General features: G+C 66.0%; 54 protein-coding genes, 1 tRNA gene and 1 pseudogene. 30 read left to right on the top strand and 26 right to left on the bottom strand.

Features of this window, described 5'->3' with window-relative positions; genetic code table 11:
• Positions 1–370: 370 nt before the first annotated feature.
• The 4 genes from HLH29_RS11335 to HLH29_RS11320 form a co-directional block, all read right to left on the bottom strand.
• The gene (locus HLH29_RS11335; protein WP_182966825.1) at positions 371–655 is read right to left on the bottom strand and encodes a hypothetical protein; all 285 of its coding nucleotides are present in this window, start codon (positions 653–655) and stop codon (positions 371–373) included.
• A gap of 167 nt (positions 656–822) precedes the next feature.
• Positions 823–1,893, bottom strand: a complete 1,071-nt coding sequence (gene hisC / locus HLH29_RS11330; RefSeq protein ID WP_182966823.1) for a histidinol-phosphate transaminase — start codon at positions 1,891–1,893, stop codon at positions 823–825.
• A gap of 107 nt (positions 1,894–2,000) precedes the next feature.
• On the bottom strand, positions 2,001–2,519 hold the full coding sequence (locus HLH29_RS11325) for an ankyrin repeat domain-containing protein (RefSeq protein ID WP_182966855.1): 519 nt from the start codon (positions 2,517–2,519) through the stop codon (positions 2,001–2,003).
• A gap of 81 nt (positions 2,520–2,600) precedes the next feature.
• Positions 2,601–3,668, bottom strand: a complete 1,068-nt coding sequence (locus tag HLH29_RS11320; RefSeq protein ID WP_182966821.1) for an MBL fold metallo-hydrolase — start codon at positions 3,666–3,668, stop codon at positions 2,601–2,603.
• A 403-nt stretch (positions 3,669–4,071) separates the two neighbouring features.
• Between HLH29_RS11320 and tkt the strand changes: the two genes are divergently transcribed.
• From tkt to HLH29_RS11250, 14 genes and pseudogenes are all read left to right on the top strand, one after another.
• Positions 4,072–6,180 carry a transketolase gene (tkt, locus tag HLH29_RS11315; protein WP_182966819.1) on the top strand — a complete coding sequence of 703 codons (2,109 nt, stop codon included), beginning with the start codon at positions 4,072–4,074 and terminating at the stop codon, positions 6,178–6,180.
• A 115-nt stretch (positions 6,181–6,295) separates the two neighbouring features.
• Complete coding sequence (locus HLH29_RS11310) at positions 6,296–9,163, top strand: bifunctional transaldolase/phosoglucose isomerase (protein WP_182966817.1); 2,868 nt, start codon at positions 6,296–6,298, stop codon at positions 9,161–9,163.
• Positions 9,164–9,275: 112 nt separating this feature from the next.
• Positions 9,276–10,271 carry a phosphogluconate dehydrogenase (NAD(+)-dependent, decarboxylating) gene (gene gnd, locus HLH29_RS11305; protein WP_182966815.1) on the top strand — a complete coding sequence of 332 codons (996 nt, stop codon included), beginning with the start codon at positions 9,276–9,278 and terminating at the stop codon, positions 10,269–10,271.
• 294 nt (positions 10,272–10,565) lie between these two features.
• Entirely contained in the window at positions 10,566–12,104 is a 1,539-nt protein-coding gene (zwf, locus tag HLH29_RS11300; RefSeq protein ID WP_182966813.1) for a glucose-6-phosphate dehydrogenase, read from the top strand.
• Complete coding sequence (locus HLH29_RS11295; RefSeq protein ID WP_182966811.1) at positions 12,101–12,943, top strand: Cof-type HAD-IIB family hydrolase; 843 nt, start codon at positions 12,101–12,103, stop codon at positions 12,941–12,943. The genes zwf and HLH29_RS11295 overlap by 4 nt, the downstream gene beginning before the upstream one ends.
• Before the next feature lie 139 nt (positions 12,944–13,082).
• Positions 13,083–13,895 (top strand): Cof-type HAD-IIB family hydrolase, encoded by an 813-nt coding sequence (locus HLH29_RS11290; RefSeq protein WP_182966809.1) that lies wholly within the window; start codon positions 13,083–13,085, stop codon positions 13,893–13,895.
• Positions 13,895–14,629: a 6-phosphogluconolactonase gene (gene pgl / locus HLH29_RS11285; RefSeq protein WP_182966808.1), complete on the top strand. Its 735-nt coding sequence runs from the start codon at positions 13,895–13,897 to the stop codon at positions 14,627–14,629. The genes HLH29_RS11290 and pgl overlap by 1 nt, the downstream gene beginning before the upstream one ends.
• An 87-nt stretch (positions 14,630–14,716) precedes the next feature.
• Positions 14,717–15,421: a ribose-5-phosphate isomerase RpiA gene (gene rpiA / locus HLH29_RS11280; RefSeq protein ID WP_182966806.1), complete on the top strand. Its 705-nt coding sequence runs from the start codon at positions 14,717–14,719 to the stop codon at positions 15,419–15,421.
• Positions 15,418–15,996 carry a gluconokinase gene (locus HLH29_RS11275; protein WP_182966803.1) on the top strand — a complete coding sequence of 193 codons (579 nt, stop codon included), beginning with the start codon at positions 15,418–15,420 and terminating at the stop codon, positions 15,994–15,996. The genes rpiA and HLH29_RS11275 overlap by 4 nt, the downstream gene beginning before the upstream one ends.
• Before the next feature lie 60 nt (positions 15,997–16,056).
• Positions 16,057–16,953, top strand: a pseudogene (locus HLH29_RS11270) (retropepsin-like aspartic protease); the annotation flags it as partial.
• Between the two features lie 264 nt (positions 16,954–17,217).
• Positions 17,218–17,406, top strand: coding sequence for a hypothetical protein (locus tag HLH29_RS11265; protein ID WP_182966799.1), 189 nt, complete (start codon positions 17,218–17,220; stop codon positions 17,404–17,406).
• 74 nt (positions 17,407–17,480) lie between these two features.
• Positions 17,481–18,113 carry a YitT family protein gene (locus tag HLH29_RS11260; RefSeq protein ID WP_246374143.1) on the top strand — a complete coding sequence of 211 codons (633 nt, stop codon included), beginning with the start codon at positions 17,481–17,483 and terminating at the stop codon, positions 18,111–18,113.
• A gap of 204 nt (positions 18,114–18,317) precedes the next feature.
• Positions 18,318–18,560 carry a type II toxin-antitoxin system Phd/YefM family antitoxin gene (locus tag HLH29_RS11255; protein WP_182966797.1) on the top strand — a complete coding sequence of 81 codons (243 nt, stop codon included), beginning with the start codon at positions 18,318–18,320 and terminating at the stop codon, positions 18,558–18,560.
• On the top strand, positions 18,557–18,982 hold the full coding sequence (locus HLH29_RS11250) for a type II toxin-antitoxin system VapC family toxin (RefSeq protein WP_182966795.1): 426 nt from the start codon (positions 18,557–18,559) through the stop codon (positions 18,980–18,982). The genes HLH29_RS11255 and HLH29_RS11250 overlap by 4 nt, the downstream gene beginning before the upstream one ends.
• Positions 18,983–19,089: 107 nt before the next feature.
• Here the strand turns inward: HLH29_RS11250 and HLH29_RS11245 are convergent, their stop codons facing one another.
• The 8 genes from HLH29_RS11245 to HLH29_RS11210 all read right to left on the bottom strand — a co-directional run bounded on the left by HLH29_RS11245 (position 19,090) and on the right by HLH29_RS11210 (position 29,697).
• The gene (locus tag HLH29_RS11245) at positions 19,090–19,731 is read right to left on the bottom strand and encodes a hypothetical protein (protein ID WP_182966793.1); all 642 of its coding nucleotides are present in this window, start codon (positions 19,729–19,731) and stop codon (positions 19,090–19,092) included.
• A 243-nt stretch (positions 19,732–19,974) separates the two neighbouring features.
• Positions 19,975–22,401: a TonB-dependent receptor gene (locus tag HLH29_RS11240; RefSeq protein ID WP_182966791.1), complete on the bottom strand. Its 2,427-nt coding sequence runs from the start codon at positions 22,399–22,401 to the stop codon at positions 19,975–19,977.
• Positions 22,402–22,662: 261 nt separating this feature from the next.
• Positions 22,663–23,379: an MgtC/SapB family protein gene (locus HLH29_RS11235; protein WP_182966789.1), complete on the bottom strand. Its 717-nt coding sequence runs from the start codon at positions 23,377–23,379 to the stop codon at positions 22,663–22,665.
• 25 nt (positions 23,380–23,404) lie between these two features.
• Positions 23,405–24,403 carry a sulfite exporter TauE/SafE family protein gene (locus tag HLH29_RS11230; RefSeq protein ID WP_182966787.1) on the bottom strand — a complete coding sequence of 333 codons (999 nt, stop codon included), beginning with the start codon at positions 24,401–24,403 and terminating at the stop codon, positions 23,405–23,407.
• A 105-nt stretch (positions 24,404–24,508) separates the two neighbouring features.
• Positions 24,509–25,243, bottom strand: a complete 735-nt coding sequence (locus HLH29_RS11225; RefSeq protein WP_182966785.1) for a pirin family protein — start codon at positions 25,241–25,243, stop codon at positions 24,509–24,511.
• A gap of 126 nt (positions 25,244–25,369) precedes the next feature.
• Positions 25,370–26,938: an efflux transporter outer membrane subunit gene (locus HLH29_RS11220; protein ID WP_182966783.1), complete on the bottom strand. Its 1,569-nt coding sequence runs from the start codon at positions 26,936–26,938 to the stop codon at positions 25,370–25,372.
• Positions 26,925–28,001, bottom strand: a complete 1,077-nt coding sequence (locus HLH29_RS11215) for an HlyD family secretion protein (RefSeq protein WP_182966781.1) — start codon at positions 27,999–28,001, stop codon at positions 26,925–26,927. Before HLH29_RS11215 ends, HLH29_RS11220 begins: the two co-directional genes overlap by 14 nt.
• A gap of 19 nt (positions 28,002–28,020) precedes the next feature.
• On the bottom strand, positions 28,021–29,697 hold the full coding sequence (locus HLH29_RS11210) for an MFS transporter (protein WP_220791490.1): 1,677 nt from the start codon (positions 29,695–29,697) through the stop codon (positions 28,021–28,023).
• Between the two features lie 27 nt (positions 29,698–29,724).
• On the opposite strand from HLH29_RS11210, the gene HLH29_RS11205 reads away from it, so the two are divergent.
• The 5 genes from HLH29_RS11205 to HLH29_RS11185 all read left to right on the top strand — a co-directional run bounded on the left by HLH29_RS11205 (position 29,725) and on the right by HLH29_RS11185 (position 33,611).
• A complete protein-coding gene (locus tag HLH29_RS11205) occupies positions 29,725–29,886 on the top strand; it encodes a hypothetical protein (protein ID WP_182966777.1) in 162 nt (53 codons plus the stop codon).
• A complete protein-coding gene (locus HLH29_RS11200) occupies positions 29,837–30,757 on the top strand; it encodes a LysR family transcriptional regulator (RefSeq protein WP_182966775.1) in 921 nt (306 codons plus the stop codon). The genes HLH29_RS11205 and HLH29_RS11200 overlap by 50 nt, the downstream gene beginning before the upstream one ends.
• 168 nt (positions 30,758–30,925) lie before the next feature.
• Entirely contained in the window at positions 30,926–31,819 is an 894-nt protein-coding gene (locus HLH29_RS11195) for a hypothetical protein (protein ID WP_182966773.1), read from the top strand.
• Positions 31,820–31,874: 55 nt separating this feature from the next.
• Positions 31,875–33,221, top strand: coding sequence for a DUF4214 domain-containing protein (locus HLH29_RS11190; protein ID WP_182966771.1), 1,347 nt, complete (start codon positions 31,875–31,877; stop codon positions 33,219–33,221).
• A 12-nt stretch (positions 33,222–33,233) separates the two neighbouring features.
• Positions 33,234–33,611 (top strand): hypothetical protein, encoded by a 378-nt coding sequence (locus tag HLH29_RS11185; protein ID WP_182966769.1) that lies wholly within the window; start codon positions 33,234–33,236, stop codon positions 33,609–33,611.
• Between the two features lie 331 nt (positions 33,612–33,942).
• Here the strand turns inward: HLH29_RS11185 and HLH29_RS11180 are convergent, their stop codons facing one another.
• The 3 genes from HLH29_RS11180 to HLH29_RS11170 all read right to left on the bottom strand — a co-directional run bounded on the left by HLH29_RS11180 (position 33,943) and on the right by HLH29_RS11170 (position 37,049).
• Positions 33,943–34,287, bottom strand: coding sequence for an acyl-CoA thioesterase (locus HLH29_RS11180; protein ID WP_182966851.1), 345 nt, complete (start codon positions 34,285–34,287; stop codon positions 33,943–33,945).
• Positions 34,288–34,394: 107 nt separating this feature from the next.
• Positions 34,395–35,852 (bottom strand): AMP nucleosidase, encoded by a 1,458-nt coding sequence (locus tag HLH29_RS11175; protein ID WP_182966767.1) that lies wholly within the window; start codon positions 35,850–35,852, stop codon positions 34,395–34,397.
• Positions 35,853–35,903: 51 nt separating this feature from the next.
• Positions 35,904–37,049 (bottom strand): energy transducer TonB, encoded by a 1,146-nt coding sequence (locus HLH29_RS11170; RefSeq protein ID WP_182966765.1) that lies wholly within the window; start codon positions 37,047–37,049, stop codon positions 35,904–35,906.
• Between the two features lie 182 nt (positions 37,050–37,231).
• Here HLH29_RS11170 and HLH29_RS11165 point away from each other — a divergent pair, with 182 nt between their 5' ends.
• Positions 37,232–37,903, top strand: a complete 672-nt coding sequence (locus HLH29_RS11165) for a DNA-3-methyladenine glycosylase family protein (RefSeq protein ID WP_182966763.1) — start codon at positions 37,232–37,234, stop codon at positions 37,901–37,903.
• Here HLH29_RS11165 and HLH29_RS11160 read toward each other — a convergent pair.
• Together HLH29_RS11160 and HLH29_RS11155 are read right to left on the bottom strand one after the other, a co-directional pair.
• Positions 37,887–38,678, bottom strand: a complete 792-nt coding sequence (locus HLH29_RS11160; RefSeq protein ID WP_182966849.1) for an alpha/beta fold hydrolase — start codon at positions 38,676–38,678, stop codon at positions 37,887–37,889. The two genes, HLH29_RS11165 and HLH29_RS11160, sit on opposite strands and share 17 nt — an antisense overlap.
• 74 nt (positions 38,679–38,752) lie before the next feature.
• Entirely contained in the window at positions 38,753–39,739 is a 987-nt protein-coding gene (locus tag HLH29_RS11155) for an NAD(P)H-quinone oxidoreductase (RefSeq protein WP_182966847.1), read from the bottom strand.
• Between the two features lie 291 nt (positions 39,740–40,030).
• On the opposite strand from HLH29_RS11155, the gene HLH29_RS11150 reads away from it, so the two are divergent.
• The gene (locus tag HLH29_RS11150; protein WP_408871966.1) at positions 40,031–41,929 is read left to right on the top strand and encodes a chloride channel protein; all 1,899 of its coding nucleotides are present in this window, start codon (positions 40,031–40,033) and stop codon (positions 41,927–41,929) included.
• Between the two features lie 196 nt (positions 41,930–42,125).
• Here the strand turns inward: HLH29_RS11150 and glnA are convergent, their stop codons facing one another.
• On the bottom strand, positions 42,126–43,586 hold the full coding sequence (gene glnA / locus HLH29_RS11145; RefSeq protein WP_182966761.1) for a type I glutamate--ammonia ligase: 1,461 nt from the start codon (positions 43,584–43,586) through the stop codon (positions 42,126–42,128).
• 144 nt (positions 43,587–43,730) lie between these two features.
• Entirely contained in the window at positions 43,731–44,069 is a 339-nt protein-coding gene (locus HLH29_RS11140) for a P-II family nitrogen regulator (protein WP_182966759.1), read from the bottom strand.
• A gap of 221 nt (positions 44,070–44,290) precedes the next feature.
• Between HLH29_RS11140 and HLH29_RS11135 the strand changes: the two genes are divergently transcribed.
• The gene (locus HLH29_RS11135; protein WP_182966757.1) at positions 44,291–45,463 is read left to right on the top strand and encodes an aminotransferase; all 1,173 of its coding nucleotides are present in this window, start codon (positions 44,291–44,293) and stop codon (positions 45,461–45,463) included.
• Between the two features lie 96 nt (positions 45,464–45,559).
• Positions 45,560–45,635, top strand: a tRNA-His gene (locus HLH29_RS11130).
• Between the two features lie 133 nt (positions 45,636–45,768).
• On the opposite strand, the gene HLH29_RS11125 is transcribed toward HLH29_RS11130, so the two are convergent.
• Entirely contained in the window at positions 45,769–46,644 is an 876-nt protein-coding gene (locus tag HLH29_RS11125; RefSeq protein ID WP_182966755.1) for an NADH-ubiquinone oxidoreductase, read from the bottom strand.
• On the bottom strand, positions 46,641–47,984 hold the full coding sequence (locus HLH29_RS11120; protein WP_182966753.1) for a hypothetical protein: 1,344 nt from the start codon (positions 47,982–47,984) through the stop codon (positions 46,641–46,643). Before HLH29_RS11120 ends, HLH29_RS11125 begins: the two co-directional genes overlap by 4 nt.
• 215 nt (positions 47,985–48,199) lie before the next feature.
• Here HLH29_RS11120 and rplM point away from each other — a divergent pair, with 215 nt between their 5' ends.
• The 7 genes from rplM to HLH29_RS11090 all read left to right on the top strand — a co-directional run bounded on the left by rplM (position 48,200) and on the right by HLH29_RS11090 (position 52,469).
• Complete coding sequence (gene rplM, locus HLH29_RS11115) at positions 48,200–48,682, top strand: 50S ribosomal protein L13 (RefSeq protein ID WP_182966751.1); 483 nt, start codon at positions 48,200–48,202, stop codon at positions 48,680–48,682.
• 4 nt (positions 48,683–48,686) lie between these two features.
• On the top strand, positions 48,687–49,187 hold the full coding sequence (gene rpsI, locus HLH29_RS11110) for a 30S ribosomal protein S9 (RefSeq protein WP_182949950.1): 501 nt from the start codon (positions 48,687–48,689) through the stop codon (positions 49,185–49,187).
• 216 nt (positions 49,188–49,403) lie between these two features.
• Positions 49,404–50,627, top strand: a complete 1,224-nt coding sequence (locus HLH29_RS11105; RefSeq protein ID WP_182966748.1) for an MFS transporter — start codon at positions 49,404–49,406, stop codon at positions 50,625–50,627.
• Between the two features lie 255 nt (positions 50,628–50,882).
• Positions 50,883–51,164 carry a ribbon-helix-helix protein, CopG family gene (locus HLH29_RS11100; protein WP_182966745.1) on the top strand — a complete coding sequence of 94 codons (282 nt, stop codon included), beginning with the start codon at positions 50,883–50,885 and terminating at the stop codon, positions 51,162–51,164.
• Positions 51,161–51,367 (top strand): type II toxin-antitoxin system RelE/ParE family toxin, encoded by a 207-nt coding sequence (locus HLH29_RS11095; RefSeq protein WP_246374142.1) that lies wholly within the window; start codon positions 51,161–51,163, stop codon positions 51,365–51,367. Before HLH29_RS11100 ends, HLH29_RS11095 begins: the two co-directional genes overlap by 4 nt.
• 1 nt (position 51,368) lies before the next feature.
• A complete protein-coding gene (locus HLH29_RS19635) occupies positions 51,369–51,446 on the top strand; it encodes a hypothetical protein (RefSeq protein ID WP_338030226.1) in 78 nt (25 codons plus the stop codon).
• A 93-nt stretch (positions 51,447–51,539) separates the two neighbouring features.
• The gene (locus HLH29_RS11090) at positions 51,540–52,469 is read left to right on the top strand and encodes a carotenoid biosynthesis protein (RefSeq protein ID WP_220791482.1); all 930 of its coding nucleotides are present in this window, start codon (positions 51,540–51,542) and stop codon (positions 52,467–52,469) included.
• 38 nt (positions 52,470–52,507) lie between these two features.
• Here the strand turns inward: HLH29_RS11090 and HLH29_RS11085 are convergent, their stop codons facing one another.
• The 5 genes from HLH29_RS11085 to ada form a co-directional block, all read right to left on the bottom strand.
• Complete coding sequence (locus HLH29_RS11085) at positions 52,508–53,803, bottom strand: arsenic transporter (RefSeq protein WP_275944172.1); 1,296 nt, start codon at positions 53,801–53,803, stop codon at positions 52,508–52,510.
• The gene (gene arsC, locus HLH29_RS11080; protein ID WP_182966742.1) at positions 53,803–54,225 is read right to left on the bottom strand and encodes an arsenate reductase (glutaredoxin); all 423 of its coding nucleotides are present in this window, start codon (positions 54,223–54,225) and stop codon (positions 53,803–53,805) included. The genes HLH29_RS11085 and arsC overlap by 1 nt, the downstream gene beginning before the upstream one ends.
• A complete protein-coding gene (locus tag HLH29_RS11075; protein ID WP_182966740.1) occupies positions 54,222–54,575 on the bottom strand; it encodes an ArsR/SmtB family transcription factor in 354 nt (117 codons plus the stop codon). The genes arsC and HLH29_RS11075 overlap by 4 nt, the downstream gene beginning before the upstream one ends.
• A 215-nt stretch (positions 54,576–54,790) precedes the next feature.
• Complete coding sequence (locus HLH29_RS11070; RefSeq protein WP_182966738.1) at positions 54,791–55,495, bottom strand: 2OG-Fe(II) oxygenase; 705 nt, start codon at positions 55,493–55,495, stop codon at positions 54,791–54,793.
• Entirely contained in the window at positions 55,495–56,553 is a 1,059-nt protein-coding gene (ada, locus tag HLH29_RS11065; RefSeq protein WP_182966839.1) for a bifunctional DNA-binding transcriptional regulator/O6-methylguanine-DNA methyltransferase Ada, read from the bottom strand. Before ada ends, HLH29_RS11070 begins: the two co-directional genes overlap by 1 nt.
• Positions 56,554–56,624 lie beyond the last annotated feature (71 nt).

Below are 56,624 nucleotides of genomic sequence, written 5' to 3'. Positions count from 1 at the left end.
TGTCGATGGCAATGCGTTTAAACTCGCTCATGGGCGGCTCCTGGGTTCAGTGTGATGACCCCCTGAACCTTGGCACATGATGCCGTGGGGGCCGTCCACCCCAACACGGCCATCAAGGCCGCTCCCACTCACCAGCCCACGGTGCCGGGCAGGCTTTCCCTTGTTTCAAACTGGTATTAGTGCCGGAGGAACCGGCAGGGCTCCGAGGCCCCGCACCCCAATCATCTGACAACGAATGGGTTTCCAAAGGGCGGAGTTGGCCAAGGTTCCGTCGGCCGGAACGGCCGATGGAATGCCAACGGAGGGGACTGCCCTTTGGTGGGTTCAAGGGCAACGCCCTTGCCGGGGATAACCCAAGCCTCAGCCGGTATCAGATCGAACGCGTCCGGCGCGGCGTGCCGCCGGCAGGGCGGGGGCCGCGGCCTTCGGGGCGCGGGTTGCGCGGGCCGGCGTTGGATTCCTTCAGCACCGGGGCGGCGGCCAGCTCGGCTTCAAGCTGGCGGATGCGCTTCTGCACGCTTTCGCGCAGGGTGGGGGCGGTGTGCGACTTCATGGTCGCAAGCGTCTCGCGCAGGTCGCGCAGTTGCTTCTGCTTTTCGGCGTGCGTGCGCCGGATCGGCTGGTTGTCGGACATCTGGCCGTGGAATGCGCGCATGATGGTGGTGTCCATGTGAAAAAATGAAAAACGGCCGGGCGGGCCCGGGCAGAGATAAAGAAACGCGCCAGACGCGCGAACGGCCATAAGCGGGTACAAGAAGTCCCTGGCCGCACGGCGCCCCCACCGGGGGCGCCATGGGCCCGTATCCGGTGGCGGATCGGCGGTCAGTCCGCGTTTCGGTTCAGGATGGCTTTCAGCGCCTCGGCCAGGCTCCGACATTCCTCGTCGGTGCCCACCGTGATGCGCAGCCATTCCGCGATCCGGGGTGTCCTGAAGTGACGCACGATGATCGACCGCTCCCGCAGGGCGGCGGCCAGGGCAGCGGCGTCACGATCAGGGTGGCGGGCGAACACGAAATTCGCCTGCGAGGGCAGGACCTCGAACCCCAGATTCTTCAGGCTGGAGACCAGCCCGCTTCGCGTTTCTATGATCTTTCCCGTGGTTCGCGCAAGCCATTCCCGATCGGCGATCGCCGCTTCCGCGCCGGCCTGGGCCAGACGGTCCAGCGGATAGGAATTGAAGCTGTCCTTGACGCGGTTCAGCGCCTCGATCAGGTCCGGCTGGCCGATCGCATAGCCCACGCGCAGCCCCGCCAGACCGTGCGATTTGGACAGGGTGCGCACCACCAGCAGGTTGGGGTACTCGCGCACCAGCGGAATCGCGCTGTCGGCGCCGAAATCGACATAGGCCTCGTCGATCACCACCACCCGCTCGGGGTGGGCGCGCAGCAGGGTCGCGATCTCGTCCAGCCCCAGCGCGATGCCGGTGGGCGCGTTGGGGTTCGGCAGCACGATGCCGCCGCAGGGGCGGAGATAGGCCTCGACATCCACACGCATCGCCCCATCCAGCGGCACCGGCTGGTGCGCGATGCCGTACAGGCCGCAATAGACCGGATAGAAGCTGTAGGTGATGTCGGGCGTCAGCAGCGGCGCGTCATGCTGCAACAGCGCCTGGAACGTATGGGCCAGCACCTCGTCCGACCCGTTGCCGATGAAGACATGCTCCATCCCTACCCCATGCGCCTGGGCGATGGCTGCGCGCAGCCGGTCCGATGCCGGGTCCGGATACAGGCGCAGCGTGTCGTCGGCGGCGGCACGAATGGCCGCCAGCGCGGCGGGCGAGGGCCCATAGGGCGATTCGTTGGTGTTGAGCTTGATCAGGTTCGCCAGTTTCGGCTGCTCGCCGGGGACATAGGGCGTCAGGCTGTGGACGATCGGGCTCCAGAAACGGCTCATGACGGGTTCCGCTGACGCTAGACATGGAAATGGCCCGGCAGGGTGCCGGGCCGCGTTCGTTCTAATCCACCAGACGCCGGACGGGAACGGCCCGTCCGGCATGGCCGTCAGGCGGCTGGCGGCATCAGGGCCGTGATGTCGGTCAGCCCCAACTGCGCCGCCAGCAGGCGCGCGCTGTTGCCCTCGCCGTCGCGCAGGTCGGGGTCGGCCCCGCTCTCCAGCAGGAAGGCAGCCATGGCGCCCCGGTTGAACATCACGGCGAAGATCAGCGGCGTGCGCCCGGCATGGTTCGGCGCATCGATCGCCGCCCCGGCCGCAATCAGCTGCCGCGCCACCGCCAGATCGCCCTTGAAGGCCACGCCGGCCAGCGCCGTCGCCCCCTTGTCGTCGCGCAGGTCCACGCTGGCGCCCCCGGCCAGCAGGGCGGCGACGGTATCGGCATGGCTGTTATAGGCCGCCAGGATCAGCGCCGAATGCCCGCGCTCGTTGCGGGTGTCGGGGTCCATCCCGGCTGCGAGAAAGCTGGCCACCAGGTCGGCCTGGCCGTCGCGCGCGGCGTCCAGGAACAGGCGGGCGATCTGCTCGGGGGTGAAGGACGCGGCGTCTTCATCCACCGGGGCATTCATCGGGGCGGTCGGGGGGGCGGTCGGGGTTTCGGGATCGGTCTGGGTCATCGCGGCCTCGCTGCGGGTCATCTGGATCGGGTTCTAGCCGCTGGCGCCCTGTGGCGCGAGGCCGCGATGCATGACGGCCCGCCCGGCGGCCATGACGCGGCATTCCCCATGGCCCAACTCCACGAACCGCTCCGCCGCCAGCCCGGCGGCCGCACGGGCGACGGCCAGCCGGCGCAACGGCTCGTCATAGGGTTCGTCGGTCAGGCGAAAGGTGCCGTAATGCATGCCCACCGCCTGCCCGGCCTCCAGGTCGATCAGGGCCGAGACCGCTTCCTCGGGGGTGACATGCACCGGCTCCATCAGAAAGCGCGGGTCATAGGCACCGACCGGCAGCAGCGCGATATCCGGCGCGCCCAGCCGCGCGCGGATCTGCGCCCAGTGGCGCCCATGGCCGCTGTCCCCGGCAAAGAAGACCGAGGGCGCCGGCCCCCCGCCGGCCGGGCGGATGTCGAACCCGCACCACAGCGCCCGGTTGGCGTCGAAGGGCGTCCGCGCCGATCCGTGCCGCGCCGGGGTGCTGGTGATGCGCATCCCGCCAAAATCATGGCTCTCCCACCAGTCGCATTCCACGATGTCGCGCAGGCCCGCCTTGCGGATATGGCGCGCATTGCCCGGCGCGGTGATGACCGCAGGCGCGTCGCGGCGGCCCAGCGCGGCCAGGCTGGGCAGGTCCAGATGGTCGTAATGGCAGTGTGACACCAGCACCAGGTCCACGCGGGGCAGGGTGTCCAGCCCGCGCCCCGGCGGCAGCACGCGGCGCGGCCCGGCCCAGCGGACCGGCGAGCAGCGGTCGGAGAATACCGGATCGGTCAGCACCGTCAGCACCGTGCCGTCGGCGCGCGGCAGGCGCAGCAGGAAGGTGCTGTGCCCGATGAAGGTGACATGCGCGGTGCCGGGGGCGGGCAGCGCATGCGGGTCGCCCACGGGCGGCGGCGGGGGCGGGGCGGACCAGACGGCCAGCCGCCGCCGGCGCCACTGCCAGCTCAGGATCTCCCCCAGCCCGACATGCCGGGCGCGCGGCGGCACGGGCAGGATGGAGGCCGGGTTGAAGAATCGGCGCCCATCGCAATGATCCGACATCGGAAGGGGGGATGGCGGCATAGGCGGTCTCCTTTTGCCCAAATTCTCTTATGGCCTGTCCGGCGTCGCGTGGAAAATCCGTGTTTCGGAAAACCGGTCGAGGATTCGTGAATATCCGGTACTGGAAACCTGCCGCGCAGGGGCGCTCTAATGCCTGCGGCCGCTCCGGAGTTGCGAGGCGACTTGCCCAGGGAGGGGAGACCGTGAGAAGGTTGCCCCGGTTCTTTCATCCGGTCTGACTGTCAAGACCATAACCGGATGACAAAAATATGAAGAACAAGGTCCCAATGGACGGGTCATCGCCCGCCCATCTGTGACGAAGCTTGTCCGCTGCCATGCGCGTTGTCGCATGGCGCGGTTGTCGGGCGCGGAGCCCGGTCAGATGAGCGAGACAGGGTCACCCCCATACGGAGAAGATGGTTTAATGCGTTCTATGATCACCCAGCCCGTCCGGGCGTTCGAGGGTGGGGCGGCTGGGCCGTCCGCCGAGGACCTGCTGTGCATCGACACCATTCGCACGCTGTCGATGGATGCCGTCCAGAAGGCGAACTCGGGGCATCCGGGCACGCCGATGGCCATGGCGGCCCCCGCCTTTGCGCTGTGGCAGAACGTTCTGAACTACGACCCGGCCGACCCGCTGTGGCCGAACCGCGACCGTTTCGTGCTCTCGATCGGTCACGCGTCGATGCTCATCTACTCGCTGATCTACCTGGCCGGCGTGCGCGACGTGAAGCACGGCAAGGTGCTGGACGCCCCGGCGCTGACGCTGCAGGACCTGGAGCAGTTCCGCCAGCTTGACTCCCGCACCCCCGGCCATCCGGAATACCACCACACGGCTGGCGTCGAGACCACGACCGGCCCGCTGGGCCAGGGCTGCGGCAATTCCGTCGGCATGGCGATCGCCGAGAAATGGCTGGCCGCGCGCTTCAACAAGCCGGGCTTCGACCTGTTCGACTATCACACCTACACCTTCTGCGGTGACGGCGACATGATGGAAGGCGTGGCCAGCGAGGCCGCCTCGACCGCCGGCCACCTGAAGCTGGGCAACCTGACCTGGATCTACGACAGCAACCGGATCTCGATCGAAGGCTCGACCGACATCGCCTTCACCGAGAATGTCGGCAAGCGCTTCGAGGGCTATGGCTGGCACGTGCTGGAAGTCGGCGACGCCAACGACCAGGCGGCATTCCTGGCCGCCCTGGCCGACGCCAAGGCCGAGACCAGCCGCCCGACCCTGATCATCGTCCATTCCGTCATCGGCTTCGGCGCCCCCAAGAAGGCCGGCACGGCCTCGGCCCATGGCGAGCCGCTGGGTGACGAGGAGATCCGCGGCGCCAAAAAGGCTTACGGCTGGCCTGAAGAGAAAACGTTTTACGTCCCCGACGGCGCGCAGGCGTACTTCCAGAAGGGGCTCGGCGCCCGCGGCGCCGCGGCCAGCGCGCAGTGGAAGGCGCTGTACACCGCCTACGCCAAGGAATACCCGGATCTGGCGAAGGAACTGGACGCGATCCTGTCCGGCAGCCTGCCCGCCGGCTGGGACAAGGACATCCCGACCTACGAGGCCAGCGCCAAGGGCGTGGCCTCGCGCCAGAGCTCGGGCGAGGTGCTGAACGCCATCGCGCCGAACCTGCCGTGGCTGATCGGCGGCTCGGCCGACCTGTCGCCCTCGACCAAGACCAACCTGACCTTCCAGGGCGCGGGCGCGTTCCAGCCGCCGGAATGGAACGGCACCTATGGCGGGCGCAACCTGCATTTCGGCGTGCGCGAGCATGCCATGGGCTCGATCTGCAACGGTATCTCGCTGGCGGGCATCCGGGCCTATTGCTCGGGCTTCCTGATCTTCTCGGATTACATGAAGCCGCCGATCCGCCTCTCGGCGCTGATGCACCAGCCGGTGGTGTATATCTTCACCCATGATTCGATCGGCGTGGGCGAGGACGGCCCGACCCACCAGCCGATCGAGCAACTGGTGCAACTCCGCGCGACACCGGGCGTGACCACCCTGCGCCCCGCCGACGCCAACGAGGTCGCCGAGGCTTGGCGCACGCTGATCCCGATGACCGACCGCCCGTCGGTGCTGATCCTCAGCCGCCAGAACCTGCCGACGCTCGACCGCAGCGTCTACGCCCCGGCTTCCGGCCTGGCCAAGGGCGCCTATGTACTGGCCGACAGCGACGGCACGCCCGACATCATCCTGATGGCGACCGGCAGCGAGGTCAGCCTCGTGGTCGCGGCATACGAGACGCTGAAGGCCGAGGGCGTGAAGGCGCGCGTGGTGTCCATGCCGTCCTGGGACCTGTTCGAGGCCCAGCCGCAGGAATACCGCGACAGCGTGCTGCCGCCCTCCGTCACCGCCCGCGTGGCGGTCGAGATGGCGTCGCCGATCGGCTGGGACCGCTATGTCGGGCTGCAGGGCGCGATCATCGCCATGCATGGCTTCGGCGCCTCCGCCCCGGCCGGCGCGCTGATGAAGAAGTTCGGTTTCACGGTTGACGCCGTGCTGGCACAGGCCCGCGCGCTGCTGGCCAAATGATCACCCGTGGCCGCCCCCGGCGAGGGGGCGGCCCGGCCCGGATTGATCGGAAAGAGACGGGGATGGCCAGCCCGGCGCCGGCTATCGCCCGCCATGAATCTGAAGGAGCAACACCATGAACGTCGTAAACAAGGCGGGTGTGCAGGGCAGCGCCAATCCGCTGAAGACGCTCGAATCATTCGGCCAGTCCCCCTGGCTGGACTTCATCCAGCGGTCGTACACCGAGAACGGCAGCCTGACGAAGCTGGTGGACGAGGACGGGCTGAAGGGCGTGACCTCCAACCCCGCCATCTTCCAGAAGGCGATGGGCCAGGGCACGGATTACGACCCGCAATACAAGGACATCCTGGCCCATCGCATCGTCGATGCCGGCACCTTGTACGAGACCATGGCCATCGACGACATCAAGGCGGCGGCGAAGGTCCTGTACCCGGTCTATGAGGCCACCAAGGGTCTGGACGGCTATGTCAGCCTCGAAGTCTCGCCCTACCTGGCGCGCGACACGCGCGGCACGGTCGACGAGGCCCGCCGCCTGTGGAAGGCGGTCGATGCCCGTAACCTGATGATCAAGATCCCCGGCACCGACGAGGGCGCGCCCGCCGTGCGCACCGTCATCGCCGACGGGCTGAGCATCAACGTCACGCTGCTCTTCTCGCTCGACGCCTACAAATCGGTGCTGGAAGCCTATATCGCGGGCCTGGAAGACCGGCACGCCAAGGGGCTGCCGGTTTCGGGCATCGCAAGCGTCGCCTCCTTCTTCGTCAGCCGCATCGACGGCAAGATCGACAAGACGATCGACCAGCGCGTGGCCGCCGGCGACAAGGACGCCGAGGCCCTGAAGGCCCTGCGCGGCAAGGTCGCCATCGCCAACGCCAAGCTGGCCTATGTCCATTGGCAGGAGGTCACGAAGTCCGAGCGCTGGCAGAAGCTGGCGGCGCTGGGCGCGCAGACGCAGCGCCTGCTGTGGGCCAGCACCGGCACCAAGGACAAGGCCTACAGCGACGTGCTGTATGTCGAGGAACTGATCGGGCCCGAGACGGTCAACACCATCCCGCCCGCGACGTTCGACGCCTTCCGCGACCACGGCAAGGTCCGCGCCTCGCTGACCGAGGATGTCGAGGGCGCGCGCCACGTGCTGGCCGAGGCCGAGCGCCTGGGGCTGGACCTGGCCGGCGTGACCGTCACGCTGGTCGATGAAGGCGTGGCCTCCTTCGCCGATGCGTTCGACGACCTGCTGGGCACGGTCGCGCGCAAGCAGAACGCGCTGCTGGGCGCGCATCTGACCGAGACGAAGCTGGACCTGCCGGCCGAGATCGACACGGCGGTGAAGGCCAGCCTCGAATCCTGGCGCCAGGACGGCACCGTCCGCCGCATCTGGGCGCGCGACGCCACGGTGTGGACCGGCAAGGACGAGGCCAAATGGCTGAAATGGCTCGGCATCGTCGATGACCGCCTGGCCGACCTGCCGGCGCTGGAAGCCTTCCAGGCCGAGGTGAAGGCAAAGGGCTTCACCGACATCCTGCTGCTGGGCATGGGCGGATCGAGCCTCGGTCCGGAAGTGCTGGCCGAAACCTTCGGCAAGCATGAGGGCTTCCCGCACCTCTACGTGCTCGACAGCACCGACCCGCAGCAGATCCGCGCGTTCGAGAAGAAGATCGACCTCGCGAAGACGCTGTTCATCGTCTCGTCCAAATCGGGCGGCACGCTGGAGCCCAACATCCTCAAGGCCTATTTCTTCGAGGCCGCGAAGAAGGTGCTGGGTGAGGCGGTCGGCAGCCATTTCGTGGCGGTGACCGATCCGGGCTCGCACATGGAAGAGGTCGCGAAGAAGGACGGGTTCTGGAAGATCTTCTACGGCGAGAAGGAAATCGGCGGCCGCTATTCGGTGCTGTCGAATTTCGGCATCGTCCCGGCTGCCGCCTCCGGCGTGGCGCTCAAGGAATTCCTGGACAGCGCGCTCTATGGTGCCCGCGCGTCCGCCGCCTCGGTGCCGCCGACGCTCAATCCGGGCGTGCTGCTGGGCACCGTGCTGGGTGTCGCCGCCACGCAGTTCGGCCGTGACAAGGTGACCATCGTCGCCTCGCCCGGCATCCACGATCTGGGCGCGTGGCTGGAACAGCTCATCGCGGAATCGACCGGCAAGATCGGCAAGGGCCTGGTGCCGATCGATCAGGAAACGCTGGGCGCGCCCGCGCTGTACGGCAAGGACCGCGTCTTCGCCTATCTGCGCCTGGCCTCGAAGCCCGACGCCGAGCAGGACGAGGCGATCCGCGCCCTGGTCGCGGCCGGCGAGCCGGTGGTGACGATCACGCTGCACCATCCGCGCCAGATCGCGCAGGAATTCTTCCGCTGGGAATTCGCCACCGCCGTCGCCGGCTCGATCCTGGGGATCGACCCGTTCGACCAGCCGGATGTCGAGGCCTCGAAGGTCGAAACCAAGAAGCTGACGACCGCCTATAACGAAACCGGCACCCTGCCGGCGGAAACCCCGTTCGCGACCGACGGCGCCTTTGCCTTCTTCGCCGACGCGGCCAACGCGGCGGCGCTCAAGGGGGCTTCGACGGCCGACATCCTCAAGGCCCATTTCGGCCGGGTTGGCGCGGGCGATTATGTCGGCCTGCTGGCCTATGTGGAGCGCGATGCCGCTACCATCGAGTGGATTCAGGCCACCCGCCTGACCATCCGCGACGCGCTGAAGGTGGCGACGGCGGCGGAATTCGGACCGCGCTTCCTGCACTCGACCGGGCAGGCCTACAAGGGCGGGCCCAACAGCGGCGTGTTCCTGCAGATCACGGCGGACGATGTGGCCGACCTGCCGGTTCCGGGCGAGAAATACACGTTCGGCGTGGTCAAGGCCGCGCAGGCGCGGGGCGATTTCGACGTCCTGGCCGAACGTGGCCGGCGCGCGCTACGGGTGCACATCACGGGCGATCTGGCATCGGGCCTGCGGGCACTGGGCCAGGCGATCGGCGCCGCCCTCTGACATCTGGACGGCCCCGCCCGCCACGCGGGCGGGGCACCCCCGGTTTCATGAATGAGTTGTCCGGGGGCTGGCTTATGCGCGGCGCTGTACCGCGCCATGGAGACGTAACATTATGCAAATCGGCATCATCGGCCTGGGCCGCATGGGCGGCAACATCGCCGTCCGCCTGTCGCGCCACGGGCATGACGTGGTCCTGTTCGACCGCGATCCCGCCACGGTGGGCAAGGTCCGCGACCGGACCGAAGGCGGGCGCGGCATCGCCGCCGACAGCGTGGCCGACCTGGTGGGCAAGCTGACGGCCTCGCGCAAGATCGTGTGGGTCATGCTGCCCGCCGGCGAGATCACCGAGGCAGCGGTGCAGGAACTGGCCGGCCTGCTGGGAAGCGACGACATCCTGATCGACGGCGGCAACAGCTATTACAAGGACGATATCCGCCGCGCCGCCCAGCTGGCGGAAAAGGGCATCCACTATATCGACGTCGGCACCTCCGGCGGTGTGTGGGGCCTGGAGCGCGGCTATTGCATGATGTACGGCGGCAGCAAGGATTCCGCCGACCATATCGACCCGATCCTGGACGCCCTGGCGCCGGGCAAGGGCGACGTGCCCCCCACCCCCGACCGCGACAAGCCGGACCTCGATCCCCGCGCCGAGAAGGGCTATCTGCATTGCGGCCCCGCCGGTTCGGGCCATTTCGTGAAGATGGTCCATAACGGCATCGAATACGGCATGATGCAGGCCTTCGCCGAAGGCTTCGACATCATGAAGACCAAGAACTCGCCGCTCCTGCCCGAGGACCAGCGTTTCGACCTGAACATGGCCGACATCGCCGAAGTCTGGCGCCGCGGCAGCGTGGTGTCCTCGTGGCTGCTGGACCTGACGGCAGAGGCGTTGGCCAAGAACGCGTCTCTGTCCGAATTCACCGGCGAGGTCGCGGATTCCGGCGAAGGCCGCTGGACGCTCGAAGCCGCGATCGAGGAATCGGTGCCGGCCCCGGTCATCACCGCCTCGCTGTTCACGCGCTTCCGCTCGCGCACCGGCAACAACTACGCCGAGAAGATCCTGTCCGCCATGCGCTTCGGCTTCGGCGGGCATGTCGAGAAAAAGTAAGACCAGTCTTTCAGGAACGGTAAGCTCCTGCCTGTGGAATGCGTTCCACGGGCAGGCAGAAGAAGAATGATCATGTTGTGGACCAACGACGAAGGGGCGGCGGTCTTCGTTCTTTTTTGAAAAAAAAGAACCAAAAAACTTTGATTCGTTCAGCCTCCTTGTGCTTGGGGCACACGATGTCCCCGAACGGATAAAAGTCTTTTTGCTTCTTTTTCTTCAGAAAAAGAAGAGATCCTTAGCAGAACCCTCAGTGTCCACAACATCAGATGGAAACAGTGCAGGGAAACGCCCCACATGGATGGAATCATCGCCTCCGCGTCCTCCGAGATCGAAGGGAGCAGCCCTCCGCCACGGCGTGCCCCGCCATGCGTCTTCGTCATCTTCGGTGGCGGCGGCGACCTGACGAAGCGCCTGCTGGTGCCCGCCATCTACAATCTGGCCTGTGCCGGACTGCTGGATGAGGGATTCTCGATCGTCGCCGTGGACTGGGCCGATCTGTCCGACGAGGTGCTGCGCGCGCAGTTCAACGAGGCCCTGCAGGAATTCGTGGCCCGACGCGGCACCGCCGCCGCCACCCTGCGCGAGGATATGTGGACCTGGCTGAGCAGCCGGATTTCCTACCTGCGCGGCTCGTTCGAGGAAGCGTCGACCTATGCCAGCCTCAGCGAGCGGATCGGGTCGGGCAATGCCGTGTTCTACCTGGCCGTCGCCGCCCGCTTCTTCGGCGCCATCAGCGACCGCCTGGGTGAATCCGGCCTGGTGACCGAGGCCAACGGCAACGGCACCTTCCGCCGCGTGATCGTCGAAAAGCCCTTCGGCCACGATCTGCAATCGGCGCGGGAACTGAACCGCCGCCTGCTGGGCGTGCTGCGCGAACGGCAGATCTATCGGATCGACCATTATCTGGGCAAGGAAACGGTCCAGAACATCATGGCCCTGCGCTTTTCCAACGGGTTCTTCGAGCCCCTGTGGAACCGGCAGAATATCGACCACGTCCAGATCACGGCGGCCGAAACCGTGGGGGTGGAACGGCGCGGCCGCTTCTACGAGGGCACGGGCGCCCTGCGCGACATGGTGCCCAACCATCTGATGCAGCTCCTGGCCATGACGGCGATGGAGGCCCCGGTCTCGTTCGACGCCGACGCGGTGCGCGACGAGAAATCGAAGGTGCTGAAGGCCGCCCATTGCGTGGGCGCCGACGATGTGGTGCGCGGCCAGTATGTCGCCGGCATGCTGGGCGGCGAGGACGTGCCCGCCTATCGCGACGAGCCCGACGTGGCCCCGGATTCGCAGACCGAAACCTATGTGGCGATGAAGCTGGCGGTCGATAACTGGCGCTGGGCCGGGGTGCCGTTCTACCTGCGCACCGGCAAGCGCCTGGCCGAGCGCCGGACCGAGATCGCGATCCATTTCCGCCACGCGCCCTACGCGCTGTTCCGCGACACGCCGGTCGAGCGGCTGACCCCCAACATCATGACCATGCACATCCAGCCCACCGAGGGCGTGACGCTGCAATTCGGCGCCAAGGTGCCGGGCCCCACCGTGCGCCTGGGCGGCGTGCGAATGAAGTTCGATTATTCCGAATGGTTCAGCGACGGGCCCAGCACCGGCTACGAAACGCTGATCTACGATTGCCTGATCGGAGACGCGACCCTGTTCCAGCGCGCCGACAATATCGAAGCCGGGTGGCAGGTCGTCCAGCCGGCGCTGGATTGGGGCGCGCATGTCGGTGCGGCGCCGCTCTGCGCCTACGCCGCCGGCTCGTCCGGCCCGGTCGAGGCCGACGCCCTGCTGGCCCGCGACGGCCGCCACTGGCTGGCGCTGGGCGCATGAGCGCGCCCGGATTGCCGCAGCGTCCCGGCCCGTCCGGGCGTGTCCGGATGGTGGTCTCCGACATCGACGGCACGCTGGTCACGCCCGACAAGCGCCTGACCCACCCGGTGCTGGAGGCCGCGCGGGCCCTGCGCGCGGCGGGCATCACGCTGTGCCTGGTCAGCAGCCGCGCCCCGCGCGGCATGGAGATGTTCCTCGGCCCGCTGGGCATCGACACGCCCTATGCCGGGCTGAATGGCGGGCTGGTCGCACGGCCCGACGGCACCATCCTCTCCCGCCTGTCGCTGGCCCCCGCGACAACGCGCGAGGCCGTCGGCGCCCTGCATCAGGACGAGGTCAGCGCCTGGCTGTTCATCGGCCGCGACTGGCTGATCACCGACCCCCACGGCCCCTATGTGGCGCGCGAGCGCGAGACGGTGCAGACCGAGCCGGTGGTGGTGCCCGATTTCACCGGCCATTATCATGATGTCGGCAAGATCATGGGCGCCTCGGCCGACTATCCCCGCCTGGCCCAGGCCGAAGCCCGGCTGGCCACCCTGCTGGCCGGCCACGCCAGCGTCCATCGGTCGTCGGATTATTATCTCGATATCACCCACCCCCAGGCTAACAAGGGCTACGCGGCCATGGAACTGGCCCGCCTGATGGAGGTCGATATCAGCGAGGTCGCGTGCATCGGCGACATGAACAACGACGTGCCGATGCTGGACGAAGCCGGCGTCGCCATCGCCATGGGCAACGCGCCCGACGCGGTAAAGACTCACGCCCATTTCGTAACCGGCCCCAACACCCAAAGCGGCTGGGCACAGGCGATGCACGACTATGTTCTTCCGCGAGCCTGATTCGCGGGGCTTTGCCCCGCACCCCACCAAAGGCAGTCGCCTTTGGAAACCAGTTGTCGGGCAACGAACAGGGGTGAAGGGGACGACTGTCCCCTTCCGGGTTCGGGCAGAGCCCGACCTTAAGGACGGAGAATAACGTATGGGCGCGGATCACATCCGGCTGGTACTGGCCGATGTCGACGGAACCCTGGTCACGCGTGAGAAGATCCTCACCCCGCGCGCGATCCGGGCCGTGGAGCGGCTGCGCGAGAAGGGCATCCTGTTCACCATCACCAGCGGCCGCCCGCCGCTGGGCATGAAGATGGTTATCGACCCGCTGCGGATCGATCAGCCGATTGCCGGCTTCAACGGCGGCATGATCGTGCGTCCCGATTATTCGGTGATCGAATCCCACACGCTCACGCCGCAGGTGGCGCGCCGCACGCTGGAGATCCTGCGCGACCACAAGGTCGACCCGTGGGTCTATGACGGCAATGACTGGATCGTCTCCAATGCCGAAGCCCCGCATGTGGCGCGCGAGCAATGGACGGTGAAATTCCCGCCCAAGGTCGCGGATGTGGGCGCGGCGCTGGACCAGGTGGTCAAGATCACCGGCGTGTCCGACGATCTGGACCTGATGAAGCGGGTCGAGCACGATCTGCAGCAGGCGCTGGGCGATGCGGCCTCCGCCGCGCGGTCCCAGCCTTATTATGTCGATGTCACGCACCACGATGCCAACAAGGGCGGCGTGGTGGCGGCGCTGGAGCGGCTGCTGGGCATTCCGGCGGCGCAGATCGCCACACTGGGCGACCAGCCCAATGATGTGCTGATGTTCCGCCCCAGCTTCCTGTCCATCGCGATGGGCCAGGCGTCGGATGAGGTCAAGGCGCAGGCCACCCATGTCACCACCTCGTCCGAGGAGGAAGGGTTCGCGGTGGGGGTCGAGCGTTATATTCTCGGAGAGGATTCGTAATGGGTCATGATGTGACGAACGGCCGGGTGGTCGTGCTGGACGATGGCGAGGCGATCGCCCACCATATGGCCGAATGGCTGACCGAACAGGCGCTGGCCAAGACGGATGGTCCGTTCGTGGTCGCGCTGTCCGGCGGGTCCACGCCCAAGCGGCTGTATGAAATCCTGGGCTCGGCGGACTACGCCACCCGCTTCCCGTGGGCGCGCACCCACCTGTTCTTCGGCGACGAGCGGTTCGTGCCGCCTTCAGATCCGGCCAGCAATTACGCCATGACGCAGGCAGCCCTGCTGTCGCATGTCGCCATCCCGCCGGCCCAGGTGCATCCCATGCCCACCGACGGCGACCCGGCGGATGCCGCCGCGCGCTACCAGGCGGCCTTGCAGGCGCTCTACGGCGCGGCGGAGTTACAGCCCGGCCGCCCGCTGTTCGATGTCGTGCTGCTGGGGCTGGGCGATAACGGCCACACCGCCTCGCTCTTCCCCCGCCAGCCGGTATTGCAGGAGCGCAAGCTGTGGGTGTCCACCTGCGTGCCCGACGACGCCCCCCATACCCGGCTGACTTTGACCTATCCGGCGATCCATTCCAGCCGGCACGTGGTCTTCATGCTGGCCGGCGCGGGCAAGCGCGAAGTCTTCGCCCGCGTACGCGCCGGCGATCCGGTGGAACCCGCCAGCCACATCACGACCGAGGGCGACCTGACCTGGCTGGTGGACAAGGCGGCTGCTGGCGTATGACGATCACCGCTCCCCGCAGCCAGGGGGCAATTGGATAAGGATAAGAGAACCGCCGGTACCGCCGGCAGGTTCCGGAAAGGGAACAGGATGAGCGGCCAGAATTCAGACCCGATGGGTGAACTGAAACGCAGGGCGGCCGAAGAAGCCGCCGCGATGGTGCAGGACGGCATGGCCGTCGGCCTCGGCACGGGCAGCACGGCGGCGCTGATGATCGACGCGCTCGGCCGGCGCTGGGCGGACGGGCTGCGTTTCGTCGGCATTCCCACCTCCGAACGCTCGGCGGAACAGGCGCGGGCGCTGGGCATCACCCTGGTCGATTTTTCCACCCACGCCCAGCTCGACCTCGCCATCGACGGCGCGGACGAGGTCGAGCGCGGCTCGCTGGACCTGATCAAGGGCCTGGGCGGCGCCCTGCTGCGCGAGAAGATCGTGGCGGCGGCGGCACGGCGCTTCGTCGTCATCGTCGACGAGGGCAAGCTGGTCGACCATCTGGGCAGCCGCTCGCCGGTCCCCGTCGAGGTCACGCCCTTCGGCTGGGAAAGCACGGCACGGCAACTGGGCGAGCTCGGCGCGCGGGTGGCACTGCGCATCAAGCGCGACGGCGATCTGTTCGTCACCGATGGCGGCAACCTGATCCTGGATTGCACCTTCGGCCCGATCGAGGACCCGAGGGCGCTGGAGGCGGCGATCGGCGATATTGTCGGCGTGATCGAAAGCGGCCTGTTCGTCCATCGCACGTCCGAAGTCATCGTGGCCGGCCGCCAGGGCCTGACCCGCCTGGTGGCGGCATGAGCGCGCCGGAGACGGAGCGGCACGCGCCGCTGCCGGTGGCGGAGGGGATTCCCCCCCATGTCATCGTGCTGATGGGCGTATCCGGCAGCGGCAAGACCTCGGTGGCCGAGGGGCTGCACAATCTGCTGGGCTGGCCGTATCAGGAAGGCGATAACCTCCATCCCCAGGCCAATGTCGACAAGATGGCGGCCGGCATCCCCCTGACCGATGAAGATCGCCTGCCCTGGCTGGCGCTTTGTCACGCCTGGATCGTGGAGCGGCTGGCCGATGGCGGCGGCGGCATCCTGACCTGCTCGGCGCTCAAACATGCCTACCGCGACATCCTGCGCCAGGGGGCGGGCCGGGTGACGTTCATCTATCTGGATGTGCCCAAATCGCTCCTGGAGACGCGGCTGGCCCGTCGCCAGGGCCACTACATGCCGCCCACCCTGCTGCCCAGCCAGCTTGCCGCGCTGGAAGTGCCGACACCCGACGAGCACGCGCTGACGGTGGAATGCGAAGGCCCGCCCGCCGAGGTGATCGCGCGCGTGCTCACCGAGATCCGCTACCATCTCGACCGCCGGCCCTTCTCGTGATGCGGTGAAATCGCTGCATGGTGGGGCAGGGCGTGGCGGAACGATGATGGGCAAACGCTGATGTCGGCATGGCGGCGTGCGGCCCGCTCCGGCTTCAGGCCGTTGCCGCTCCTGCTGGCGACGATGCTGCCCTGGCCCATGATGGCCGCCCACGGGCAACCCGCCGCGCCGCCTGTGGGCGCGACCGAGCCCCCACCCCCCGCGCCACGGAACGGCCGCTGCATCGCCCATGTCCTGTCGCTGCCATTACTGACGGGCGAGGGCAGCCCCGGCGTGCCGATCACGCTCAACGCGGCCGAGGGCATGGCCTTCCTCAGCCTGTCGCAGGAGATGCTGGGCGTCTTCGAACGCCCCGGCATAGGCTACGACCATGGCCGGTCGTTGCAGATGAAAACGGTCACCGGCGCGGGCGAGACGAGGGAGACCGTCGTCGACCGGCTCCAGCTCGATCGCGGCTCGGCCCACCATGTCCCGGCCGTGATCCTGGGACAGATCGGTGACAGGAAGGTGGCGGGGCGCCCGGTGCTGGGCGTGGTGGGCTACGATATCCTGGGCAATTACGACGTGCTGATGGACTTCCCCGGCCAGACCGTCACCCTGTTCAAGGAAACCGGGGCCGCCGCCTGCCCCCCCTTGCCGGCGCTGGTGGGCGCGCATGCCTATACCGCCCTGCTGATGCCCAACCCGCTGGGCATGGATGTCACGGTCCAGGTCGCGATCGACGGCGCGCCGATCGGCATGCAGGTCGAACCCGGCTCCAACGCCTCGATCGTGCGCGCGGCCGATGCCGCCGATATCGGGGTAGGGCAGGCAGCACTGGCCGACGACCCGCGCTCGCGCACCGAGGCCGGAAACGCCATCATCGGCCATCGGCACCGCTTCACCCATCCCGTCATCGGCACCTGGCACGGCGACAGCCTGGCCGCCGATGTCACCGACGCGCAGTTCAACATCCTGGGCATGGATTTCTTCCGCGGGCGCCGGGTGCTGTTCGCATTCCCCACCCGCATGCTCTATTTTTCCGATGTCCAGCCGGACGCCGGCCCCCCGGCCTCGGCCGCCCTCAGCCTCGCCCAGTCGCGCCTGGCCGATGTCGAGGTGCAGGAGCAGGACGACACACCCCCCACACCGCCCCTCGCCGCCACGCCCGGCCCCTGACCGGGGCACGGAAACTTCGGCGGCCGAAGACGTTGTATCCTCATGAAAAACAAGGGATTTCATATGCGTCTGTTCGCCCGCGCCGCACTTGCCACCGTCCTGTGCTGCGTCGTCCTGACCGGGTGCAAGAAGAAGCCCGAGACACTGGGCCAGAAGATCGACAATCTGGGCAACAAGGTGCAGGACACCGTGGACCCGCCAAAGGGACCGGCCGAAAGACTGGGCCGCGAGATCGATCGCGCCACGCATTGAGGGCTGCCGTGCGGCCGCCCTTTACAGGCCGAAGCGGGCTTTCTAGGAAAAGCCCCTTCCCCTGATCCTGACCCATGGCCGCCATGCCCAGCCCGTCCTCCCGCGAGTCCACCGCCCTCCGCCACTCTTTGTTCGAGGACGCCTACGCGCTCGTGATCGGCTGTTCGCTGATCGTGCTGGGCCTGGCCTGCCTGCATCGCGCCGGGCTGGTCACCGGCGGCGTGGCCGGGGTGGCGCTGCTGCTCTCCTACGTCCTGCCGCTCTCGGCGGGCACATTGTTCACGCTGATCAACATCCCCTTCCTCATCTTCGCCAGCCGCACCATGGGCTGGGCCTTCACGGTCAAGACCTTCCTCGTCAGCAGCAGCATCACCCTGTTCGCCCTGCTGTTCCCCCACATCATGACACTCGGCTTCATCGCCCCCCTCTGGGCCGCCTTCTTCGGCGGCACCGTCATCGGCATGGGCATCCTCTCGCTCGCCCGCCACCAGGCCGGCGTCGGCGGCACCGGCGTCGTCACTTTGTGGCTCTACAAGAACCGCGGCTGGAACGTCGGCAAGGTCCAACTCGCGATCGACTGCTTCATCCTGGCGATGTCGACCCTCAAGATCGACCTCCCCCATGTCGGCCTGTCCGCCATCAGCGCCATCGCCATCAGCGGCGTCGTCGCCACCTTCCACCGCCCGGGCCGTTATACCGGCTATTGAAAGCATGACCGGACAGGCGGGCTTCTCGGGGCGTTGCCCCGAACCCCACCAAAGGCCGGCGGCCTTTGGAAACCGGATTTTCTTAAGGCAGTTTGATGGGAGCAGACATTGATTTGACGGGTTTGCGCTTCACTATCAAATCTTGATGCGCCGAAAAGGCCGCCCGTGCTATCAAGTGACCAGTTTAATGGTCAGGAGCGGGCGATGCAGACTGTGAATCTGGTGGACGCCAAGGCCCATCTGAGCCGCCTGGTCGAGCAGGCGATGGAGGGCGAGCCTGTCCGCATCAAGCGTCGTGGCAAGGTCGTTGCACAGATCACCAGGGTCGCGCCCGACCGCAAACCTGTTGATCTGAATGCTTTACGCTCATTGACGGACAACATGACCCGGCAAGCCGAGTCGGCCGCTGAAACAGTGCGGACCATGCGTGACGAAGCACGCTATTGAGCCTCTATATCGACACATCGGTGCTGGTCGCAGCGTTGACCAACGAGTCACAGACCGCCCGTATGCAATCGTGGCTCGCGGGACAGGCGCCGGAGGATTTGTTCATCAGTGACTGGGTCTTTACGGAGTTTTCCTCGGCACTGTCGATAAAGCTGCGAACCGGCCAGATCACGGTGACGGACCGCGCGAATGCTCTGGCATTGTTTACGCGCCTTTCCACCGAAAGCTTCGAAACTCTGCCCATAACAAGCCAGCAATTCAGGACGGCAGCCCGGTTTTCAGACCAATATGCTCTGGGCCTGCGGGCAGGGGATGCACTGCATCTCGCCATCTGCGCGGACCACGGAACGACACTCTGCACCCTGGACCGCCGCCTTGCGGAGGCTGGACCGCATATTGGTGTCAGGACGGAGTTACTGTAGTTCGTCGGCCGCTTGGCCAGAATCTTCCAAATGTGCTGGGTATAAAGCTCTTGCACCGATACTTTCTGGCATCGGTAACGCTTCTGGCTCTTCCATACATGGGGAAGTCAAATCAAGGATTGGACGGGATCAATATCCAGGAAGGATTGGATGACAGGGCTCCAGTAATCGGATTTTTTCCCTTGGCGCGTCCAGCAGGACGGATGATGAATGGCGAGGCAGTTGACGGAGAAAGATAATGCGTCAGATGCATAAAAATAGGTATCTGTCTTTTTCCCATCAGGGCACATCATTGTTACGCCTGGCCCATGCCGGGACACCGCTGGAATATCGTTGGTATATTTCGTCCATGCTCTTTTGGAAAAGAGTAGCAATTTTCTCGGTTTGAGCAGGGCCAGAATGACAGGCAGGGCCAGTTCACCTGCGCGAAACATATCGGGAGAGGCTTGCTGAAGCGGTTCACCCGCATGCCGGACAACCGGCCCCTGGCAGAAATTGGCAAAGGCAAACTGACCCCAGAACTGCCCCGCTGGCGTGTCTGCGGACGTGGCACCTAGTACAGCGTCCTTTACCTTATCAAAGAATGACGACGGCAATGTTCTATTTATTGCCTCCTGAACAGCGTGGGTGGTCAAATCAATGGAGTATTCATCTCCCATGTCACAATGATGGCTTTCCCCCATGATTAAAACTCTGTTTTCTCTATACAGCGGTCCGATCCACGGAAGCCTTATAGGCTGATCAATCAAGGGGATATTCTCCAGAAGTGGCAAGACATAGTGCCGGAACACTATATTCCACGTCGGATAATATTCTGTTTTTCTGAACGGGAACTTAAAAGAAGACGAACCGACCCGTCCTCAAACGGCACACCCGCCAAACGAATGGGGGTGAAGGGGGCCACGCCCCCTTCCGGGTGCAGGGCAGAGCCCTGCGCACCCCGCCACGACTGAAAATCGTACCGGCCCCCTACAGGAGGGCCGGCCGGATCATCAGAAAGCGGTCGAGACAGTGCCCGTCATGGTAAAGCGCGGCTCGACCATGAAGGAATTGCCATAGCCCAGCGTGGGGGCGTTGCTGCCGCTATAGACATAGTGCGTGTTCAGGTCGCTGCCGCGATACACCACGCCCATCGCCCCGGTGCGGACGATCGAACCGGTCAGGTTCGTGAAGTTCAGGCGGAAAGTCGGCGACTTGGCGAACAGGAACGCCGGGAAGTGGTAGCCCAGCGACAGCGTGTCGGTCACATAGCCCGGCATGCGCTGGTCGCCGGCAATGCTGACCGATTGCGGGCCGGTGTAATGCACGCTGCCATTGGCGAAAAAGCCCTTGTAGGTATAGGTCAGGCCGAAATTCGCCATGATGTGCGGCGCCATCACCGCCTGCGTGCCCTTGGAATGGATCAGCGTGTTGGTATACGGGTCCATCACGTTGCTGTCCTGCGTCGCGTGCAGATACTCGAACGACGCATAGGGGCTGAAGCCGTGGATGGAACGGCCCGAAATCATCGCGTCGAAGCCGCGCATCGTCTGGCTGCCGATCGACAGGGGCGAGAAGCTGTTCATGCCCACATACTGGTTCACGATGCGGTTCGTGACGTTGTAGTTGAACAGAGACAGGTCGGCGATGATGTATTTGTCGTGATAGCGGTATCCCAGCTCTTCCTTGATGGAATACTGGTTTTTCAGGAAATTCGGACCGGACGGCAGCCAGCCCATATCTACCGCGCTCGGCTGGCGATAATCACCTTCGGCGTTGACATAGATCTGGTGATGCTCGTTGAACGTGTAGCCGATCGACAGCTGCGGCAGCGGCTCGGTGCGGTTGTTGCTGCAATGCTGGAAATTGTCGCTATTGTCGCAGACCGACCCCTTCACCTTGGTGCCGTCGATGTTGGCGAAACTGGCAGTCCAGCTATTGATCATGGCGAACTTGAAGCCCGCATGGATCACCAGCCGGTCATGCAGATATTTCGCGGTATCCTGGATGAACAGCGAATGGATCTCGTATCCGGCGTTCTGGCCGAAGGTGAAGCCTCCGGTCTTGTACAGGTTCCACGGGCTGGGCGGCGTGCCGTCGGCATTGGTGTTGCCGCTGGGATAGGACTGGTTCGTATAGGTGTTTTCGTACCAGTAGCCGACCGAGAACGCGTTATGCGGGTCGATCTGGTAACCCAGCTTGGCCACCGTGCCCACCTGCCGGGTGTCATTCTGCAGGAAGAAGCCGGTCAGGTTCGGGCCGTTATAGGCCGAGCCGTCAGCATTGGAGATCGGATTGGCGGGCGAGGCATCCCAACCCTGGCCGAAGCTGAAATAGGGTTGCAGGTCCAGGCTGAAGCGCGCGGGCAGGACAAGGTGCAGCGGCGCGGTCAGAAAGACCTGGTTCCAATGGTCCTTGCTGTTCTGCCAGTAATTGTCGTTCTTGGGATTGTCCGAACGGCCCCAGCCCTGGCCGGTGTGCTTGTAGCGATAGAACTGGTCCGCGGTCGGGTAGTTGTCGATCGTGAAGTTCTCGTTGTTCCACGACACGAACACCTTGGCGGTCGAACCGTTCTGCCAGTCCTTCTGGATGCCGAAATCCAGATGGTGGCGTTCGTTGATGCCCGATCCCATCCACGACCGGCTGTGGGTGTTGGAGAACGAGAGATAGCTGCGCACGCCGCTATTGCCGATCTCGCCCGATTCCAGGCGCAGGAATTCGCGCGACAGATTGTTGGTGCCGTAGGAGAAATCCATCAGCCCGCCGAATTTCTGCGCCGCCGTATGGCTGCGCTCGTCCATCACGCCGCCGGCGGCGGACATGACGGGCAGGTCGGTCCCCGAACTGCCGGGGGTGATGTTGACCTCTTCCAGGTTCTCGGAATCGATGTCCTCGGCCATGTATTTGGCCGCCGCCGCCGGGGCGCCGTCCACCATCAGCCCCATGTCCAGGTCGGTCAGGCCGCGCACCTGGATCATGCCGCCCTGCATGCCGGCCGTGTCGGGGGTCGAGACACTGAGGCTGGGCAGGTTCTTGATCAGGTCCAGCGCCGTGCTGGTCGGCGCGCGCATGTCGATATATTCCTTGGCGACGGTCTGCACGGTGTGCGGCGCCGTCTCCAGCCGCATCATGCCGCCGCCGCCATTCAGCGCCTGCCGGGACGAGGTGACCGAGATGTCTTCCGCCGTCGCCGCGCGCGGGGCGGCGGCGCGGACCGGGGTGCGCGCCGCCGGAACCGCGCGGGCAGGGGCCTGCGGCGCGGCGGCCGGGGCCGCGCCGGCTGCCGCCGGGTGAGTGGTCGAGGCATGACGATGATGATGCGGGCCGGTCGCGGCGCGCGCCCCCTGTTGCGGCGCCGTGGCGGTACAGAACACGCCGGCCAGGCAGGTCATGGCCTGCAAGCGGCCCCGCAGTCCCGGCATGCGGGAGAGATACGTCATTCCTCGATCCTTTTCACTTCGTCCTTCGCGCGTCCGGTTCGCGCCACGCATGATCCCGAGACGGGCGAGCCTGATAGCCCGTCTTACTACGAAAGACGAATGATCGCCTCCCGGATCGGTTCGAGTTCGAAATTACGGAGGCGCCGCAGGCACCTCAAGGATAAAAGAAACATCAGTCTGTTGCCGTTTTGAGCACGCCTGCCGGCCACCGATCCGCCGCCCGGGCCCATGCCCGCCGATTCGCGCGCTCGCCCGGCCCGGTCAGGATTCAGGCGTGACCAGCCAGCTTGCGTGCGCCACCGCGTGCGTGGTGCCCAGATGGGCGATGACGCGCTGCAATTCGGCCCTGTCGACGGCGGTGCTGGTCAGGGTGGCCGCGATTTCCACCTGGTCCGCGCCCCGATCGGTCAGTTCCACGTCGGCGACGGGGAAGCGGGCCTGTTCCAGATGCGCCACCAGCAGGTCGCGCAGCGTGTCGACATGCGCGCGGTCCGTCAGCAGGCTGACGGTATAGCTGGCCTCCACCCCGCGCCCCTGCAGCGGAATGCGGTCGATGGCATTGACCAGCGGCCGCAGCAGCGTGTTGCCGGCAATGACGAAGACCGTCAGCAACCCGCCCTCGGCCACCATGTCGCACCCGGTGCAGGCACCCACCGCCGCCGAACACCACAAGGTGGCGGCCGTGTTCAGCCCCTGCACATTGGTCCCGTCCTTCATGATCACGCCGGCCCCTAGAAAGCCGATGCCCGACACCACGTAGGAAATCACCCGCACGGCCTCCACATCGCCGGCAATCCGCTGGGCCACGTCCACGAAGGCCGCCGCCCCCACCGCCACCAGCACATTGGTCCGCAGCCCCGCCGTGCGCTGCCGGTACTGGCGCTCGGCGCCGATCAGCGTGCCGAACAGAAAGGCGGAGACGTAGCTGACGATCGTGTCGAGAAAGGCCGGCCCGTTGAAGGTCTGGATGAAATGCATTGCGGCAGGGTCTCCGGCGGATCGTTCAGACCGGCCGCGCGCGCGACAGGCGGCGCGTGATGAAAATGCCCTGGGCCGGCGACAGATGCAGGACCGAGGTGCGATACCACCCCTCGCCCTGTCGCGGCACCCGCCCCGACCCGAATGCCGGGTGGACATGGCGGAATTCGATATCCCCCGGATTCTCGATCTCGACCGAGAAGACATGCTGGCGCCAGCTCAGCATGGCCACCACCTCGCCCGCATGCGTGGCATAGCGGGCTTCCATATGGTCCTGCCGCACGATCTGCTGCCCGGCCTGAAACAGCATCGCCACCCCGGCGACGCAGGCGGCGGCCTGGCCCACATGGCGGAACAGATCGTCATGCAGGCGATGGATCAGCACGCGCATCAGCAGCGTGGCGGCAATCGCGGCGGCCGCGACCACCAGGCCGGCCCGCAGCGCCGGCCCGGTCAGCATGCCATAGGAGAGGTACAGCCACAGCTTGGTCAGATGCAGCAACACGTCATTGGCCGCCCGCGTGGCGACGATCTGCTCCTTCCGCAGGCCCATCCGGTGATAGAACCCGTTGAACAGCAGCCCGACCGCCCCGGTAAAGCCCGATATGAAACCGGCCGCCGCCCCCAGCACGGGCAGCAGCGCGGGGCGAAACGGCCGCACGACGCCCGGCGTCCGCGTCCCCCGGCGCAGCAGGAACGGCAGATTGCCGATCAGGAACACGCCCAGCAGCAGGTCCAGATAGACCGGCTGCAACCGGCTGAGCGCCCACACTCCACCCCACGCGGCCGGCAGCGCCAGCGGCACGAAACGGACCACCACCCCCCAGCATATGGAGCGGAAGAAGGAGACGATGCGCGAGAACGAACTCAGCGCCGTGCCGACCGACAGCGCTGCCGGCACCTGTGCCGGCGCCAGCAGCAGCCCCAGCACCGGCATCACTATCAGCCCGGCCCCGCCGCCCGACACCGCGCTCAGGGCAAAGGCCGCGACAGCGACCACGAACAGCAGCACGGCAACGGCCATGGAATGCTCCCTTCCGGCACGACGATGCGCCGAGGCGATCATAGGTCGTCTTGCCGCCCGCTTCCATCGCCGGGCCACCGCCGGCACGCCTTTTCACGCAGGTTTCTATTTCGCTTCCGTATCAGCCAGCAGGATCACGGCATCTTCGCCCGCCACGACGATGAATTGCTGCTCGTCGTCGATCCGCGCGCCATCGCCGGGGCCGAGGCACGCGCTCTCCAGCGTAACGGTACCCCGCACCACGACCAGATAAAGCGCACGGCCCTGCGTCGTCTGGTAACACGCGCCTTCACCCTGCGGGATCGCCGCATGCAGCAGGCGGGCGCGGGCGCGTAACACCACCGGCGCGCCATCGGTGATGGTGTCCGTCTCCTCCGGGTCATCCTCGGGAAAGCCGGAGGCGAGAATGCGGAAACCACCCTCTTCCAGCCCGGCAAAGGCCGGGCGCGCCTCCTGCACGGGCGTGCCCCCTTCATCATCGGGCAAGAACCAGAATTGCACGAACGTCGCCCCGGCCGCCCCCGCGCGCCAGCCCATCGACAGGCACCCGGCGGCGGTCGAGATCAGATGCAGCCCCCCGGTCCCGATGCTCTCGTCCGCAAACAGGTCGCTGCGCACCGTCAGCGTGCCGTCCGCCACCCAGGTCGCGATATCGACATTCCGTTCGGGCCCCAGCACATACGCCGCATCGGCGGGCAGATGCCCCACATTGACCGCGCGCAGCCGGCCGTCATGCACATGCTGCGGGTCCTGATAGGCCCCGAAGGCGAAATGGCAGCGCAGAAGCGCATCCCCCCGCTGCACCTGGCCCAGAACGTTCGCACGCCGGATCGTGATCATCGGGTCCTGATCCTTTCCTCAGAGTCTGTTTGGAACTGTGGGCTGGCGAGCGAGAGCGGCCCGTGAGCACCGAAGCGCAGGAAACGCGCGTCGGATCGCCGCCAGCGCGCATTTCCAGGCAGGCTCTCAGCCATGCGCTGTCGCCGGGGCCGCATCAGGATAGGTCGCCTCCCACCCGCCGCCCAGCGCGCGATAAAGCTGCGTGACCGCGCGCGAAATCTCCGCCGTCGCATCCACGAACCGGGCCTGCGATGCCAGAAGCTGGTTCTGCACCGTCAGCACGGTCAGGAAATCCGAAGACCCCGCCTTGTATTGCGCCCGCGCGGTCTCCACGGCGATCTCGTTCTCCCGCACCGCCTCGCGCAGCCGGTCGCGTTCCGATTGCGCGGTCGCCAGATCGGTCATCGCATCATCGACCTCCTGCCACGCCTTCAGCACCGTCCGGCGCAGCAGGATCGCGGCCTCCTTCTGCTGGGCCTTGCGCAGACGCAACTGCCCGGTCAGCCGCCCGCCTTCGAACAGCGGCAGGGTGGCCGTCGGCCCGAACCCGTACTGGCGCGACGCCCAGGACCCCAGCCCGCTGAATTGCAGCGCCTGGATGTCGAGACTGCCCGACAGCGTGATGCGCGGAAAGAAATCCGCCACTGCAACACCGACGCTGGCGGTGGCGACATGCAGCCGCTCCTCCGCCATGCGAATGTCCGGCCGCCGCTCGGCCAATTGCGACGGCAGCCCGACCGGCAACTCGGCCGGCACCGGCGGAATGGGCGCGGGCTTGCCAAGCTGCGCATTCACCGCGCCGGGCGCGCGCGCCACCAGAAAACTCAGCGCGTTGAGCAGATGCACCTGCTGGCGCTCCAGCGGCGACCGCTGGGCCTCGAACCCGCGCAACTGGCCCGTCGAATCCGCCACATCCAGCCGCGTCGCCGCCCCGTGGTCGAAGCGCATCGTCGTCAGCCGCATGCTGTCGCGGGCAATGGCGATGTTGTGGTCCAGAATGGCCAGCCGCGCCTGCACGCCCCGCAGGTCGATATAATCCTGCGCGGTCTCGGCCATCAGCGACACCAGCACGTCGCGGCGCATGTCCTCGCTGGCCTGCATGGCCGCCGTGGCCGCTTCCACCTGCCGCCTTACATGCCCCCACAGATCGACTTCCCACGACGCGTTCATGCCATATTGCGGCAGGTTGAACGACGGATTGCCCACACTGCCCGGCAGCGCGGTCGGGCCGAAACCCTGCGTGCCGCTGGCCACCGTCCCGGCCTGCTCGCGCTCCATGGTCCCCAGAAGGCCGAGGATGCCGTTGGTGCTGGCGCGTTCGCGCGCATAGGACGTATTGGCCTCGGCATGCGGAAACTGCGCCGCACTGGCAATCCGCCGCTCGGCCGCGCTTTCCATCAGCCGCAGCGACGCCGCCTGAAGGTCCAGATTCGCCGCCGCCACATCCTGCTCCAGCGCCGTCAGCACCGGGTCGTTGAACTGCCGCCACCATTGCGGATCGGTCGAGGCCATGACCGGATGGCTGGGCGCGGGCGCCACGCTCTGATGCCAAGCGCGCGGACTCTCCACGGCCGGCTTGCGATAATCGGGCCCAACCGTGCAGGCAGCCAGCGCCGCCAGGCAAGCGCAGGCCAGCGCCCAGCGGCCGGATCGCCGCCAGCGCGCATTTCCAGGCAGGTTCTCAGCGCCAGACATAGCGTTCGTCACCGGCATGAGGACCCGACGGGCGGGACGCAGTATCGATGCTGACTTCCACCGACATGCCGACACGGACCTTGGCGGCCAGAGGCTGGCCGGGGTCGAAGGTCAGCTTGACCGGAACACGCTGGACCACCTTGGTGAAATTACCGGTCGCATTGTCCGGCTGGATCGGCGCGAAGGCCACGCCGGTCGCCGGCGCCAGCGAATCCACATGCGCCTTCAGCGGATGGCCGGGAAAGGTATCGACCCATATGGTCGCACTCTGCCCCGTCTGCACATGCGTCAATTGCGTTTCCTGGTAATTCGCCAGCACATAGGCCGCCTGCGTGGGCACCACGGCCAGGATCGCGGTGCCCGGATGCACATAGGCCCCCACCCGCACCCCGCGCTCGCCGACAATGCCGCTCACGGGCGCCGGAATGGTGCAGTAGGACAGGTTCAATTCCGCCTGTCGCGCGTCTCCCTGCGCCTGCAACAACTCGCCCTGCGCCCGCGCCAGCTGCGCCTTCAGCACATCGACCTGCCGGATGGCACTGTCGGTCGCGGCCTCGTCGCGCGCCACGGTGGCCTCGGTCTCCTTCTCGCGCGCCTCGGTGGCCTGCTTCTGCTCCTCCGTGCCCGCCCCACCCGATGACAGATCGCGATAGCGCGCCATGTTCTGGCGCGCGAACTGCAAGGTGGCCTGGTCGGCCTGCACCGCCGCCCGGGCACCCGCGATCACCGAATCCTGCCGCGCCAGTTCCGCCTCCAGGTTCCCCACCGCGCCTTGTGCGGCCATCAGCCGGCCGCGCGCGGCATCCAACGCCGCGCGGTAATCGTCATCCTCGATATGGGCCAGCGCGTCGCCCGCGCGCACCGCCTCGTTATCCTCGGCCAGCACGCGGTCGATCCGCCCCGCCACCTTGGGGGCGACGGCGGTGAAATCGGCGGTGACATAAGCATCGTTCGTGTATTGGTCGACACCATTGCCCAGCACCAGCCGACTGCCGCCCCACGCGGCGAGTGCAAGCACGATGGCGGTACTGCCTGCATAAAGCAGGGGTTTTCTGTAAATCATTCGATGGAGTCCGCAGGAATCAGTGGGCAGGAGCCGTCGCCGACGGCGGGCGGGGCGGATAGACGCGGCGGGGCAGGACGACGTTCAGCACGGCGTAGAACAGGCAGACCCAGATCAGGATGAAATAGATGTCCGCCAGTCCCAGAACGAGCGCCTGCTCGCGTATGTAGGTGTGAAAGACCTCCAGCGCGTTGCGCGCGACATGCGCGGCATCGGGCGAGGTCCCGGCAAGCTGCTGGCCGATCGGGTCGCCCAGCCCCTGCAACGCCAGCCCGTGCGTGCCGTGATGGTCGAGCAGCATGGTGGAATGATACTGTTCCCGCCGCCGCGTCAGCGCGGCGAACAGCGCGAAGGCCACGGCATTGGCCAGCCCCTTGAGCATGTTGACCATGCCCGAGATGAACGGCCCGTCGGCCGGCCCCAGCGCCAGCGTCGCCAGCATCAGGGTCGGAATCACCGTCATCGGCTGGCCGAACACCTGCAGGATCTGGATGAGATAGAAATTGTCCCGCACCCAGTCGGGCGTCAGCCAGGTGCCGCACCACGCAGCCGCCGCCAGGCACAGCATGCCGCCGGCCAGCACATAGCGGCAATCGACACGACGGCTGTTGCAGATGGCCGCAATCAGCGGAAGCATGATCAGTTGCGGCAGCGCCACCACCAGCGAGACCGGTGCGGTCTGGATCGGCCGGTAGCCCCGCACCTCCTCCAGATACAGCGCCGGCAATTCGGCCATCAGCCCGCAGATCGCCAGAATCCCCACCAGCGACAGCAGCGAAGCCTGGATATTGCGCGACAGCCAGTAATGAATCTTGAAATACGGGCTGGGATGAAACGATTCGTTGATCAGGAACACGACGAACGCGGCCCCGCCCCACAACGCCAGATGCGTGATGACGGGCGAGCGGAACCAGTCCAGCCGGTCGCCCTGATACAGCACGATCACCAGCGAACAGATGGCGGGCAGCCCCACCAGCAGCCCGAACCAGTTGAATTTCTCGAACCGCTCCAGATGCATCGGGTCGCGCGGCAACCCATAGGCCAGCATCGCCACCGACAGCGCGGCCAGGGGAATGATCTCCCAATAAAGCCAGTGCCAGCCGACATGCTCGAACCAGAACGCTTCCAGCGGCAGGCCCAGATTGGGGCCGAACGTGGCACTCATGGCATAGCCGCCAATGCCGAAAACCCGAATTTCCGCCGGCAGATATTTCAGCATCACCGTCATCAGCACCGGCGGCAGGCACCCCGCCATCAACCCCTGGAACGCCCGCAGCACGCAAAGCGACGTGATGTCGGGCATGAAGGGCGCTGGAATGGCCAGCAGCGCCATCGTCGCGGTGACGAAGATCGAAAAACGATAGATCGAAAACGTCATGTAGAACCACGGCGTGAACGCCATGGACGCGATGTTGAACGCCTCGTAGATGGTAGTGAACCAGGTGCCCTCATCGTGGCCGATATGCATGGCACCACGAATGTCGGACAGGCCGATTTCCGTCACATGCTCGTTGAACCCCGCCACATGCACCGCCAGCAGCATGCCCAGGCAGCCGATGATCGTGCGCAGCCCGAAGGGCGGAATGTACGACGGCACCGGCGGCGCGGCATGGATCACCGGCGCCGCCGGGGCAGCCGCCGTCGGCAGAGGGGCCGGTATGGTCAGCCCATCCGGGGCCGCCGCGCCGCCGCGCATATCATGGGGGTCGGAAATCATGGCCGGATGATCATCGAAATCGAAACGCCGAAAACCTCCATTCCGATTATGTCAGGCTTCCACTTTCCGGAAGCGTTTCCGCTGGCCTTTCCCCTGCGCGAAAAGATAGGCTGCCCGGATGCGTGGATACGATCTCGACCTGTTGCGCTTCCTTCAGGTGCTGATTGAAGAGCAGAGCGTCTCCATCGCCGCGCGGCGCATGCATGTCAGCGAACCGGCGATGAGCCGCCACCTGGCCAAATTGCGCGGCGTCTTCGGCGACCCGATCCTGGTGCCCTCGGGCCGGCACCTCATCGCCTCGGCCTTCGCGCTGGGCATCCGCGACCGGGTGCAGGCGGTGGTACGCGCCGCCGACGGGCTGATCGAAACCCAGGTCCTGGCCGACCTGCGCAACATGGCGCCCAAATTCACCATCCGCGCCAACGATGTCGTCATCGCCCCGCTGGCGCTGCCGCTGCTGCGGGCGCTGCGGCACAATTGCCCGAACTGCGAACTGGTCTTCGCGCCCGAAGTCGACGACGCCGCCAATCAGGCCCTGCGCGAGGACGCGATCGACCTCTATATCGGCGCGACCGACATGCTGAAGCCGGAAATCCGCCGCCAGACCATTTTCTACAACATCATGAAGGCGCTGGTGCGAAAGGACCACCCGATCTTCGCCGAAGGCATCACGCCCGAAGCCCTGACCCGTTACGACCATATCAGCGTCTCGCGCCGCGGCCGCGCCCACGGCCCGATCGACCGCATCCTGCGCGACCAGTACGGCCTGTCCCGCCGCATCGTCCTGGTCGTCCCGCATTACAAGGCCATGATCGACAGCATGCGCGACACGGACCTCATCGTGACCCTGCCCGACATGGCCCTCTACCGCGTGCCGCTGGCCGAACGCGGGCTGGCCCTGTTCGACTACCCGTTCCCGCTCCCCCGCGTCGAAGCCTTCCAGGCCTGGCACCCCAGGCGCGACAACGACCCGGTCCACCGCTGGCTGCGCGAAACCATCTTCCGCGTCGCCCGCCAGATCCAGAGCGAACTGAACTGACCTGACGTTGCCGCGCGCACCCGCAGCGGGCGCCACATCGGGTCAGGTCGCGTCGCGCGTATAAGCGACACCTGACGCGTTCCGCACCATCAACGGCAGCACATTGTTCAACATTCGAAAAAACCACAACAAACCACGATTTTGACTCTTGCGTACCAGGAAACGGGCATGCAACGTATTGTTACATACTACATCGTAACGTTGCATTGGTGCGCGATGTCCAATCTAGCGATCCGCCGTTCCTTGAAGCTGGAACGGCCTATTTCCGATCCGTATTCCCGGACGGACCATCCGGCTGGCGACGCAACCGGCGGCAGGGCGTATGACGGCATCCCGGCCGCAGACGCGCTTCCGGACAAAATCGATGCGCCCGCCGCTATCGTGGCGATCGGCCGTCGCGCCGGTTCAGTCTTTCCAGAAGACCATTCTTACGAGTATCACCGGCAGCCGGCGTTTCTGAGCGCCCTTGCCGCTCGCCATGACCAACAAAAAGGTCACGTAGTGGTGCCGGCAATTCAAATGCGCCCTTCGCGCGCTGCGACAGGCCAGGCAGACATGCCCGGCGCCTCAGGTCAGACGACGGACATACAGGACAGCAGCCAGTCCCAGTCTTCGCCATCCTCCACGCTATCCGCTCGGCCGGCCATGACCGCCATGGAATTCATGTCCGACAGCGACGAAGGTGGATTTTCTGTTTCGGCGGGAGATGATGGCGGCGGAATGGATGGAAGCGACAATGGCGAGGGCATAACGGTCACAGGCTCTCCCCCTTCATCCGGAGATGGCGGCGGCGACCTGTCGACCCCCGGCAGCACAATGCCTTATACGCCGCCTGCGCCGCCCGCATCCGGCGCGAGCACGGAACATATCACCGTTCATGGCCACGCCGTCACCGTCATCAACGGTGTGGCCTACCTGACGAGCGATTCGGGAAACGGGATTGCGACCTATCAGTCGTCGTCGGGCGCATACGTTCCGATCAAGCTGTCGGATATCGACCAGAACATCGCGGACGACACCCAGAACCTGCTTGGCCGCTCCGCGAGCGAGGGCGGATTATAACTCCGCCTACCAGCAATTTTCCGAAGGCCAGTCGCCCAATCAGGTCCGGAACGCCATGGCGCATTCGTCGGGTGCGCAGGCCGCTCTTCAAAACGTCTATCACGACGTTCTGGGTCGCGACATCGACCCGGGCGGTCTGACGACGTACGAAAACGGGTTGGGCACGATCATGACGCTGTCCCAGGTCCGCACCGTTGTCGCCTATTCGCAAGAAGCACAGAACGACGTCAATGCGATTTACCAACAGGTTCTGGGCCGGCCCGTTGAAGCCCAGGCGTTGAGCGATACCGAGAACGGACTGGCCACCGGCATGACCCTGGCGCAGTTTCGAAGCAACACCGCCCATTCGCAGGAAGCGCAGAACGATATCAACAGCATCTATCTCCAGGTGCTGGGGCGTAATGCCGATCCGGGGGGAATGAACTCCGCCGAAGATGGCCTCGCCACCAATCTGACTCTGGACCAGCTTCGCTATAACACCGCTCATTCGCAGGAAGCCGCCAGCGCGGTCGGCAACGTCTATGATCTCCTTCTCAACCGAGGGGCCGACAGTGGCGGTTTGCAGACGTATCAGAATGAACTGGCGAACGGCACCACGCTGAACGGCGTCATATCGGAAATCGCCCAATCGGGTGAAGCCGGCACTCAGATTTCCAATTTCCTGAACGGCACGCTCGGCGAGGTCTCCGACGATCTGGTGCATGCCGGACAGACGATGCTGACCGGCATCACGCAGGCTTATGAGACGGTCAAGAACTACACGTCGGATCAGCTTCAGGCAGCGGCAAATGGCTTTCAGGCCACATTTTCGTCGGCCGGAAATGTTCTCGACAGCCTGATGCCCAAGACACAGGATCAATGGCTCGGCCTGGCGGCGACGATGGCGGTTATGGTAACGCCCGCTGGCGAGGCCGTCGCCGCCGCAGACCTCCTTGCCGTGGGTGGCGAGGAATTGCTGGCGACGGCTTTGGACACGGAACTCGACACCGCGACAGTTTATTCGGCGACCGGGGCATCCGTTTCAGGACTTTCGGCGGAAGCCTCGGCAACGTTTGATGAACTGGCAGCTTTTGATCCTAAAGCGTCCGGTGCTACCTTGCAGCTCGATGCGAACACGACAGTCACGCAGGTAGCCAGCACGAGATATCAGAAGGCGAATCTCAACTTTTCCGGAGGAAATGAGGAAGCGGTAGAGACATTTTTTCGAAAGCTAACTGGATATACAGGAAGTTTGGATAACGCAAAGGCGGCATCATTTGGAAATGGCGGTGTCGTGTATTTAGTCCGAACTTCCAGAGGAGTAGTATCACTGCGAAATGTCTCCGCGTCGGGAAAGGATTGGACTATCCAGTTCGCCCCTATTTTGAGCAATGGTGTTGAAAAAGTTAAGTTTGAATTTTGAATAGGAATTGTCGTGTTGGAATATAAAGAAAACTTTGACGAATTTATGTTGAGAATAAATACCCAGAATGGGCTTGGGATATGGTGGATATTGAATCTTCATAACGAAAAACAAATGAAAACAAGGGAAAAATTCTTAAAACTAAAGGAGTTTTTTGAATATGCTATTTTCCATAACAGGATTATCGAATACGATTTGGAAAACCAGAAAGCTATCTTCTCCGGTGACGAGCCAGGCACTGTTTTTGATCGGATTTTCGCGGATTTTCCGTTGGATCAATTGCCGGAATATGATGGCGATAACGATAACAGATTCATTGCTTATATGGCTGTTAAATTTAATGGCTGGGCTGTTCTTAACGAGGGAACAACACTTTGTATTCCTGATTGATAATGCGGCTGTCGAGTAGGAGGAACCCGGCATCACGCAAGCCTGCGAGACGGTCAAGAATGATACGCTTTGGGTGGGAGAGACTCTCCCGCATAGGGAGGAGATTGCTAATGGAAGACGGGACCCGCCACGAAGCCGGATTCCGCAGGATGGCGGCGTAGCTGCCGTCCGAAGATGGCCCGTCTCGGCGTCAGTGAAGCCGATCGTCCCCGGACTTGTCCCGGCCGCCCGCCCAACTGATTGCAGTAACGCATCCCCCCGCCGACTGCGTCTGCAATGGCACCGAGGGCCCGAACGCGAGGATGCCGATCTTTCCATCACATGCCCGTCCTCAGCGCGGCATCTCCGGCGGCAGCGGGCGCGGCCGGCGCTCGTCGTCGATGGCGACGAAGGTGAACACGCCCTCCGTCACCTTCACCGTCTCGTGCGAATGGCGCGCCCGGCGCCAGGTCTGCACATGGATCGACATCGAGGTCCGGCCGGTGCGGATAATGTCGGTATACAGGCTCACTTCGTCACCGATCAGCACCGGCTGGTGCAAAATCACCTTGTCGATCGCCACCGTCACGCAACGCCCCCTGGCACGCAGGGCCGCCGCCGTGCCGGCCGCCAGATCCATCTGCGACATCAGCCAGCCGCCGAAAATATCGCCCGCCGCATTGGCATCGGCCGGCATCGCCACCACGCGGATGGTCGGCTGGCCGGATGGCGGCACGGGGACGGCGGATGGCTGGTCTGGATCGGTCACGCACTCTTCTCCTTGCTCGGCCCGCAGCGATGCGCTCAGCGGAACGGGGGCTCGTCGAACCCGCGTAGCTTGCGCGAATGCAGCCGGTCCACCCCCTGCGCGCGCAACTGGCGCATGGTCTCGATCCCCACCGTCAGATGCTGGCTGACGCGCTCGCGATAGAAGGCATTGGCCATGCCGCGCAGTTTCAGTTCGCCATGCAGCGGTTTGTCCGACACGCACAGCAAGGTGCCGTACGGCACGCGGAAGCGGAACCCGTTGGCGGCGATGGTGGCGGACTCCATGTCGACCGCGATGGATCGCGACATGTTGATCTGCGTGAACAGGGCGCGAAGCCGCAATTCCCAGTTCCGGTTGTCGGTCGTCATCACCGTGCCGGTGCGCAGCCGCGTCTTCAGTTCGGAGTCATGCAGCCCGGTCACGCGCGCCGTCACATCCTGCAACGCCACCTGCACCTCGGCGATCGGCGGCACCGGCACCCAGGGCGGCAGGTCGTCGTCCAGCACATGGTCGTCGCGCACATAGCCATGCGCCAGCACATAATCGCCCAGCCGCTGCGTCCGCCGCAGCCCGGCGCAATGGCCCACCATCAGCCAGCAATGCGGCCGCAACACCGCCAGATGGTCGGTAATGGTCTTCGCGTTGGCCGGGCCGACACCGATATTGACCAGCGTGATCCCGTCCCCATCCGGCCGGCACAGATGATAGGCCGGCATCTGCGGCAGCGATCCGGCCATCGGCGGCCGGGCCGCATCGCCGCGCCGATGTACCTGGTCGCCAGGCTCCACGAAGCGGTCATACTCGCCCCCCGCATCCACCTGCGCACGCCCGTAATCGCGGAATGCGTCCACATAGCGCTGGTAGTTGGTCAGCAGGATGAACCGCTGCACATGGCGCGGCGCGGTGCCGGTATAATGATGCAGCCGCGCCAGCGAATAATCGGTGCGCTCGGCAGTGAACAGCGACAGCGGCCGGGGCTCGTCCGGGCGCGGGATCAGCGCGCAATTGGCAATGCTGTCGTCGGTGGCGTGCAGGTCGGGCAGGGCGTAATGGCGCTGCAACAGGCGCAGATCGTCCTCGGTGATGGCGGTCACCGCCTCTTCCATCACATAGGGCAGCGGGATCGGCCGGCGCGACCGCCCCACCAGCACCGGCTGGCGGTAATGGTGCAGCAGGATGCCGATCTGCTCGCGCCAGTAATCGCGGAACAGTTCCGGGCGCGTCAGCGTGGTGCCGTAGAACCCCGGCTCCAGCACCACGTCGAAGGGCGGGCGCGTATCCTCGGCCAGCGGCGCGCGTCTGACGGCAAAGCCCAGGTACGGATAGGTCGGCACCACCGGCCCGGCCGGCTGCCGCCGGCCGAAGGCCGCGCGCAACTCCTGCACGGCCGATTCATAGAGTTCGGCAATGCGCCGCACCGCCGCCTCGGCATCGTCGAACGCTTCGAAATCCGTGCCCACGCGATCGCGGATCGCGGCGAAATCGTCACTCATGCGCCATTCTCCCGCTGCAAGCGCCCCGACCGGCGCTCCCTGCCCAAGGGATCAGCGCCGGATCAGGATATAGTTGATCGTCACGTCGATATCGAAATGGTCGCCCGCCATGTCCGGCGGCACCGGGGGCAGCTCGGCTCCATGGAACATGCCGGTGGTCGCGGCATCCAGATAGTACGAGCCCGACTGGCCGGTCAGGCGCACCCCGCGCACGCGCCCGCTGCGGTCCAGCACCACATGCACGGTCGAGGCCCCGTCGTCGCCCGCACGGGCGGCCTCCTCGGGATAATACATGTGGCTGCGGATCCAGCGATCGATCTCCTCGCCATAATCCTCGCTGACGCCCCGCACCTGCGTCTGGCTCGAATAGGGGGCGTTGAGCTGCCCGTTGCGCACCACCGGCCCCACCGACAGGTCGATCGGCCCGCCGGAACCGCCCGCCCGCCCGCGCCGCTGGCGCACCGGCCCCGGCGACGGCGCGAAGGACAGATCCATCGGATGATCGAACGGCGAGGGCGCATGGCTGGGCGTGCGCTGCCGGGCCGTCTGCGTGTGGCGCGGCGTGGGATGCGCCGTGGGGTGCGCGGCCTGACCGGGGCTCTGCATCGCCGGGTTGGGCGGCGTGGTCGAGGGCTGGTCGGGCAGCGTCTGGTCGGAGGGCGTACGCGGTAGCGGCGGGGCGGCCGGCGTCTGCGGCGACGGCACGCTGGGCGAGGGCGAGGAATCGCTGGGCTGCGGCTGGTCCGGCTGCGGCGTGGTCGGCGTGGGCTTGGCCTGCGATCCGCTGCCTCCCGCCTGGTCGGGCGAATTGCGCCCCTGCAACCCGCTGGAGGCCGGCGGGGTGAACATCATCTCGACCGACTGCGATTCGGGCGCGGCCGATCCCCCGGCATGGTGGCGCGCCGCCTGCAGAATGATCGCCAGCAACACCAGATGCAGCGCGGCAGACACCGCCAGAACGGTGGCCACCCCCGGTTCGGCCACCGTATCCGGCCGGATCATCGGCGCGCCGCTCTGCTTCAGCGGGCGATAGCCATCCGGGCGGCCGACCAGCTCGGGGCGCAGGCCCTCGCGCCCGTCGGGCCGTTCGGGCGGCTCGGGCTGGCGTGCCGCACGCTCCCGAACATCCGCGCGCGGGATCAGGACGGGCTCCTCGGCCTGGCGATGGCGGGAGGAAGGACTGAGTGTCACCGTCATGAAGTGCCGGGAGTCTCCGCGTATTCGCCTGCGGCGCGTGGTCTTTCGGGACCCTAGCCGCTGGCGGCCCCGTTGTCATGATACCATGCCATCATGAGATCGTATCATGTTGTCACCGCCGTCACGGCGGTGCCACGCCGATTTAACGGTCGGCCCCTATCTGCACTAAGCTCCCGGCCATCATGACATCCTCCATTCCCTCCCCCGCGCAGGACCGCGCCATCCGCGCCCACCTCTCCGCCGCCGATCCCGACCTCGCGGCCCTGGTGGCGCGGGTGGGGCCATGCGGCCTGCGGGTCGAGGCCTGCCGCGCGCCCTACGAGGCGCTGGTCAACGCCATCGCCCACCAGCAGCTTCACGGCCGGGCGGCCCTGGCCATCCTGGGGCGGCTGGTGGCCCTGGCGGGCGGTACTTTCCCCAACCCCGAGACGCTGCTGGCCTTCCCCGAGGCCGATCTGCGCGCCTGCGGCCTGTCCGGCACCAAGATCCGCGCGATCCAGGGCGTGGCCCAGGCCCGGCTCGACGGCACCGTCCCCTCCCGGCAAGAGGCCGAGTCGATGACCGACGACGACCTGATCGCCCGCCTGACCACCCTGCGCGGGGTCGGGCGCTGGACAGTGGAAATGCTGCTGATCTTCTCGCTGGGGCGCACGGATGTGATGCCGGTCGACGATTTCGGCGTGCGCGAGGGCTGGCGGGTCATCAAGGGTCTGGACACCCAGCCCCGCCCGGCCGCCCTGGCAGCCATCGCCCGCGACTGGAGCCCCTACCGCTCCGCCGCCGCCTGGTATCTATGGCGCGCCGCCGAGGCCGCGAAGGCCGCAGCCGGCCGATACGTCAGTACCGGTTCGTGAAATCTTCTACCAGGGTGGCGAAACGGGTGGGGTTCTCGACATGCAGCCAGTGGCCGGCATGCTCGATCAGTTCCAGATGGTAGTTGGGGAACAGCCGGCGCATCACCCCATAATGCTCCCGCCGGATATAGGGTGAATTGCCACCGGCCAGGAACAGCGTCGGCCCGGGATAGGTGTAGCCTTCGGGGATATAGGGCCAGCTTTCGATATTGGTCATCGAGCCCACGATCTCCTTCAGGCCGATGACCCATCCCGGATTCTCGCCCAGCCGGATATTCTGCAGCATCAGCGCCCGCACATCGGCATTCGGGATTTCGGGCAGCAGCAGGGCATCGGCCTCCGCCCGGTTCAGATAATGCGGAAAGCGCACCCGCAGCATCTGCTCGCCCAGCGAGAACTGCCCGTGCCCGGTGCGGGCGGGCGGAATGTCCGCCACCACCAGGCTGTGCACCATGCCCGGCCGGGTCAGCGCCAGCGTCATCGCCACCTTGCCGCCCATCGAATGGCCCACCAGCGTCGCGGGTAGGGCCGCGTGATGGGCCAGCGTGTCCAGCAGGTCCCCGGCCATGGTGTTGTAGTCCATCGGCCCATGCGGGCTGTCGCCATGGTTGCGCAGGTCGATCGCCAAAGTCCGCCGCGTGCGGGCCAGCCGACGCTGGAAGAAGCCCAGATTGCGGGCACGCCCGAACAGGCCATGCAGCAGAACAATGGGCGGACGCGCGGACGAGGCGTCCGATACATCCTCGGGTCCACGCGCGATGACGTTCAGCAGCACGATGGCATGGTCCTTCACCTTGTCCGCGCAGGAGTCCGCGAGGGGCCGGGATTGGCGCGATCGATGTTATAACACTAACGCAGGTCGAGCACGATCTTGCCGGAATGGCTGCCCGATTCCATCAGCTTATGGGCTTCCACCACCTCGGCAAGCGGAAAGGTCGCGTGGATCAGCGGCGCGATCGTCCCATCCGACAGAAGGGGCCACAGCACCGCGCGCAGGCCATCGGCCACCCGGGCCTTGTACGCTCCGTCGCGCGGGCGCAGCGTGGTGCCGGCCACCGTCAGGTGACGGGTCAGGATACGGCCCACGCCGACCTCCTGCGCGCGGGCGCCACCTTGCAGCGCAATGATCACCAGCCGCCCGCCCGGTGCCAGGCAGCGCAGGTTGCGGTCCAGATACGGGCCGCCGATCACGTCCAGCACCACATCCACGCCCCGCCCGCCGGTCAGTTCGTCGATCCGCGCGACGAAATCCTCGTCCCGATAGTCGATCGCGGCCTCGGCACCCAGTTTCAGGCACAGCGCCGCCTTCTCGGCCGACCCCACGGTGACATAGGGCACGGCACCCAGCGCCCGCACGGTCTGGATCGCCGCAGTGCCGATGCCGCCCGCCCCGCCATGGATCAGCACGGTTTCGCCGGGGACGACATGCGCGGTCATGACCAGGTTCGACCACACGGTAAAGAACGTCTCCGGCAGGGCGGCGGCGCGGATGGCGTCGAACCCGTCCGGCCAGGGCAGGCACTGCCCGGCGGGCACGGCGCAATATCCGGCATACCCCCCGCCATTGGTCAGCGCGCAGACCGGCGTGCCGATCGCCGGCCAGTCCGGCGCGTCCGGCCCCTTCGCCACCACCTCGCCGGCGATTTCCAGCCCCAGGATCGGGCTGGCGCCCGGCGGCGGCGGATACTGGCCCTTGCGCTGCATCAGGTCGGGCCGATTCACCCCCGCCGCCTGCACCCGCACCAGCACCTCGCCCGGTCCGGGCACGGGCAGGGGGATGTCGGCCAGGCTCATCGATTCGGGCGCGCCGGGTGCGCGGACGATCACCGCGCGCATGGTAGGGGGCAGGGCAGGGGACACGGGCATTTCTCCGCGATCGGGGCCGCAAGGGCGGCATGGTAGGAGGCTGTTTGAAAAGTGTCGATGCCGAGCAAGAGCGGGCCGAAGGGCCGCGGCCGGCGTGTGTTTTTGAGCATCGCAGCGCAGCGGCCTTGATGGCCGCCCGCCGCGAAGCGCAGAAAACGCGCGTCGGATTGCCGGCAGCGGCATTTTTCAAACAGCCTCCAAGGCGGAATTCCGGTTGATCCGACAGGCCCATCCCTTCAAATAGTCGCTACGGGCGCCCCGGTGCTGCACCTCACCGGCTGCCGGGCGCCGCGCGAAAGTGACCTGACCGTGCCGTCTTCCACCCTCGGCCTGCTGAACCATCTGCGCCGCCACCGTGGCGCATTCCTGCCCCCGGACGGGGCAGAGGGCGGCGTACGCGACGAGCGGGTGCCCTATGTCCCCCGCCTGCTGCGCGCCCTGGTGCGGGCCGACGAATTATGGCTGGTGGTGCTGGCGGCCTGTGTCGGCTGCGGCGCGGGCCTGCTGGTCAGCGCCATGATCCACGCCACCCTGCTGGCCCACCGCCTGCTGTTCGCCGCCCCCGGCGAGGGCCGCATCTCGGGCCTGCCCGCCATCATCCCCTTCCGCGCGCTCCTGGTGCCCACATTGGGCGGGCTGGTCCTCGGCCTGCTGGGTGTGCTGGTCGCGCGCTGCATCCCCGACCGCCCGGTCGACCCCATCGAGGCCAACGCCCTGCATGGCGGCCGGATGTCGATGCGCGACAGCGCCATCGTCGCCCTCCAGACGGTGCTGTCCAACGCCGTCGGCGCCTCGGTGGGGCTGGAGGCCGGCTTTACCCAGATCGGCGCAGCCACCGGCTCGCGCCTGGGCCGCATGTTCCGCGTCCGGCGCGAGGATCTCCGCCTGCTGGTCGGCTGCGGCGCCGCCGGGGCCATCGGGGCGGCGTTCGACGCGCCGCTGGCCGGGGCGTTCTACGCGTTCGAACTGGTCATCGGCACCTATTCGCTGGCCAACCTGGCCCCGGTCGCGGCGGCATCGGTCTGCGCCATCGGGGTGACCCGCCTGCTGCACAGCGCAGCCCCCGGCGTCAGCGTGATCCTGCCCGCCGAATTGCGGGTGGACGACTACCTGCCCATCGCAACACTCGGCATCGTGGCCGCCCTGCTGGGCGTGGGGCTGATGTATTGCGTCACCCTGGCCGAGGCCCTGTTCCGCCGTTCCGGCCTGCCGGTCTGGATGCGCCCCGCCGTCGGCGGGCTGGTAGTGGGCCTGCTGGCGCTGGTCTCACCCACGGTCATGTCCTCGGGCCACTGGGCAATGCGCGTGGCGCTGGAGCACGCTTACCCCACCGGTTGGGTCCTGGCGCTGCTGGCCATGAAGGCGCTGGCCTCCTCGGTATCGATCGGCGCCGGGTTCCGCGGCGGCCTCTTCTTCGCCTCGCTCTATCTCGGCGTGCTGACCGGCGCCGCCTTCGCCGGCGGGCTGGCGCTGATCTCGGCCACACGGCTTTCGGCCGAACTCTGCGCCCTGGTGGGCATGAGCGCCATGGCCGTCGCGGTGGTGGGCGCGCCCATGACCATGGTCTTCCTGGCACTGGAAATGACGGGCAGCCTGCCGCTGACCGCCGCCGTGCTGGTGGCCTCGGTCATCGCCAGCCTGACGGTGCGCCGCACCTTCGGCTATTCCTTCGCCACCTGGCGCTTCCACCTGCGCGGGGAGTCGATCCGCTCGGCGGTCGATGTCGGCTGGATTCGCACCCTGACCGTGGGCCGGATGATGCGCCACGACGTAAAAATCCTGTGCCAGGACACAAAGGTGCAGGCCGCCCGCCAGGCCTATCCGCTCGGCTCGGCGCAACGCATCGTGCTGGTCGACCAGTCAGGGCGCTATGTCGGCCTGGTGCTGGTGCCGGACCTGTATGTCGACACCGCCCAGCCGGACGAAACCCTCTCCCGCTTCGCCCAGTATCGCGACCAGATGCTGGTGCCGCAGATGAACCTGCGCGAAGCCATCGCCCGCTTCGCCCAGGCCGAAAGCGACGCGCTGGTGGTGGTGGATAGCGAAGAGGGCCGACAGGTGCGCGGCATGCTGACCGAACAGCATGCCCTGCGCCGCTACAGCGAGGAACTGGATCGGTCCCGGCGGGAACTGGCAGGCGAAAAGCGATCCGGGAGCTAAGATCTTCTTTTTCTGAAGAAAAAGAAGCAAAAAGACTTTTATTCGGTCGGTAGCCTCGCAACAGGCAAGCACAAGGCTCCCAAACAGATCAGAAGTTTTTTGGTTCTTTTTTTCAAAAAAGAACAGAACGCCGGCACAAAAAAAGGGCGCCGGCCCCTCACGGTCCCGGCGCCCCTTTCTCCAATCCCGAACGGGATCAGACGGAGTAGTACATCTCGAACTCGGCCGGATGCGGCGTGTGCTCGAACGTGAACACTTCCTGCCACTTCAGGTCGACATAGCTCTCGATCTGGTCCTTGGTGAACACGCCACCGGCCAGCAGGAACTCATGGTCGGCCGACAGGGCCTCCAGCGCCTCGCGCAGCGATCCGCAGACGGTCGGGATCTGCTTCAGCTCGTCGGGCGGCAGGTCGTACAGATCCTTGTCCATGGCATCGCCGGGGTGGATCTTGTTCTTGATGCCGTCCAGGCCGGCCATCAGCATGGCGGCGAAGGCGAGGTAGGGGTTGGCGGTCGGATCGGGGAAGCGGACCTCGACGCGCTTGGCCTTGGGGCTGGTCGCGTAGGGGATACGACACGAGGCCGAGCGGTTGCGCGCCGAATAGGCCAGCAGCACCGGCGCCTCGAAGCCCGGGATCAGGCGCTTGTAGGAGTTGGTGGAGGGGTTGGTGAAGGCGTTCAGCGCCTTGGCATGCTTGATGATGCCGCCGATGTAATACAGCGCCTGGTCCGACAGGTCGGCATAGCCGTTGCCGGCGAAGACGGGCTTGCCGCCCTTCCAGATCGACTGATGCACATGCATGCCCGAGCCGTTGTCGCCATAGATCGGCTTCGGCATGAAGGTCGCGGACTTCCCGTAGGAATGGGCAACGTTGTGCACGCAGTATTTGTAGATCTGCATGAAGTCGGCGGATTCGACCAGGGTCGTGAACTTCGTCCCCAGCTCGTGCTGCGACTGCGCGACCTCGTGATGGTGCTTTTCGATCGGCAGGCCCATCTCGCCCATCGTGGTCAGCATTTCGGCGCGCAGGTCGGCCTCGCTGTCCACCGGCGGCACGGGGAAGTAGCCGCCCTTCACGCCCGGACGATGGCCCATATTGCCTTCCGGATAATCCTTCAGCGACGCGCCGGGGCCTTCGATGCTGTCGAGCTGATAGATGCCGAAATTCGGTCCGGTGCCGAACTTGACGTTGTCGAAGATGAAGAATTCGGCTTCCGGGCCGAAGAAGGCGGTATCGCCCAGGCCGGTCGACTTCAGATAGGCCTCGGCCAGCTTGGCGGTCGAGCGCGGGTCGCGGTTATAGAACTGGCCGGTCGAGGGCTCGATGATGTCGCAGATCAGGATCAGCTGCGGCTTGGCCGAGAACGGGTCCATCACCGCCGTCGTCGGGTCGGGCAGCAGGACCATGTCGCTCTCGTTGATGGCCTTCCAGCCGCCGATCGACGACCCGTCGAACATGAAACCATCGCGGAACGTATCCTGCTCGATGGTCGAGACATGCTGGCAGGTATGGTGCCACTTGCCACGCGGGTCGGTGAAGCGCAGGTCCACCAGCTCCACGGAATGTTCCTGGATCAGGCTGAAGACCTTGGCGACAGCCTCAGCGGAAGGGGACGGAAGGGTGGTCGGAGCTGAACTCTGGGCTTTCTTCGCCATCGATATACCTGCCTTGAACTGAAGGTGCCGCACGACACGGCAGTGGAACGGTTACGAAACTAGGGACCCGTTGTCGATAGGATGATGGGGCCCGCCATCGTCCGCCGGCCTGCGCGTGGCGGAGACGGGATGGGTGGCCGGGGGTCAGACGGCATCTTCGCCGCGTTCCCCGGTGCGGATTCGGATCACGTCCTCGACCGGCATGATGAAGATCTTGCCATCGCCGATGCGCCCGGTGCGGGCGGCAGCCACGATCGTCTCGACCGCGCGATCGACCATGTCGTCGGCGCAGACGATCTCCAGCTTCACTTTGGGCAGGAAATCCACGATGTATTCGGCGCCGCGATACAGCTCGGTATGGCCCTTCTGGCGTCCGAAACCCTTGGCTTCGGTCACCGTGATGCCCATCAGGCCGATTTCGTGCAGCGCGTCCTTCACCTCGTCCAGCTTGAACGGCTTGATGATGGCCTCGATCTTCTTCATGCCCGCGTCGCCACATACTGGGGCGGTGCCGGGGGCCGGGACCGCGCTGTGCCTGGGCGAACCGGTCCGTTCGGCGCGCAAATCGCCTGGCCGGCCGCCCGCGATACCGTGGCACGGGTCGCGCCCACAGGCAATCGGAGCGGATTGCAAAATGCCGGGATTTTCCGCACATCTGCGCGCGGGCGGCCGCAAGGCTGCCCCGCTGTCAGGAAAGAGCGATCATGAAACCGTTGAACAGCATGCTGTCCGGCCTGCCGACGACCATCTTCACCGTGATGTCCGCCCTGGCGGCGCGGCATGATGCGATCAATCTGGGCCAGGGCTTCCCCGATACCGAGGGCCCGGCCGACCTGATCGAGGCCGCCGCCGCCGCCCTGCGCGACGGCCGCAACCAGTATCCGCCCCTGACCGGCGTGCCCGAACTGCGCGAGGCCGTGGCCCGCTCGAACGCCCGGTTCTATGATCTTGCGATCGACCCGGCGAGCGAGGTGATCGTCACCTCCGGCGCCACCGAGGCCCTGGCGTCCTCGCTGATGGCCCTGCTCGATCCGGGCGACGAAATCGTGGTGTTGGAACCGCTCTACGACACCTATGTGCCGATGATCCGCGCGCTGGGCGCAATCCCCCGTCCGGTGCGCCTCACGCCCCCCGACTGGTCGCTGCCCCGCGCGGAGCTGGAGGCGGCCTTCGGGCCGCGCACCAAGGCGATCCTGCTCAATTCGCCGATGAACCCCACCGGCAAGGTCTTCACCCCGGAAGAACTCGCGATCATCGCCGAGCTGGTGGCCCGCCACGATGTCTACGCGATCTGCGACGAGGTCTACGAACATCTCACCTTCGGCGCCCGCCACGTGCCGCTGATGACCCTGCCCGACATGCGCGCGCGCTGCGTGCGCATCGGCAGCGCGGGCAAGAGCTTCTCGCTGACCGGGTGGAAGGTCGGCTACATCACCGCCCCGGCCGCGATCGCCGGCTGCATCGCCAAGGCCCACCAGCTCCTCACCTTCACCACGCCCCCCAACCTGCAACGCGCCGTCGCCATGGGGCTGGACAAGGACACCGCGTATTTCGCCACCCTCGCGTCCGACATGCGGGCCAGGCGCGACCTGCTGTCCAACGGGCTGCGCGGCGTGGGGTTCGACATCCTGCCCTGCGACGGCAGCTATTTCGTGGTGGCCGACATCCGCCCCACGGGCTTCGCGGGCGACGACGTGGCCTTCTGCCGCGCCATGACCGAGCATTGCCGCGTGACCGCCATCCCGGTCTCGGCCTTCTACAGCACCGAGGACGCACCGAACCATCTGGTGCGATTCGCCTTCTGCAAGCGGGAAGAGGTGCTGACCGAAGCCATCGCGCGCCTGCGCGACGGGCTGGCGGATCTGCGCGCCGCATAACCCCTCTGCGGCGGGGAGGGGATTTTTTCATGCCTTCCTGCATGCTGGACGATTGACGGGGCGGAGCCAGTTCTCTACATGACAGCCCGCTGTGTGGCGGACGTAGCTCAGTTGGTAGAGCGCCGGTTTGTGGTACCGGTGGTCGCGGGTTCGAGTCCCGTCGTTCGCCCCAGCGGTTTCCTGACAGGCGCTCAAGGCAGCCTCGGAAACAACAGCATCTTAGAAAATCACTGCTGTGACGAATCGGGGTCAAGGGGTCCGCGACCCCTTGCGGGTCGAGGGCAGAGCCCTCGCCTTCCCCCCAATCAGCGCCCGAACAACCGGCCCAGCCCCTCTTCCAGCCCGATCGGCACCACTCCCAGCTCCCGTTCCATCGGCGCCGTCTCGAATGCCTTGTCCTCCAGAAGCCGCCGGATTTCCGCCGTGCCCACGGACGGCAGGCCCGGCACCATCCGCGTGACCCAGGCGGCCGCCATCATCGCCGCCGCCGGCACCGGCAGCACCGGCCGCGGGCGCAGGCCCGACAGGCGCGCCACCATGGCGGCGAAATCCCGATAGGACAGCGCGGTCCCGCCCGCGATCACCAGCGCATGCGGCCCGTCCCACGGCCGCGCCAGGGCGGCCAGCACGCTGCGCGTCACGTCGTCCTGATGGATCGGCTGCACCAGCGCGTGCCCGCCGCCGGGCAGGGGCGTGAGCGGCAGCCGGCGCAGCAATGCCGCCAGCCGGCGGACATTGTTCTCGCCCTGCGCGCCATAGATCATGGTGGGGTGCAGGATCACCCCGTTCCGCCCCGATTCCCTCAGCGCGGCCTCGCCGGCCAGCACGCCGTTGCCATGCGCGTCGGGCCAGCGGGTGAATTTGCGCGTGCTCCCCAGGCAGACCAGCGTGGCCCCCTCCGGCATCGCCGCCAGCAGGGCCGGCACATGCCGCGCATGCGCGGTGCTGGCCACCCGTGTCGCCCCGGCCAATGCCCGGCGCAGCGCCTCCGGCGGCCCGATCAGGTCGGCCGGCATGGGCGCACCCGGCAGGCCGGTGGCCGCCCAGCGCGCGGCGTCGCGCACCACGGGGATGACGGGCACGCCCTGGCCCAGCAGCGCCCGGCACAGCGCCACCCCCGACCGGCCGGAGGCGCCGATGACATGGACCGGCCCATCGCCGGGGGCAGGGGAATGGGTCACGGCGTGCTGATCGACAGGCCCAGCATGCCGGCCGTCGACGGGTCACCGGCCATCGACAGCGCCACGCCCAGCATCAGCACGCTGATCGGCCGCGGCGGCCGCAGCATCACGCGCAGCCGCTGGTCGGGCTGGGCCAGGAAATGGCCCAGCGCCTGCATCGACGGGTCGGGTGACGCCGCCAGCGCGGCCTGCACCTGCTGGCGATAGGGTTCGGCGTCGACCTGCCGCGCACGGGCCAGCCCGTCCAGCACATGACCGGCCAGCGAGCGATCCTGCCAGTCGATGGTGGCGGAGACGATCCGGGCGGTCTCGGGCATGTTGGCCGGGTCATCGACCGGAATCTGGTCCAGATCGGCCAGGATGGTCATGTGGCCCATCTCCGGCGCGTCGATATCCAGCGGATGCAGCGTCATCGTCCCGGCCTGGCGCTGGATGGTGCTGACGGCATGGATACGGCCGGCAAAATGGTCATAGCCGATCACCCGCAGCAGCGACTGGTCCTGCGGCGGGGTGGGCCAGGCCGTCAGGTCGGTGATCGTGGTCTCCAGCTCGTCCTGGCCGGCGCTCGCCTCCTGCTCGGCCTCCAGATGCCCGACGCGCAGCAGCGGGCTGGCGGTATCGATGGTCAGCGCCGACACGTCGAACCGGCGGCGCCCGACCGTATGGATCAGATGCCCCGATTGCAGCAGGCTCGCGATCTGCCCGGCAAAATCCGGCCCGTCGATGCGCAGATGGCCGATCCCGATCCGGCGCGTCGGCGTCAGGCGGATCTGCACCGCCAGCGTATCCACATCCAGGTGCGAGGTCCGGCCCAGCCCGTAATCGCGGATGGTGGCGTGGGCAACGGTCAGGTCGGTCTGCCCGGCCGGCACCGCCACATGCAGGTCCGTCAGCTGCGCCGAATCCAGCGTCAGCGAGTCCAGGCGCGGCGGGGTCGGGGCGCGGAACAGGTCGGGGCCGGTATTGGGCAGCACCAGCCCCTTCAGCACCAGCGACGCGATCGAGGCCGTGGCCCCCGGCTCCATGATCTGTACCTGCCGCAGCGTCAGGGTGCCGATATGCTGGCCATCGATCGTATTGCCGGTCACCCGGCCCACGATCGCTTCCGAGGCCGTCAGGCTCAGCGCCGGGTTGCGGTAGGTCACGGCCGTCAGCCGCGCCCCGCGCGCCAGGATGCGCGGCGCGGCCGTGGCATAGGTGAAACTGGCACCCGGCCCGATCGCTGCCCGCAGGTCGGCAATCGCTGATTCCATTTGGCTCTGGGCCAGATGCCGCAGGCCCAACCCTCCCACGACCACGATGATCAGCAGCAGGATAAGGGCGGAAGTCAGCTTTTTCACGTATGGGTTACCCGTCTATGGCCGGTGCGACAGCTATAACATTCCCATGGGGATGGGCAATCTCCGCATGAAGGCTGGTATGTGGTATGTGGATACCACACGGCTAGTTCCCCGAAAAATCGGCGCAAAACCCGTTTTTGGCTTGACGCGATGACCGCCTGCGCGGATAACGCGCCACCCGTTACCGCTCCTATCATCAGACGGAACACAAACAGATGAAGACCACCCTCTCGCTGAAGCCCGCAGAGGTGACGCGAGACTGGATCCTGATCGACGCCGAAGGCCTCGTTCTGGGACGTCTCGCCGCCATTATCGCCCAGCGCCTGCGCGGCAAGCACAAGCCGCAGTTCACCCCGCACGTCGATTGCGGCGACAACATCGTCGTGATCAACGCCGAGAAGATCAGCCTGACCGGCAACAAGGTCGGCCAGAAGCTGTTTCACTACCACACCGGCTATCCGGGTGGCATCAAGCAGCGCACGATCACCCAGCGGCTGGAGGGCAAGAACCCCGGCCATGTGGTGGAGAAGGCGGTCGAGCGCATGATCACCCGCGGCCCGCTGCAGCGCGCGCAGATGAAGCACCTGTATGTCTATGCAGGCGCCGAGCATCCGCACGCCGGCCAGCAGCCCAAGACGCTCGACGTCGCGGCGCTGAACCGCAAGAACACCATCAACACCCAGAAGATCGGGGCCTGACACCATGTCCGAAACCCAAGAGCGTACAGGCACGCTGGCCGACCTGAAGGGTGCCGTCGCGACTGGCCAGGTCGTCTCCACGCAGGACGCCCCGGTCTACGAAGCCAAGCGCGATGCGCAGGGCCGCTCCTACGCCACCGGCCGCCGCAAGGACGCGGTTGCCCGCGTGTGGATCAAGCCGGGCAAGGGCGACATCACCGTCAACGGCCGTCCGGTCGGGACCTATTTCGCCCGTCCGGTGCTGCGGATGCTGATCACCCAGCCGTTCCTGGTGGCCGACCGCTACAACCAGTTCGACGTCTACTGCACGGTCACGGGTGGCGGTCTGTCCGGCCAGGCCGGCGCGGTCCGTCACGGCATCAGCCGCGCGCTGACGCATTACGAGCCCACGCTGCGCGGCATCCTGAAGGCCGCCGGCTTCCTGACCCGCGATTCGCGCGTTGTCGAGCGCAAGAAGTACGGCCGCGCCAAGGCCCGCCGCTCCTTCCAGTTCAGCAAGCGCTGATTGCTCTTCTGGCCGGCGGCGCGGCAACGCGCCCCGGCCGGCGGACATCAAACGGGGGATATCCGGCCCATGCGGCCGGATATCCCCCGTTTTTTTTGCCCGTACCGTCTGCCGACATGGCAGCTTTCGCCGCGCGGGCGGTAGCCGGTTCGCCCGCCACGCGGTTACGATGATCTTTCAACGCCCTGTCGCATGACACGACCCGCGAGATCATCCATGCTGCGCATCCCCCGCGTCTTCCGGTCGCTGCGGAACGTCAATTACCGGATCTGGGCCGTCGGCGCCTTCGTCTCCAATATCGGCACCTGGGTGCAGCGCACGGCGCAGGACTGGCTGGTCCTGACCGAGCTGACGCATCATGACGCCTCCGCCGTCGGGCTGGTCATGGCCCTTCAGTTCGGGCCGCAGATGCTCCTGCTGCCCTGGACGGGCTTCGCTGCCGATCATTTCAACCAGCGCCGGCTCCTCATGGTCACGCAGGCAGCGATGGGCATCCTCGCCCTGGCGCTGGGCGCGTTGACGGTCGGCGGCATCGTCCAGCTCTGGCACGTCTACGTCTTCGCCTTCCTGTTTGGCTGCGCCGCCGCGTTCGACGCCCCGGTCCGCCAGACCTTCGTGGCCGAACTGGTGGGGGAGAGGGACCTGCACAATGCCGTGGCGCTCAATTCCACCTCGTTCAACGCCGCCCGCCTGATCGGCCCTGCCGTGTCGGGGCTGGTCATCGCCGCAACCGGCACCGGCTGGGCCTTCCTGATCAACGGGGCCTCCTTCGTGGGGGTCCTGATCTCCCTGGCCACGCTGCGCGTCGCCGCCCTGCGCCCCAATGCCCGCGCCCACCGCAGGAAGGGCAATTTCATCGAGGGGTTCCGCTATGCGTGGGGCCGCCCGGACCTCCGCGCGATCCTGGTCATGCTGTTCCTGATCGGCACATTCGGCCTCAACTTCCCGATCTTCATTTCCACCATGGCCGTCACCGTCTTTCATGCCGGCGCCCGGGGCTATGGTGTCCTGTCCTCCATCATGGCGCTGGGCTCGATGGCGGGCGCCTTTCTCGGCGCCGTCCGCACGGCGCCGCGTTTCGAGTCTCTGCTGACCGGCGCGGGCGTCTTCGGGCTCGGCTGCGCGCTGGCCGCCATCGCGCCGAGCTACTGGTCCTTCGCCGCCGCCCTCATCATCATCGGCGTGGCGGCGCTGACCGTCACCAACACGAGCAACAGCCTGATGCAGCTTTCCACCCCGCCCGAAATGCGCGGCCGGGTCATGGCGCTGCGCGTCGGCGTGGCCCTCGGCGGCACACCGATCGGGGCGCCGATCGTCGGCTGGGTCGCCAACAGTTTCGGCCCGCGCTGGGCGCTGGCCGTCGGCGCGACAGCCGGGCTGGCCTCGGCCCTCGTCGCCCTGCTCACCCTGCCACGGCGCGAAACGCGCGCGCCATCCTGAGCGGGCATCCGGTTTTTCAAAACCTGCCGCGCGTTCAGGGGGCGGGGAGTGCCGGTCGCCGCTTGATGGACGTCTATACGTTGCTGACACACGTAACCTCGATAACGAAGGCTATCCCTTTGATGGCCCGATGCGCAGCATCGGGACGACCGGACGTTCCTGATTTCCTCCTTCCCAGCGTGTCCGCCCATAGTTCTGTGGCGTTTCGCATGCTGATTGACTATGATTGGATTCGATTAAAACCGGAGGACCCCCGTGGGACAAGCACCGGAGACCCGCGTGATCACCGCGCATGTGCCAGCCGCGCTCGCCGAGCAGGTCGATCAGATCGCCCACCGGCTCGAACGCTCGCGGGGCTGGATCGTCAAACAGGCGCTAAGCGCCTATCTGGCGCAGGAAGAAGAACGCGACCGCCTGACCCGTGAAGCCCTCGCGGACGTGGATGCCGGGCGTGTCATCGACCACAGCGCCATGCGGGCCTGGGCCGACAGCCTCTCCACGGACCGGCCTTTGCCCCGCCCATCGTACGATAAATGAACATCCGATGGACAGACAAAGCGGCGGGTGACGTCACGCGCCTGCATGATTTTCTTGCCCTTTATAATCCGGCGGTGGCGGCGCGAAACGTGCAGGCCCTCATCGCCGCTCCCGAACGTCTGATCGCCTTCCCACGGATCGGCGAAAGCCTGGCGCAATACGATCACCGAGAGGTCCGGCGATCTCCTGATCGGCGACTATGAAGTGCGTTATGAAATCGCCGGGGACAGCATTTACATTCTCCGTATCTGGCACAGCCGCGAGCAACGTCAGGACGACTGAAACCCGCCTTTGCATGCGATGGTCTGTCATCTGTTTCCTCCGGCGGGCGTCCTGACGCGCCGGTCGATCTTTGGGTCCAGCCAGGATTACACGATGAGACGAAGCCTGATGCGCTCAGGGATATCGATTGGTCCCGCGATCCTCATCTTACTGATTATTTTGCTTGGTGGTGGAACGGGTTTTGTCGCCCAGGCAATAGCTGCAATCTCTATCGCTGCGCTCTCCGCTCATTCGGTCCTTGCAATCGGATGGAAGGAAGCCGCCACCTTCCTTGTTGTTTGTCTGTTCATTACGTTTACGATGGAGAACATTGGAGTGCTCACCGGTTTTCCCTTTGGCCGGTACACTTTTCTCGTCGGAAAAAATTTGCCACACATTGGTGTCATACCAATTATCGTAGGCCCATTATATTTCGGAATGGGTTATGCTTCGTGGGTGATCGCCAATTTTTTGATTGGCACAAAGGTTGATCGTCCCCAATCTCACTATATGCTTATTGCCATACCGATAATCTCTGCTTTTGTGATGACGCAATGGGACATCGTTATAGACCCGTCCGGGTCCACCTTGGGTCGGGCGTGGATCTGGTACGATAGCGGCGGCTATTTTGGTGTGCCAATCTCCAATTTTCTTGGGTGGCTCCTGGTTACTTGGGTATATTTCCAAATATTTGAGATTTTTATTTATTTTCGCAGGGATCTCCCTACTTATCGACTTTCTTCACCGCTATTTTGGGCATTTCCCGTCCTGCTCTATTTGGCAGCAGGTCTTTGCCACATCATTCCCTTTCTTACGGCAGCCTCCGACACAAGGCTTGTGGACGCGGCCGGTCGTGCCTGGTCGGAAAGAGCGCTCCAAGAGACCACGGTAGTCGTAATGCTTTTCACAATGCTTCCGACCAGTCTCCTAGCCCTGCTCCGTCTTGCGGCGCCATCATCGGACCGGCACGGTAAGCGAATCATGACGGAAGGGAGTGTGAGAACGCGCAATCACAATACGACGAACGATAACCCGCTACCGTAACGACGGTCGGTCACCGGAGCCCGTTGTGACCTGGCGCATCACAGGTGGCCGATCCGGGGCAACCACAAAGCCAGCGCCACAAGCGTGACCAGCAGCACGGGCGGCGTGATCGCCAGCCCCACCTTCATATACTGCCCCCATGTGACCCGATGCTTCTTGGACGCCAGCACATGCAGCCACAGCAACGTGGCGAGACTGCCGATCGGCGTGAATTTGGGGCCGAGATCGCAGCCGATGACATTGGCATAGATCATCAGTTCGCGGGTCAGCGGCGTGATGTCCTGCGCCTGCTGGATCGCCAGCGCGCCCACCAGCACGCTCGGCATGTTGTTCATGACCGACGACAGAATGGCCGCCAGAAAGCCGGTACCGATCGCGGCGGCAAAAATCCCCCGATGCCCAAGCCAGACCAGCGCCGCCGCCAGATGATCGGTCAGCCCGGCATTGCGCAGCCCATAAACCACCAGATACATGCCCAGCGAGAAGATCACGATCTGCCACGGGGCGCCACGCAGCACGCGGCCGACGGGAATGACCCGCCCATATCCCGCAACCAGCAGCAGCAGCCCGGCGGCCAGGCAGGCCACGATACAGACCGGGATATGAAACGGCGCCGTCAGGAAATAGGCCGCCAGAACCAGCGCCAGCAGCGGAAAAGCCGCCCGGAACACATGCCGGTCCCGAATGGCCGTGGCCGGCGCGGGCAGTTCGGCGACGGGATAGGCCGCCGGCACCTGCCGCCGATACCATAGCCACAACATGCCAAGCGTCGCCCCCAGCGCCACCAGGTCGACCGGGACCATGATCGCGGCATAGCGATCGAACGCGATGCCGAAGAAATTGGCGCTGACGATGTTCACCAGATTGGAAATCACCAGCGGCAGGCTGGTGGTATCCGCGACGAAGCCGGTCGCGATGATAAAGGCCAGGGCCGCGCCATGGCTCAGGCGCAGTTGCGTCAGGATGGCGATGACGATCGGCGTCAGCAGCAGCGCCGCGCCGTCATTGGCAAACACGGCCGCAATCGCCGCCCCCAGCAGCACGATCAGCGGGAACAGCCTCCGGCCCCGCCCTTTGCCCCAGCGCACCACATGCAGCGCCGCCCAGTGGAAGAACCCGGCCTCGTCCAGCAACAGCGAGATGACGATCAGCGCAATGAAGGTAAAGGTCGCGTCCCAGACAATATGCCAGACCACCGGAATATCGTGCCAGTGGATCACGCCTGCCGCCAGGGCCACGGCGGCACCGGCCATCGCACTCCAGCCGATACCCAGCCCCCGTGGCTGCCAGATGACGAAAACCAGCGTGGCAATGAAAATGGCAAGGGCCAGCATCAGACAATTCGCTTTCCGGTCTCATCCACGATCTTCTCGCCATCCTCCTTGGCAAAGGCACCCGTCTGCGGCGCGGGAAGAAGGTCCAGAACCTTCTCGGACGGACGGCAGAGTGCCGCACCCAGCGGGGTGACGACGATAGGCCGGTTGATCAGGATCGGATGCGCCATCATGGCGTCGATCAGCGCATCATCCGTCAGGGCCGGGTTATCGAGATCCAGTTCGTGAAAGGGCGTGCCCTTCTCCCGCAGGATCGCGCGCACCGGAACCCCCATGCGGCCGATCAGATCGACCAGTTCGGCCCGGCTCGGCGGCGTCTTCAGATATTCGATGATCCGGGGCTCCTCGCCGCTGTTGCGGATCATCGCCAGCACATTGCGCGACGTGCCGCAGGCCGGATTGTGATAGATCGTGATGGTCATTTGCATGTCTCCAAAGTCGGGCAGCAGGCGGACAGGTTCGCGACAAGGGGCGCACAGAGTTCGGGGCTGCCCGCACAGCAATCCCTGACCAGGAAGAGCATCAACTCCCGCAGGCGCGGCAGACATGCGCGATAGACGATCAGGCGGCTATGGCGCTGCGAGGTCAGCAGCCCGGCGCGGGTCAGGGTCGCAAGATGGGCCGAGACCGTGTTCTGCGGCACATCGAGATGCCGCGCGACATCCCCGGCCGGCAATCCGTCCGGCTCATGGCGCACCAGCAGGCGGAATATCTCCAGCCGTGTGGCTTGCGCCAGCGCGCTCAGGGCAAGCAGGGCCGATTCGGTATCCATATATCCTTATTCATGGATATATGGTGCCCCGTCAACGCCATTTCGCCCCTCAAAGCCTGACCGGAAATGTGGGCTGGCGAGCGAGAGCGGCCCGCAAGGGTCGCGTCCGGCGTGTGTTTCCGAGCATCGGAGCGGAGCGGCCTTGATGGAAGTGAGCACCGAAGCACAGGAAACGCGCGTCGGATCGCCGCCAGCGCGCATTTCCGGTCAGGCTCTCACGTCGCATCATGGAAGATAACCCCCAGCGCATGCCGGCTCCCGCTCCGGATACGGCTGACCCCATGGCGCAGGGTCACGCGGTAATCGCCACGCAGGCCCCTGCGGGGGCGTTGGTTGACGGCAAACAGCACGCCGTCTCCCTGTTGGAGCGGCACGATTTCCACACGCGACTGCATGCGCGGCCGCTGCTCCGTCAGCACGAATTCGCCCCCGGTAAAATCCGCCTGCGGGCGTGACAGCAGGATCGCGAGCTGGATCGGAAAGACCTGCGCGCCATACAGATCCTGATGCAGGCAATTATAATCGTCCACTCCATAACGGAGCAGCAGCGGCGTGGGCCGCGTCTGTCCAGCCGCATGGCAGCGGGCGAGGAAGGAGGGGTGATCGTCGGGAAAGCACGCGGCCTGCCCCATCCGTTCGCACCACCGGTTCGCAATCGGCGCCAGATAAGGATACAGCCCCGCCCGCATCTCCGCGACCAGCGGCGGCAGCGGGTAGGAGAAATAGCGATATTCCCCCCGCCCGAACCCATGCCGCGCCATCACGACCCGGCTGCGAAACCCGCTCCCGGCGTCATAAAGCCCGGAGATGGACCGGCACTGCGCCGCATCCAGCAATCCGGGCAGCAGGGCCCAGCCATCCTCATCCAGCCCCCGGGCCAGCCCGCTCCAGTCCCCTGCGGAAAACATGCCAGGACCCATCAGGATTTTTCCCGCGTCAGCAGGCTTTCCTTGCGCGCCACACCCCAGCGATATCCCGAGAGTGCGCCATCATGGCGAATGACGCGATGGCACGGTATGGCAACGGCCAGGGCATTGGCCCCGCAGGCATTCGCCACCGCACGCACCGCGGCGGGCGCACCGATCCGGCGCGCGATCTCGGTATAGGTCACGGTGCTGCCGGCAGGAATCTCCCGCAGGGCATTCCACACGCGCTGCTGAAACACCGTGCCGCGAATATCCACCGGCAGCGCCAGGCCGATACGCGGCGCCTCGACAAACCCGACCACCTGCGCGACCAGGTTTTCATAGTCACGATCCCCACCGACCAGCTCCGCCCGCGGAAAGCGGTCCTGAAGATCGCGCACCAGCCCATCCGGATCATCCCCCAGCAGAATGGCGACAATCCCCCGGTCGCTCGACGCCACCAGGATCGCCCCCAGCGCACAATCGCCGACGGCAAAGCGCAGCCGCTCGGCCTGCGCCCCCGTGCGCAGCGATCGCGGCTTCATGCCCAGCAGCCGGTCGGCCTTCTCATAAAAGCGGCTGCTGGACCCATATCCGGCGGCATAGATCGCCTCCGTCACACTCGGCGCGGCACGCAGGGCCTCGCGCAGGCGCCCGCTCCGGCAGGCCTCGGCATATTGGCGCGGAGAAAGCCCGGTCGCCTTCGTGAAAACACGCTGAAAATGGCCCGGGCTCAGCCCGATTGCCGCCGCCAGCGCGGCCAGCGTCGGCGGCGCATCGCTGGCCTCGATCAGGCGGCACGCCCGGACGATGCGTGCATCATGCCCGGCCCCGGATGACGCCGCATCCGGATCGCAGCGCCGGCAGGGGCGGGCGCCGGTCGCCCGGGCCTCCGCGATCGTGTCGTGAATCCGCGTATTCTCCGGTCGCGCCAGCCGCGAAGGGCAGGAGGGCCGACAATAGACCTGCGTGCTGGTCACGGAATACCAGAACAGGCCATCCGCACTCCTGTCCCGATCGGCGATCCTGCTCCAGCGCGGATCGCATTCGGTGCGCGGGGCCTCCGTCGTCATGATGTGTCCCCCGCAATGCCGGCTGTCGGGCGCAGACGGTGAAGAGGTTGCATCATACCGATTGTCCGCCC

Source organism: Gluconacetobacter tumulicola, assembly GCF_014174215.1.
In the GTDB taxonomy this organism is placed as follows: domain Bacteria; phylum Pseudomonadota; class Alphaproteobacteria; order Acetobacterales; family Acetobacteraceae; genus Gluconacetobacter; species Gluconacetobacter tumulicola.
Note: the sequence above shows the minus strand (reverse complement) of the source record. Positions and strands in the feature narration are given on the sequence as shown.

Coding starts and splice junctions, on each gene's coding strand:
- glnA (WP_182966761.1), bottom strand. CDS start 43,586: ATGGCGAAGAAAGCCCAGAGTTCAGCTCCGACCACCCTTCCGTCCCCT.
- HLH29_RS11200 (WP_182966775.1), top strand. CDS start 29,837: ATGCGTGGATACGATCTCGACCTGTTGCGCTTCCTTCAGGTGCTGATT.
- hisC (WP_182966823.1), bottom strand. CDS start 1,893: ATGAGCCGTTTCTGGAGCCCGATCGTCCACAGCCTGACGCCCTATGTC.
- HLH29_RS11235 (WP_182966789.1), bottom strand. CDS start 23,379: ATGCATTTCATCCAGACCTTCAACGGGCCGGCCTTTCTCGACACGATC.
- ada (WP_182966839.1), bottom strand. CDS start 56,553: ATGACGACGGAGGCCCCGCGCACCGAATGCGATCCGCGCTGGAGCAGG.
- HLH29_RS11165 (WP_182966763.1), top strand. CDS start 37,232: ATGACATCCTCCATTCCCTCCCCCGCGCAGGACCGCGCCATCCGCGCC.
- HLH29_RS11155 (WP_182966847.1), bottom strand. CDS start 39,739: ATGCGCGCGGTGATCGTCCGCGCACCCGGCGCGCCCGAATCGATGAGC.
- HLH29_RS11320 (WP_182966821.1), bottom strand. CDS start 3,668: ATGCCGCCATCCCCCCTTCCGATGTCGGATCATTGCGATGGGCGCCGA.
- HLH29_RS11295 (WP_182966811.1), top strand. CDS start 12,101: ATGAGCGCGCCCGGATTGCCGCAGCGTCCCGGCCCGTCCGGGCGTGTC.
- HLH29_RS11325 (WP_182966855.1), bottom strand. CDS start 2,519: ATGAATGCCCCGGTGGATGAAGACGCCGCGTCCTTCACCCCCGAGCAG.
- HLH29_RS11290 (WP_182966809.1), top strand. CDS start 13,083: ATGGGCGCGGATCACATCCGGCTGGTACTGGCCGATGTCGACGGAACC.
- HLH29_RS11095 (WP_246374142.1), top strand. CDS start 51,161: ATGAACATCCGATGGACAGACAAAGCGGCGGGTGACGTCACGCGCCTG.
- HLH29_RS11090 (WP_220791482.1), top strand. CDS start 51,540: ATGAGACGAAGCCTGATGCGCTCAGGGATATCGATTGGTCCCGCGATC.
- HLH29_RS11225 (WP_182966785.1), bottom strand. CDS start 25,243: ATGATCACGATCCGGCGTGCGAACGTTCTGGGCCAGGTGCAGCGGGGG.
- zwf (WP_182966813.1), top strand. CDS start 10,566: ATGGATGGAATCATCGCCTCCGCGTCCTCCGAGATCGAAGGGAGCAGC.
- HLH29_RS11195 (WP_182966773.1), top strand. CDS start 30,926: ATGCAACGTATTGTTACATACTACATCGTAACGTTGCATTGGTGCGCG.
- HLH29_RS11180 (WP_182966851.1), bottom strand. CDS start 34,287: ATGCCGGCCGATGCCAATGCGGCGGGCGATATTTTCGGCGGCTGGCTG.
- HLH29_RS11240 (WP_182966791.1), bottom strand. CDS start 22,401: ATGACGTATCTCTCCCGCATGCCGGGACTGCGGGGCCGCTTGCAGGCC.
- HLH29_RS11135 (WP_182966757.1), top strand. CDS start 44,291: ATGAAACCGTTGAACAGCATGCTGTCCGGCCTGCCGACGACCATCTTC.
- HLH29_RS11220 (WP_182966783.1), bottom strand. CDS start 26,938: ATGTCTGGCGCTGAGAACCTGCCTGGAAATGCGCGCTGGCGGCGATCC.
- HLH29_RS11140 (WP_182966759.1), bottom strand. CDS start 44,069: ATGAAGAAGATCGAGGCCATCATCAAGCCGTTCAAGCTGGACGAGGTG.
- HLH29_RS11190 (WP_182966771.1), top strand. CDS start 31,875: ATGGCGCATTCGTCGGGTGCGCAGGCCGCTCTTCAAAACGTCTATCAC.
- HLH29_RS11205 (WP_182966777.1), top strand. CDS start 29,725: ATGATCATCGAAATCGAAACGCCGAAAACCTCCATTCCGATTATGTCA.
- HLH29_RS11215 (WP_182966781.1), bottom strand. CDS start 28,001: ATGATTTACAGAAAACCCCTGCTTTATGCAGGCAGTACCGCCATCGTG.
- HLH29_RS11070 (WP_182966738.1), bottom strand. CDS start 55,495: ATGGGTCCTGGCATGTTTTCCGCAGGGGACTGGAGCGGGCTGGCCCGG.
- pgl (WP_182966808.1), top strand. CDS start 13,895: ATGGGTCATGATGTGACGAACGGCCGGGTGGTCGTGCTGGACGATGGC.
- HLH29_RS11085 (WP_275944172.1), bottom strand. CDS start 53,803: ATGCTGGCCCTTGCCATTTTCATTGCCACGCTGGTTTTCGTCATCTGG.
- HLH29_RS11170 (WP_182966765.1), bottom strand. CDS start 37,049: ATGACGGTGACACTCAGTCCTTCCTCCCGCCATCGCCAGGCCGAGGAG.
- tkt (WP_182966819.1), top strand. CDS start 4,072: ATGCGTTCTATGATCACCCAGCCCGTCCGGGCGTTCGAGGGTGGGGCG.
- rplM (WP_182966751.1), top strand. CDS start 48,200: ATGAAGACCACCCTCTCGCTGAAGCCCGCAGAGGTGACGCGAGACTGG.
- arsC (WP_182966742.1), bottom strand. CDS start 54,225: ATGACCATCACGATCTATCACAATCCGGCCTGCGGCACGTCGCGCAAT.
- HLH29_RS11260 (WP_246374143.1), top strand. CDS start 17,481: ATGGCCGCCATGCCCAGCCCGTCCTCCCGCGAGTCCACCGCCCTCCGC.
- HLH29_RS11255 (WP_182966797.1), top strand. CDS start 18,318: ATGCAGACTGTGAATCTGGTGGACGCCAAGGCCCATCTGAGCCGCCTG.
- HLH29_RS11335 (WP_182966825.1), bottom strand. CDS start 655: ATGCGCGCATTCCACGGCCAGATGTCCGACAACCAGCCGATCCGGCGC.
- HLH29_RS11075 (WP_182966740.1), bottom strand. CDS start 54,575: ATGGATACCGAATCGGCCCTGCTTGCCCTGAGCGCGCTGGCGCAAGCC.
- HLH29_RS11175 (WP_182966767.1), bottom strand. CDS start 35,852: ATGAGTGACGATTTCGCCGCGATCCGCGATCGCGTGGGCACGGATTTC.
- HLH29_RS11310 (WP_182966817.1), top strand. CDS start 6,296: ATGAACGTCGTAAACAAGGCGGGTGTGCAGGGCAGCGCCAATCCGCTG.
- HLH29_RS11275 (WP_182966803.1), top strand. CDS start 15,418: ATGAGCGCGCCGGAGACGGAGCGGCACGCGCCGCTGCCGGTGGCGGAG.
- HLH29_RS11230 (WP_182966787.1), bottom strand. CDS start 24,403: ATGGCCGTTGCCGTGCTGCTGTTCGTGGTCGCTGTCGCGGCCTTTGCC.
- HLH29_RS11105 (WP_182966748.1), top strand. CDS start 49,404: ATGCTGCGCATCCCCCGCGTCTTCCGGTCGCTGCGGAACGTCAATTAC.
- gnd (WP_182966815.1), top strand. CDS start 9,276: ATGCAAATCGGCATCATCGGCCTGGGCCGCATGGGCGGCAACATCGCC.
- HLH29_RS11265 (WP_182966799.1), top strand. CDS start 17,218: ATGCGTCTGTTCGCCCGCGCCGCACTTGCCACCGTCCTGTGCTGCGTC.
- HLH29_RS11210 (WP_220791490.1), bottom strand. CDS start 29,697: ATGCGCGGCGGCGCGGCGGCCCCGGATGGGCTGACCATACCGGCCCCT.
- rpiA (WP_182966806.1), top strand. CDS start 14,717: ATGAGCGGCCAGAATTCAGACCCGATGGGTGAACTGAAACGCAGGGCG.
- rpsI (WP_182949950.1), top strand. CDS start 48,687: ATGTCCGAAACCCAAGAGCGTACAGGCACGCTGGCCGACCTGAAGGGT.